Genomic DNA, 57,671 nt, shown 5'->3' on the forward strand with positions numbered 1-57,671 from the left:
CGATATCCGTGCGGGCATCGCCCTGCTGATAGCTGCCATGAGTGCGGACGGCATCAGCCGCATCCACAACATAGAGCAGATAGACCGTGGGTATCAGAACATCGAAGGGCGACTGAATGCGCTCGGAGCAAGAATAACAAGAATAGAATAAGATGATAAAGAGAGAAGAAGTATATAAGATAGGTATATTCAACAAGCCCCACGGCATTCACGGAGAACTATCGTTCACTTTTACGGATGACATCTTCGACCGGGTGGAAGCCGAATACCTAATCTGCCTGCTGGATGGTATACTGGTGCCTTTCTTCTTGGAAGAATACCGTTTCCGCTCCGACACCACCGCCCTTGTCAAACTGGAAGGCGTGGACACGGCAGAACGCGCCCGCATGTTCACTAATATTGAGGTCTACTTCCCCGTAAAGCATGCAGAAGAGGCAGGACCAGGTGAACTGAGTTGGGACTTCTTCGTCGGTTTTCGTATGGAGGAAGTACATCACGGCACGCTGGGAGAAGTGACGGACGTGGACACATCGACCATCAACACACTGTTTGTGGTAGATTATCAGGGAGAAGAACTGCTGGTGCCGGCACAAGAAGAGTTTATCATAGACATTGACCAGAAGCACAAGGTCATCACCGTAGACCTGCCGGAAGGTTTGATAGCTTTGGACGAAACAGAAGAGGTATGAAAAAGAAACGAAGAAAAGCATTTTGGAGTAACATCAAGTTCAAGTACAGACTGACGATTACGAACGAGAATACCCTTGAGGATATCATCACGTTGCGCGTATCCAAGCTGAACGGACTGTCCGTATTGCTCTCCGTGCTGTTCGTATTGTTTCTCATCGCCTCCCTGATCGTAGCCTTCACCCCGCTGCGCAACTACCTGCCGGGATATATGAACAGTGAAATCCGTGCCCAGGTAGTGGAGAATGCCTTGCGCGTAGATTCCCTCCAGCAACTGGTGAACAGACAGAACCTCTATATCATGAATATCCAGGACATCTTCCAGGGCAAGATAAAGGCAGATACCATACATTCCATCGACTCGTTGACCCACCTGCGCGAAGATTCGCTCATGGAACGTACACAACGGGAAGCCGAATTCCGCAAACAGTACGAGGAGACAGAAAAGTACAACCTGACGAGCATCACTGCCCGCCCCGAAATAGACGGACTGATTTTCTACCGCCCCACACGCGGCATGATTTCATCTCCCTTCAATGCCGAAACAAAACACTTCGGCACGGACATTGCCGCCAATCCGGGCGAAAGCGTATTGGCCACCTTAGACGGTACCGTCATACTGAGTACCTACACTGCCGAGACGGGTTATCTGATAGAAATACAGCACAACCAGGACTTCGTGTCAGTCTACAAGCATTGCGGCTCTCTGCTGAAACGGGAAGGCGATGCGGTGAAAGGGGGTGAAGCCATCGCACTGGTAGGAAACACCGGCGAGCTGTCCACCGGTCCCCACCTTCACTTCGAGCTGTGGCATAAGGGCAGGGCCGTAAATCCCGAGCTTTACATCGTATTTTAGTCTCCAAATAGTAAACTGTAAATAGCATAATAGTAAATGAAACAGATTGCCATACTCGGTTCTACCGGTTCCATCGGTACACAAGCGTTGCAGGTCATCGAAGAACATCCCGACCAGTACGAAGCATACGTATTGACCGCCAATAACCGCGTAGAGGAACTCATAGCCCAGGCACGCAGATTCAAGCCTGAGGCAGTGGTAATAGCCAACGAATCGAAATACACGCAACTGAAAGAAGCGCTTGCCGACCTACCTATCAAGGTATATGCCGGCGCAGATGCCCTCTGCCAGATTGTGACCGAAAATCCCATTGATATGGTATTGACCGCCATGGTGGGATATGCAGGGCTGAAGCCCACCATGAATGCCATCCGAGCCCGTAAGCCGATAGCCCTTGCCAACAAAGAGACGCTGGTGGTGGCGGGAGAGCTCATCAATGACCTGGCACGTTTCAGCGGTGTCCCCATCCTACCCGTCGACTCCGAGCACTCCGCCGTTTTCCAGTGCCTGGCCGGTGAGATAGGCAACCAAATAGAAAAAGTGATATTGACTGCCTCCGGAGGTCCGTTCCGCACCTGCACTATGGAGCAACTAACAACCGTCACCAAAGCGCAAGCACTGAAACACCCCAACTGGGACATGGGCGCCAAAATCACGATAGACTCTGCTTCCATGATGAACAAAGGGTTCGAGGTAATCGAAGCCAAATGGCTGTTCAGTGTACGTCCCGACCAGATAGAAGTCGTGGTACACCCGCAATCCGTCATCCACTCCATGGTACAGTTTGAGGACGGTGCCGTGAAAGCACAACTGGGAATGCCGGACATGCGCCTGCCCATCCAATATGCCTTCTCCTATCCCGACCGGTTGAAAGCCTCTTTCCCGCGCCTGGACTTCAAGCTGTGCACGGAACTGACGTTCGAGCAACCGGACACCACCCGTTTCCGTAACCTCGCCCTGGCCTACGAAGCGCTACATCGTGCAGGCAATATGCCTTGCATTGTCAATGCCGCCAATGAAGTGGTGGTAGCCGCCTTCCTGCAGGACAAAATTTCGTTCCTTGGCATGAGTGAAGTAATAGAAAAGACCATGTCGCGCGTATCCTACTTACAGAAGCCCACCTATGAAGACTATGTGGCTACGGATGCCGAAGCCCGACGGATAGCAGAAGAGCTGATTTGATAGATACACCGGAATGAAAAGAATTATAAAAAACATCTACTCATTTGATACGTTAAATAAGAAAACGTACCTTTGCGAAAATTATAAAAATCGTAAAACAGCAAATAATTAGATGGAAACATTCTTGATTCGTGCCCTGCAACTCATTATGAGCCTCTCGTTGCTCGTTATTGTTCATGAGGGGGGGCACTTCCTTTTTGCGCGTCTGTTCAAGACGCGGGTAGAAAAGTTCTGCTTATTCTTTGACCCTTGGTTCACATTATTCAAGTTCAAGCCCAAACACAGTGACACGGAATATGGTATCGGGTGGCTACCCTTAGGTGGTTATGTAAAAATAGCAGGTATGATAGACGAATCTATGGATACCGAACAGATGAAGCAACCCATGCAGCCATGGGAGTTCCGTGCCAAGCCGGCATGGCAGCGCCTGCTAATTATGGTAGGCGGTGTATTGTTCAACTTCCTGCTCGCATTGTTCATCTATTCCATGATACTTTTTACTTGGGGCGACGAATATATACCAGTACAAAAAGCCCCATTGGGTATGGATTTTAACGAAACAGCCAAAGCCATAGGCTTCCGCGACGGCGATATCCTAATATCTGCCGACGGGGTACCATTCGAACGCTATGACGGCGACCTGCTGACCAGTATTGTCGATGCCCGCCAGGTAAGCGTATTGCGTGACGGGGAAGCTGCTTCAGTCTACATCCCCGAAGACATGATGAACCGCTTGCTGGCAGACAGCGTGCGTTTCGCCAGTTTCCGTTTCCCTTATGTAGTCGACAGCCTGATTGTAGGATACCCTGCCGCTTCCGCCGGTCTGCAAGTAGGTGACAGCATCACCCACTTGGATGGAAAGTCAATAGCCTACTACGACTTCAAAGAAGAGATGCTGAAGCGCAAGAAAGCCAATGCATCCCATGAGGTAACCTTGACATACGTCCGTAACGGTGTGACAGACACCTTGAGCATGATGACCAATGCCGACTATGAAATAGGCGTAGCAGCACGTACGGCAACCGACAAACTGCTGCCCGTTGTCCGCAAGGAATACAGTTTCCTTTCCTCTTTCCCTGCCGGCGTATCTTTGGGGGTAAAGACTCTGAAAGGCTACGTAGGCCAGATGAAATATCTCTTCTCCAAGGAAGGAGCCAAGCAACTCGGAGGTTTCGGAACCATCGGCAGTATTTTCCCCGCCACGTGGGACTGGCACCAGTTCTGGTACATGACGGCATTCCTCTCCATCATCCTTGCCTTTATGAATATTCTGCCCATCCCTGCACTGGACGGCGGACACGTGTTATTCCTCATTTACGAAATCATTGCACGCCGCAAGCCCAGCGACAAGTTTATGGAACGTGCGCAGATGGTGGGCATGTTCCTCTTGTTCGGTTTGCTGATTTGGGCAAACTTCAATGATATACTGAGGTATTTCTTTTAAAGAACAAGACATATAAAAAACGCATCATCCATTCGCGGTAGAACGGATGATGCGTTTGCATCAAACAGATGATGTATTCGGGGCAAGCAGACGATGCGTTTGAACCAAACACATCATCTGTTTTTTCTGTGTCTTATACCAAATGGCCAATCCACTCTTCGCGGTCGCCTGGAAGCAAGTCTATTACCGGAACTTCAACCATTGTATAGCAACCCGGCTGCTGACGCATAGCGGCACGCGCCACACATACCAGCACTTGTGCCGTGAGGGCAGGATTGTTGATACGCATGTTGAACTCAAATAGCTGGTTCTGCGTCTTGCCGGACACACCTTTACGGGTCAGGTTTACCCCATGACCCATATCGAGCAGTGCATCCACACTCGGAACCAATTTTACATGTGTTTCGTCATTCACAAAGTACGGGTCGGCTTTGATGGCTGCAGTCACCTTGTCAAATTCGTAGCCATCCTTCAACTCGATGTACACCATACGACGGTGAATGCCGGTTCCTGTAGGAATAGTCATGGAAAGGGCGGCTTTCACACCTTCGATGGCCTTTACAGCCACGGTATGTCCCATGCTCATGCCCGGACCAAAATTAGTATAGGTAATGCCTTTCGGAGCAATGGCTTCCAGCATGGTGCGGACAATGGAGTCACTACCCGGGTCCCAGCCGGCAGAAATGATGGATACCGTATTATGCTTTTTAGCCTCTGCATCCAGTGTGCGGCGCAAGGCAGTGATACCCGTATGGATATCGAAACTGTCCACAGTATGAATGCCTAAAGCAAGGATCTCCTTTGCATACTCTTCCACTTTGCGGGTAGGCGTACAAAGGATAGCAACATCCACGCCTTTCAGTTCCTTGATATTCTTCACAACGGGATATGCACTCAGTTCCGCAGGACAGTTTTCAGCTCCGGCACGGCGTACTACACCGGCAATTTCGAAATCGGGAGCTGCTTGCAGGGCTTCGAGCACATAATGCCCGATATTACCATAGCCAACGATGGCTGCTCTTACTTTTTTCATTCTTTTTATGAATTTATTTATCAGTTTTCTACTTTATCGGCGCAAAAGTAAGCATTTTAATTTATTATATCGGCAGAACTCCCTGCTGTTTCACACAGTTTTTCTTTTTTTAGTGAGTGAAAGTCCAATAATAATTCATACATTCGCAGATGATATGTACGCAAGGCACATTTGGGGCCAACAAGCAAAAGAATTATGATAGAATACATCAGAGGCGGAATTGCCGAACTAAGTCCGGCAACCGCAATAATAGACTGCAACGGACTGGGATACGGCGTCAATATTTCATTGAATACGTATGCCGCCATCCAGGGCAAGAAAGAATGCAAACTATATATATACGAAGCTATCCGTGAAGACGCCTATGTCCTCTACGGGTTCGCTGACAAGCAGGAACGCGAACTATTCCTGTTGCTCATCTCCGTTTCAGGCATCGGCGGAAATACAGCTCGCATGATTCTCTCGGCACTCTCGCCATCCGAACTGATAAATGTCATCAGCACGGAAAACGCCACTCTACTGAAAACAGTCAAGGGTATCGGGCTGAAAACAGCCCAACGGATAATTGTGGATTTAAAAGACAAAATCAAGACCGGCAGCGTTGTAGCCGGCAACGCAGGGACCATAGGTACACTGGTATCGGCAGCCAACGCACAAGTACAAGAAGAAGCCGTAGCCGCCCTTACCATGCTGGGCTTTGCACAAGCCCCCTCACAAAAAGTAGTGCTTGCCATTTTGAAGGAAGAACCAAGCGCACCGGTGGAACAAGTCATCAAATTGGCATTAAAAAGACTATAATATTTATCTAAAACAAACAAATCATGACAACAATCAACATGCAATATTGGTTGGGGGCCAATGAACGCACCCACGTACTGCCAACGGACAAATGGTACCTCGACTTTGCCACAAGCATCCTGCCCCTCGTCAAGACCTCTCCCTTGTTCAACAAGGAAGACCTGCGTACCCAAATTGACGCAGCCATCTCCCTCGGCATGTACTTTCAAGATGCCATTGCCCAAAGCGGAGGCTGGAAACTTTTCTCCGAAGCCTTTCAAGGAGTATACGGAACTTACCTGCCGTTCTATCCACTGGGTGACGATTATACGCCCGATGAAATAAATCAGGAAGACATTGCATTCGTACTGTGGACATTGAAATCACAATTCAGTATTTTTGACAAGGAATACACCTTGTTCAGTCCTTATGACAAAGACCTGCTTGCATTAAGCCAAAGCGCCTATGAACTGATGGATGCACGTTTCGAAGAAGCTCCCATCAGCGAGGGAGAATCTTCCTTTCTTTGGGTAATGGGACTTGATTTACTGGATATGCCCATTACTCCGCTGCCGGAAGTCACTCCGGAAACCAAACTGAGTAAAGATGCCGCCCGCTGTCTGGAATACAGCCAGGGGAAACCGCTGCTATACTTCACCGATTACAAGGAGCTTTGCACTTTCTTTGTCGATGTCTTGGGATGGGAAAACAAACGGTCCGCACTATTGCCCGACCTGGAATACCAAAAAGAGTTCGTGATTTATGCCAACGCCAAAGGTATGCTCGTAGCCCACAACGTGGCCGCCTATTTCTGTGAAGAACATAACCCGATGTACGATGCCAAACGCGCTGCTGCAGAGGGTTACAAGATGTTCTGCCAACCCGGAGAGTGTCCGTTCGACCTGCTGAAATACGGAATGACCAAAGGAATTCTACCCGATGTGGAACTTCCCTTCCTGAAAGGAAAAGAAACACTGCATCAATATTGGGACTTTATAGCCCGCTACTACTTATGTGAATATTATGAAGGCGAGTAACCATTCCGGCATAAAGCCCAAACGGAGCAACAAGGCCAAGCCAACCGGAAAACGGATTGGTAAATCCAAACCTTCGAAAGCGAATAATCAGCTTAACAGAAGGGTGAAATAATGGAAAATGGATAATGGAAAAATAAACAGTGCAGCGTATTTATTGAAACCGCATGGCAATTTTCCATTATCCATTATCAATTTTCAAAGTTCCACAATCTCTTCCTTACACAACGTCAGTTTCTCCACTCCTTCCGCTGTTACAACCCAAGAGTTTTCGATACCGACGGGACCAATGCCCGGCAAAACAATCTTCGGTTCCAAAGCAAAGACCATGCCCGGTTCCAGCTCCTGCTTCATGCGTGGAGCCAGCACCGGCATTTCATTGATTTCCAGTCCGATGCCATGACCGATAAACTTGGCTTTTTGAGTGGCTCCCATAAAGTTGTCGGCAAAGCCCGCTTTGGTGACAATATCGATAGCGAGATTGTAAAGGTCCTCACAAACAGCACCTGGTTTCGCTTTTTCTACAACAGCCTCTTGTATGTCCAGGCAAACCTGATGGGCAACATATGCCTTTTCCGGCAGCTTTCCGATAGAGAATACACGGCTCATGTCTCCCATATAGCCATAGAAGTTACCCCCCATATCGACCATAAAGCTCTGGCCGGGCTGCAACAGTGCACCGTTCACACTGATAGGCAGTGACGGATCAAGTCCCTCGCCTCCCAGAGCAAAATCATAGGGGGCAGGCGCAGTAGCATTATCTCCTGCCAGCAGACTTCCCATAAAAATCTCCATACTTTGTCCGAAGGTACGGAAAATACCCAGACAACCTTCCAAACGCATCAGGCGCTCTATTTCGATGGATAACTGGCGGTCTGTCATTCCTGGTCTATAAACCGAGGGTATTTGTTCGTAAGCTTTAGCATGTGCAATGCCGGAACGGCGGAACATCTCAATCTCTATTTCAGTCTTGACACTTCGGGCCTTCCGGATAAGTGCCGTACCACAAGGAAGCACCTCCGTTTCAGGGAAACACGCAGCCAAACGGTTATATTCCGTAAAAGACAACTCATCCCCCTCCAGCATCAACCTCGCAGGTATGGGCAAACCACATTCCTTTAGTAAGTCAGGCAGTTGTTCCGGTTTACGGATAGGATGAATATGTTCCCCTTCAATATTGTTGGGACGTTTGATGAATAAACGAGCGGGAGCATTCAACGGCAGATACAAGTAACCGCTGACGACACGTCCGTACGTATAGATTAAATTTACATTGCAAGCGATAAGAGCGGCATCAATCTCTTGTTGAGCCATGAGAGAGCGTATTTTATCACGTCTCAGTTTCAATTCAGGTAGTAACATCTCTTTGTCATTTATGGTTTCTCGGATACAAAGATACAACTTTTTTAATTGAGAATAAAAAAGTACTGCCCCATACCTTCACAGGCGTAGGGCAGCACAAACCACAAATACAAATACAACTAAACAAAGTTTCTCTCTTAGATAATTCCCTGACCCATCATGGCATGAGCCACCTTCATGAAGCCGGCGATATTCGCTCCCTTCACGTAGTTGATGTAGCCATCAGGTTCTGTCCCATATTTTACGCATTGAGCATGAATTCCGTGCATGATGGCGTGGAGTTTTTCATCCACTTCGGCTGCACTCCAGCTGAGGTGCATGGCGTTCTGCGACATTTCCAGTCCGCTGGTAGCCACACCACCTGCATTGACAGCCTTACCCGGTGCATACATAATCTTATTTTCAATAAAAAGGTCGATAGCTTCGGGCGTACATCCCATATTGGAGATTTCGCCTACACATGTCACCTTGTTGTCAATGAGGTGTTGTGCATCTTCGCCGTTCAGCTCGTTCTGGGTAGCGCAAGGCAGAGCGATGTCCGCTTTCACTTCCCACGGGCGTTTGCCTGCTACGAAAGTAGAGCCGGGGAATTCGTCGGCATACGGTGCTACGATATCGTTGCCCGATGACCGGAGTTCCAGCATATAATCTATCTTTTCGCCACTGATACCGTTCGGGTCGTAGATGTAACCGTCGGGACCGGAGATGGTAACCACCTTGGCACCCAATTCGGTAGCCTTGGTAGCAGCACCCCAAGCCACATTTCCAAAACCGGAGATAGCCACGGTCTTGCCCTTGATGTCAATGCCTTTTGTTTGTAACATTTGGTTTACGAAATACAAGCCGCCGAATCCTGTTGCTTCGGGACGAATCAGCGAACCGCCAAATTCCAATCCTTTACCGGTAAATGTGCCCGTAAATTCGCGAGTCAACTTCTTATACATACCGAACATATAGCCCACTTCGCGACCGCCTACACCGATATCACCGGCAGGAACATCCATATCCGGACCGAGGTGACGCCACAATTCCAGCATGAAGGCCTGACAGAAACGCATGATTTCAGCATCGCTCTTTCCGCGCGGAGAGAAGTCGGAACCACCCTTACCACCGCCCATAGGCAATGTAGTCAAAGCATTCTTGAAAGTCTGCTCAAATCCCAGGAATTTGAGGATAGAAAGATTTACGGAAGCATGGAAACGAATACCGCCTTTGTACGGGCCAATGGCATTGTTGAACTGCACACGATAGCCGAGGTTCGTCTGAACTTCACCCTTATCATCCACCCACGTTACACGGAAAGTAAAGATACGGTCAGGTTCAACCAGACGTTCTATAATTTTCGCTTTCTCGAACTCAGGATGTTGGTTATAGATATCTTCGATGGAAAGAAGAACTTCCTTTACGGCTTGAAGATACTCAGACTCGCCGGGGTGCTTTGCCTCTAAAGAGGCCATGATACGTTCGATATTCATAATATTACGTTTTAAAGGTTATTACCTTGTTGACTTCACGCTATTCAAACAAAATGTCAATGAATAACACCGCAAATATAAGAAAACTTTTCAAAACAGCTAAATTTTACGGTTATATTTTGATTAAAGAATGATAAAATGTCAAATCCCCGGCATTCTCTATTCATACCTAAATGGTCTATTCTTTTCCTATTCTGTCAACAATTCGCCATAACGGCATAAATATAGAAAAAATTATAATAAAGAAAATAAGAAATGACGAATAATTTACGAAAAAAGACACAATCCTCACGGACTATGCCTTTCCAATTGCTAACTTTAATTCTTAAATGCTTGTATTAAATCCGCAACATAATAATTACTATGTACGGACAAGCTTCATAATTTCTTCAATCCTTTTACCTCTTCTTTTGTTGCTTCTCGAACACTGATAGCCACCCCTCCACTACTTGCCAGAGGTTGACGCAGCACACTCTTTGACGTTACTATGCCACGACGGATGTCATAGCTCTGCGGATTATCTTTCCAGTCTGCATCCCGACCATCTGCATAAACGGTAACAATATATTTCCTTCCTTCGGGTAAGAAAGAGAAAGGAATAGTTGCCGTACGAGGATGTTCGTCGGTAATAGCACCTACATACCACTCTTGTTTTCCTTTGGCTTGACGAGCCACTGTGATATAATCACCCGGTTCGGCTTCCAGATACCAAGAATTGCTCCAATCCACCGCTACATCCTTAATAAATTGAAACGCATCGGGAAAACGGCGATAATTATCCGGCAGGTCTGCTGCCATCTGTAACGGAGAGGGCATCGTTACATATAGAGCCAATTGTTTTACCAATGTAGTACCCGCCTGACCTTTAGGTTTCGAACCATTATAATACGAAAGTTTTGTCTGGAAAATACCAGGAGTGTAATCCATCGGACCACCCTTCAACCGAGTAAACGGCAAGATACAAGTATGATCCGGATCATTGCCCCCCATAGATTCAAACTCACCACCACGGGCAGATTCTTGCGCTACCCAGTTGGGCCAGGTACGGCACAAGCCGGTGGGACGAACAGCCTCGTGACTATCTACCATAATCTTATAATCAGCAGCACGCTTCACCACATGTATATAATGATTGTTCATCCATTGTGAGGAATGATATTCACTACGGGGAATGATTGAGCCCACATATCCGGTCTTTACAGAATTATAGCCATTATCTACCATAAATTGAAAGGCTACATCCAGCTGCCGCTCATAGTCGGCAGCATTAGCAGCCGTCTCATGATGCATGATAATCTTTACTCCCTTTGATTTGGCATAGGCATGTAGTACCGCAACATCAAAGTCCGGATAAGGTTTGTCAAAAAGGAACTGACGATCCTTACGATAGGATGCCCAATCTTCCCAACCTTCATTCCAGCCCTCAACCAATACCGCATCAATACCATTCTCCGCCGCAAAGTCTATGTACTCTTTCACATGTTCAGTATTGGCCGGATGATGTCCATTAGGAGTTAACTTTGAATAGTCGGTTATGCCGGGTTTAGCCTTATAATAGTCGCTATATGCCCATGTACCTCCTCCACCAGTAAACATCTCCCACCAGACACCGATAAATTTCTGTGGCTTAATCCAAGAAGTATCTTCCAGCTTACAAGGTTCATTCAGATTAAGAATCAACTGAGAAGCAAGGATGCTACGTGCATCGTCACTAACCATAATTGTACGCCACGGGGTATGCAACGGTAATTGCAGATATCCTTTCTTTCCTAATTTATCGGGAGTAAGATGAGCAGAGAAGTTAAACTCTTTATCATCCACATTCAGCAACATGGCAGAATAATCTACCAAGGCAGCTTCATGAATATTGATATAAAGTCCTTCGGTAGTCTTTATCATAAGGGGTGTTTGTACTGTGAATGAAGTCGCTTTAGCTTCATATCCTTTTTTACGTAGATTACGTTCCATAGCTTCGCGCACTTCGGAAATGGCCGCAGTAGTATAGGCAAACTCATTCGTATCATAATCACCGGGAATGCAATAGAGTGTATGATTACCGGTCAGATTGAATTCCGTCAGTTCGTCTTTTACCGTCAGATAATTCATGGTTTTCTGCTCCGGCAACTCATAACGGAATCCGAGTCCATCGTCAAACAATCGAAAACGTACAATCATCATACGGTCGTGCTTTGCCGGTTGTGAGAGAGTGACAGTAAGTTCATTGTAATGGTTACGGACTTTTTCATACTCTCCCCATACAGGCATCCAAGTTTCATCAAAAGTAGAATTTGTTGCATCAAGAATCCGGAAGCCATTTGACAAATCCGCTTCTTCCATAAGTATTCCCAAGGCAGAAGGTTCTACAACCGGCTCTCCTTTGTAATATAAGCTATAGACCGGCCCCCCCTCGGAATCAAGCACAACATTGAGTTTCAGATTCCCATTGGGAGATGACAATTCGTGTGCCATCGCCACACAAGCAATTCCCAGAAATACAACTGTTAATAATACATGTTTCATATACATCCGTTATTGTTGATATATAAAATATTGATAAGGTTCCATCGTCATTACTGTAGGCAACTCCACATCCACACCGGCAATCACATCGGTCATGGTCTTGCCAGCATGCTCCATAGGTACTTTCACTTGTACAGACTCATTGGCAGTATTCACCATGACCAACATGCCATGACTGCCTGCTGCCCGATAAAATGAAGCGACATCTCCGGTAGTATAAACTTCCAGTTCACCACCACGTACACTGCTCGTAGCTTTATAGGCTCTGATGATTTCTGCCATCTCTTGCGCAAAGACTTCATTGGACTTCAAGTCTATAACTCCGTAATTGAAAAAGTTAAGTGACCGCGGATAGGCTACTTCCTGCGAACTATAAATAAGAGGTATCCCCTCGAGCATAGTCGTCAATACAAAAGCAGACATGGCACCACGCTCACCGCCATAACATTCTATCGGTGAAGCCTCACTTGCCTGGTCATGATTAGTAGAATAGCGTAACCGTAACGTACCCTTCGGCATTCCCTCCAATTCGGAAGTATTCATAGCATAAAGGTCAGTAAGTGAGCATTTACCGGCATAATAGTCTTTCAGTTTACTATGGAAGTTCCAGCCGTAGAGCAGATTGAAACCATTGTTCATTAAAGACGTTTTTCCGCCTTCGGCAAGCATCAGCAAATTATTGTCAAGTGTACGGAGCTCGGCGATTGCTTTCTTCCAGAAAGCATCTGGTACCCCCTCGGCATAATCACAACGGTATCCATCAATACCAATTTCTGTTACCCAATACTTCATGGCATCAATCATGGCTTGCTGCATGGTTTCGTTGTCAAAATTCAAGTCAGCAACATCCGCCCAAGGCTGTTCTTGAGGTTGTACCACATTGCCATTTGCATCCTGTGTATACCAATCCGGATGCTCAGTCACCCAAGCATTGTCCCACGAAGTATGGTTGGCAACCCAGTCAAGAATCACTTTCATTCCTTTGGCATGGGCAGCATCTACCAGTTCTTTCAAGTCTTTTTTTGTTCCGTAACGTGTATTCAGCTTTTTATAATCCTTTATACAATAAGGTGAATTCACACTTTTCAGTACTCCCGGCTCATTTACAGGCATCAGCCAAAGCACGGTAGTTCCCAGGCTTTGAATACGGTCAAGCTCTGCTTTGATGGCAGAGAACGCATTTTCTTCGGCAAAAATGCGGGGATTTGCCTCATAAATCACCATATCCGAAGCCATGTATTCTTCCTGTGGGACGGGAATCGGTTCCATGTCACTCTGACTATCACTACACCCCATACAAGAATGTAGCATCGTAAAGAGCAGTGTCGCAATTATTACTTTTTTCATATTTCTACTTTTTATCTATACTTATACTCATTGGCGGAACTGATATCTGCAAAAGGAGCATCCAAACTCTCCAGTGATGGGCATTGGCAGAAAAGATACTAAGACTTAATACTAAAAATCCCGGAAGCCAATACTAAAAAACAAAAGAGCTAAGAGATAACTTCTTCCCAAGGCTTGGTTTTTCTATCCCAAGACTTGGGATAGAAAACCCAAGCCTTGGGACATATATCCGCAAGATTGAAAAGAGATATCCTATCCCCAATCTCATTCCACCAATAGGTCATTTAACATCTTCATTACTATACAAAACTCATTTCAAGAAATTATTCTGATTAGAAACAAAAGCCGCTTCAGATTCCGGTTCAGAGTCTCCGTCCGGATTGTTAGGGTCAATCTCCTCACCAGCTATGTCCGTAATACGGAAATAATAATCTCGATCAAGCGTCACTGCTGCGAGGTCAAATTGTGAGCCTCCATTGTTATTATTCATTATCAGATTGTAAGTCAATCCCTTATTTGCTTCACCTGTATCGTAATAATTATACGTGACACCTTTTATCTCAACACTACCGGTTGGTAATATTCCTGGCCAACTGCCAAAGAGTTCCGGTATATCATTTCCCCACGCATATATGGTTGTTTCTGCCCATCCGGACTGGTCTTCAATAAAAATGGTATAACCATCATGGATGACCACTGCATCCGGATCTATTTCCGTCCAACCGCTTTCTGTGATTTCCAAATATATGTCACGGTCAAGAGTAAAGTTCTGTGGTCCATCAAATTGTGAACCTACTCCATTATCGTTAAATATCAAATTGTAAACCAATCCCTTATTTGCTTCACCTGTATCGAAGTATTTATAGGTAATTCCTTTTATCTCAACGCTACCAGTAGGTGAAATACCGGGCCAACCTCCAAAAAGTTCCGGCAAATCATTTCCCCACGCATAAAGTGTCAGTGCATCCCAACCTGTATTGTCCATCACGAACACAGCATAACCGTCATGAATCACTTCACTTGGGTCTTCCGGCTCCTCAAAATAAGCATTCCAGCGGGTTACCGTTATATCAGTGCGAGTACCTACCTTAGCCGAAATTTGATGTAAAGCATCCCCATTCTGCAAAGTACGCTCTATACCTTGTGTCTTAGAAACGAAATAAAAGCCATCGGCAAGTGTCTTTCCATTAACAAAATCTTCCGGATAGAGGTATATGCCCCATTTAACATCATTGTTTGCAGCTTTCTCCATCTGCCACTTAAGGTCTCCGGAAGCAGCATCCTGACCTCCATTGAAATCGCCTGCAATATAAATTATTTCATCGGCACCAGTTCCTTGGGGCATAATCACCTCCAGCAAGATAGCATCGCTACGAAGTTCAAATTGCGGCAACTCATGGTCAAACACAATTTCCTCCTTGTCACAACTACTGATGAAAGCTACAAAAAGCAACAAAAGCCATAGCGGATTACATATATATTTTTTCATTGTTACTATTATTATAGGATGATTAATAATTAGGATTCTGTACCAGTCCCGGATTTACCATAAGGGCAGACTGGGGCAAGGGATACCACTCGTATTTGCGGTCACGTTTAGCCGGATAGCTTAAACCGTCGTCCGTGGCACGGCCAAAGAACCACCATTGCCCTTGCGTAAACTTATCGAAACGACGCAAGTCTGTACGACGACGACGCCCCTCTCCCAAGAATTCAAGTCCCCATTCACTCAACATCCAATCCATATCAAAGGATGTAAAACCAGGACCGGGCTGTTCGAGAGCCGATTTATCTGTAAAATAGCGTGTTTTAACTCTATATACCAGCTCTTTAGCACCTTCTGTATCACCTGCACGCATTTTACATTCAGCAAGAGTATAGACCACTTCACTCAAACGGAATTCCACCTCATCGATGTTTTGGAAATCAATGCCTGCACTCTCCGGATAAACCGGATATCTTACCAAACGGACACCTGAATTCGTTTCACCCCAGCGAGGTGACATGACAGTCTCCAGATTACGTCCTAAATTAAGGAATGTACCCACCTGATCCACATAAACCAAATCCTGACCGTCACGGTCGGCATCTGCTTTCAAAGCCGCACCCTTACCATAGTTGGCTTTAATAGCCCCTTTCAAAAAAATGCCTTGATAGTTTCCTGTTGTTTCATTATACACATAGTTCTGCTTACGGATATCTTTATCGTGGAAACGTTCATAAACTGCTCCTAACTTATCACCGTAGTCAGTAAGAAAGCTCTTAGGATTGTCAGTACCACCATACGGCTGTACATTTCCAGAATTATCCCATGAAGGTGCCAAGCATACACAATTCCATCCGCTCTGGCTGTATGTACCTCCAAAGTAATCCCAACAATTGTAAGGCATGAAAGGCATGTTACGCATCCAACCGGTATTGACCTGACCGACTTCCATCGCCAATGCCATTACAACTTCCGGACATTCTACATTGTTTATCGAATAAATATCGCGATAGTCATCGGTAATGCTGTAAGTACCATAATCGCCATTCAGAATTTTTTGGCAAAGAGTGGCACACTCATTATAACTGTTTTGTTTGATAAACACCTCAGAATTCAGCAACAAGCGCATCTTAATCATACGATTGGCAGCTTGGTTCATGCGGTTGCGAGTCTTTCCAGAACCATCTTCTTTCATAAGATCTGTAACTGACTCATCTAATTCCTGACTGATAAAATCGTAGATAATCTTGCACCCCTTATCAAAATCAGTATCTGCAGAACCAGGGATTTCCGCACCCGAAGAAATGTTCAAGGGAAGTGCTCCACCCCAAATCTCAAAGATATTGTAGTATGCCCAAGCACGCAGGGTACGTACTTCGGCAATATAACTATTCAAAGCATCCTCAGTCATGCGTATAGATGCGGGGCTGATTGCCTGCAAATCTGTAATAAGCGTATTGCAAAGCCCAATAGTGGTCCACGCATTCTCCCAAGTTTGGCGAATAATGGTTGATTCTGACGTCCAGGTATGTGAAGACAAAGCAAACTTCAATGCCTCATCCCATCCCCAAAGTCCACCGTTCCAACTGCGCCATGCCACCTGGTCGGCAGAAAACTCCTGCAAATACCAGAAGTATTCCAAATAACTATATGCAGCTTTCGAATAGATGGCTGCCACTGCCCCCTGAACACTCGTCTCATCTTGATAATAAATTCCGGCATCCACACGATCGAACACTTCCTCGTCCAAATTAGTACAAGAGAAAAGTGAACATGACATAATCATCGCCAATAACCAACGACATTTTATATATTTCATATCTTTCATATTTTTAATAATTTGTTTCTCATTTATTTGAAGCGAAGAGTCACACCTAAACTCAATTGAGTTGCTGTAGGATAAGCACTATTACTATCTACTCCCGGCTGGATACCATTCACGTCTATAATTGAAGGGTCATTACCAGAATATCCGGTCAAGGTAAACAGATTCTTGGCAGACAGATATATGCGCATATTATCCAGTAACTTACGGTTCTTAGGAGTAAAATTATATCCCAAGGTTACATTTTCCAGTTTTATGAAGCTACCATCCTCCAGGAAATAGGAAGATATTACTCCACCACCGGTACGGATATTCTTATCTTCCAGATACGCAGAGCGAAGAACATTATCTGTACCACATCCCTGAAGCCCCATACCATATTTACGCATATTGAATACATCAAAACCGAATGTACCGCGGAAGAATACACTCAAATCAAAATTTCTCCAAGTCAGGTTGTTACTCCAAGACAAGAAGTGCTTGGGAGCACCATTGCCAATATAACGTTTATACTTGGCATCAGCCTGAGAAATCGGTATTTGCTCATCTTTATCATTCAAAATAAGCATATTGCCATTTTCGTCAACACCTGCATATTCATAACCGTAGAACTGCCCTATCTCTCCCCCTTCCTGCACACGGAAGAAATATTCGCTGGAACCAGTACCCGGTTTTAAGTAAAGGTCGAGATAAGATGCCTTGTAAATATCGTTAGAAAGTTTGGTCAACTTAGTCTTCCCATAAGAATAATTGATTCCGCTCGTCCACTTCACTGCTGTTTTAGTAAGGATATCACCATCCAAAGATACTTCTATACCGGTATTTTTCGTTGTTCCAACGTTAACCAAAATAGTGGAATAGACAAAAGGCGGTTGAGGTGCCGTGTACGTATAAAGCAAGTCTTTAGAACTACGGTCAAAATACTCCACTGAACCACGTAAACGATTCCATAGAACAAAATCAACACCCAGATTAATCGCAACGCTCTTTTCCCAAGCCAAATCCGGATTAGCATTACTAGAGGGAGCATAGCCCGTTACCCAACGCCCGTCAAAGAGATAACTACCATTGGTATTGTAAGTAGAAAGTGATTTATAAGCATCAAAATCCGAACGACCGGTAATTCCGAAAGAAACACGCGGTTTCAAACTGGTCAACACTTTCCGGGTATTCTTCATAAAGCCCATCTCCATCATTTCCCAAGCCAAAGAAGCTGCTGGGAAGTACCCCCACTTTTGGTTAGCACCAAATTTGGAAGAGCCTTCATAGCGCAACGAAGCCGATGCAAAAAGCATATCCTTCCAATTATAGTTCAACCGACCAAAGAAGCCAATAAGTGTCGATTCAGAGCGACCGCTATATAAACTTGCCAAACCATCCTTCAGATAAGAGCCACTACCCAAATCCCAATATTTCGTATTATCAAAAGAGAAGTCGTTGTTACTACCACCAATCTGTTCCCAGATAGACTTCTCATAAGTATAGCCCACTACAGCCTTAATATTGTGGTCGCCCAAGTTCAGTGCATAATTTCCCAACCACTCCAATCGATTGGTGTACCATTTCTGATACTTCATTTCCGCACGTCCTTTATAACCATTCCAATAGGACTCCGAACCGGCAGACGAAGCATAATATTGTTGCTTCATGTCATTGTAATGCAATGAGTAACTTAATGTTGTATTCAACAAATGCTTTTCTGTCTGCAAAATATTCAGTTTAGCCTCAGCCGTACCCAACAAATACATACGCTGGCCGTTGTTATCTCTCAAAGCAAGCTCCGCAACCGGATTGGTTGCACCCGTAGGAGAAGTAGGCTGATAATACGAACCGTCTGCATTATATACCGGCATTGTAGGATTCATTGTGAGTGCCCTATCGAAGAAACCATCATTTCCCCAGGTTTCATTTACACGACGTGCACTCAACGAACCGTTGAATTGTAAGCGATTCTCCAGTACACGCTGTTCCATAGAAAAACGACCTCCAAATTCTTCACGACCACTCACGATGTCAAGTCCATTGGCACTTTTGTAATTGAAGGAAGCACCATAGAAACCATTCTTTGTGCTACCATCAATAGATATATATTGGTTTGTGTCGTATGCTACATCACGAGTAATCAGTCCATACCAGTCAGTGTCGGCTCCATAGTCTGTACCTCGTCTCGAACGACGGAATTCATCAGCCGACAGAATATCCGGAGAGGGCTTGGCTACATTAAAAGCGATGTAACTGTCATATGTGACTACCGTTTTTCCAGCTTCACCCGAGCCACGTTTCGTTGTAACTAAAATCACACCATTAGCACCTCGCGTTCCGTAAATAGCAGCTGAACCCGCATCTTTCAATACCGTAATAGATTCAATATCCTGTGCAGCGATGTTACGGATATCGCCACCTGCCACACCATCTATGACAATCAAAGGACTATTACTTGCAGAAACAGATGTTGCACCACGTACTTGTAATGAAGAACTGGAGTTAGGATTGGCAGCTGCCTGCGTATTGACATTCAAGCCCGCGACTTTTCCCGATACCATTTCCATCGGGTTATTCATAGCCCCCAAATTAAAATTTTTCTTATCCACTTGTACAATGGAACTGGAAACTTCTTTTTTACTCAATGAACCGTAACCCACTACTACAACTTCTTCCAACACCTGCTGGTCATCATGCAAGACAACATCAATCTTGTTTCTACCGGATACGTTCAGTTCCTGCGTTTGGTAACCTACATAAGAAAAAATAAGTATTGCATCAGGATTGACATTCAATAACACATAGTTACCGTCAATGTCAGTTATCACCCCCGAAGTTGTACCCTTTACCAATACACTTGCACCGATAAGACCTTCACCCGTTGCATCGGTCACCTTTCCTTGTACCTGAAGTTGTTGCGCAACAGCAACACCAGTCATCATAAGAAAACCCAGTAAAAGGATCATGCGCTTTTTAAGGCATCTCTTTAGACTTTTCTTTTTCATCTTATTAGAAATTAGTTAAACAATAAATAGATTGATGCAAATGTATTATCAAAACAAACGCACGATTTGGGCTGAGATAAAAATCTAAAGTCCTGCAACAGGCAATCAACTATAATACAACGTATTACAAAAATGCTATTGCTACTAATTTCTAAATCATTTCTAAACTTTTTAAGGCAGAAGAAAGCCTCAAAAGGAGGATAAAATCAAAAAGAAGTTATTTTCATCACTCGTTCTTCAAAGTCCTCTTTACAAAGAGACTTGTTTTTTAGCTTGGAACGATAAGTATAGATGGTAGTTATGGAATAACGCAAAAATTCTGCAATACGCGCACTGTCTGTAATACCTAAACGAATCAGTGCAAATATGCGCAGTTCGGTAACAAGCAATTCTTCATTTTTAGGATGCAATTGTTCTTCAACTGGCAACAAACGATTAAATTCTTCTACAAAGTTAGGGAATATCTTAAGAAAAGATACATCGAAATTGTGATAGAACTCTTTCAACTCTTGATTTATGAAACGGTCGGACTTCAATGTACGATATAACTCCTCAAGTTTACCGGCAGCAGCCTGCTTGTTCAATATGCGGCGATATTCTTCCATCTTACTTATATAAGAGGAACTTAAACTGAGGAAACGTCCCAAATACTCTTCCTTAATATGATTGGCTTCCGTAAGAGTCTGATTAGTATGCAATAATCGTTCATTAGCCTCATGTTGAGACTTGTTCAGCTTCTTCAATTCACTATTCAATATACTCAATTGGGAATTGGCAGCAACAACTTTTTTACGGGCATAAGACAATTTTTTCATTTGCCATAGCACACACAGTACTGTCAATAGAAGGAAAACAGAAAGGATACATATGCCTGTAATAAACATTCTCTGCCGCTGTTGCTGTATTTCCTTTTCTTGCTGATAAGCACGATCTATGAGCGGAAGCATCTTGGAATTCTGCGAACTACGCAACCGAGTAGTATAATAATTAGCATCTTCCATACTAATCTTGATATAGTGATTAGCACGTTCCAAATCGCCCATTCCATAAAGTAATTCCGCCAATGCGCACAAAGAATAATTTTCTTTCACCACTGCCCTAATATCGGCAATGGCGCTACGAATACGTGCTTCCATTTCTTTTTGCTTGTTCCCTACGACATGATAAGCAAAAGCCAGAATTGAAGTAGCTACTGCATACTCACGCGTATTAGATTTCAACCGGGGAAGGAAATCGTTTAATAAACGTATAGCTTCTTGACTTTTCCCTTGATCGATGAGTTGGGGTGCATGCACCACCGCATATCTATAAGTATCTTTTGGAACAAGGCTGATTATAGAATCCCTATACAAATTTGCCATCCGAAGATTATTGTTCACATAGTTCTGCTCTGTGGTGTACTCTGCCTGATAGAGGTATAAATTTTCAAAACAGACATAATAGTCCACTATATTTTCACCCTCCAACGTGTTACGAGGAAGCGATTTCAGCAATTCCATTGCTTCAACAAAAAGGCCCGAAGTATTTAGGATATGTACTTTATTTAATATAGAACTATTTATCCATTGCCTATTATTTAGTCGTGTGGCAATAAGAATATTTTCATTTATATAATGCAACGCAGAATCACTAATATAAGAATTATATTCGGCAAAAAGACGATTTTGTATCAGATAACGTTCCATGTCAGTAAGCTTCCCTTGATTCAACTCATCCTTTATCAAAGAGATATACCGTTCTTTTTCTTCCTCGTATTGTCTACGCATCACGATAGTCTTATCCAGAACAGACAAAAGGCTATCTATTGCAGATGCATACATACCAAGCGAACATGGCAACAGCATTATTATTAAAATCAAGATACGCATCATAGGTTAACATTGTGACATAACTTCGCAAAGTTACAATTTTCTTCTGTTATGAAAATACGATTTTAGTATTTTCTTTGGCATTATAAGTCGTACATCATAGGGATTATACATCTACCGAAATTCATATTTCCTCTACTTCGGATAGTTTTTAAAGCTTTTATGGCAGTTTTCAAACCTCCTTCTGCCTAATAATGGCTAACATTGCAACCGAAACCAAAGGTTGACATCAACATGAGAAAGACATTATTATTTTTATACCTTTTATCTCTCGGCAGTATTGCCGCATACGGGCAAACCCGCCTGACCCAAGACCCCGAACTGGAACGGCAGCTCCACGAAAGCGGACTGATACATCAACCCCTACCCCTGGATATTGAAAACTCTTTCGAAGCCAACGGCTGGAAAAAGGAAGTACTACAAAGCACTCCCCTCACCCGCTCGGCAGGAACAGAGGGATGGAGTCATTCCGGTGCAGGAAGCATGTCCTTCAGTACGGAAAAGACCGTTTCCGGCAAAGGCAGCATCAAACTGCAATTCCCCACATTCACCGGGAAAAGGGCGACCGGCTCTCCTTCCGACCCAGACTATGCCACCTACGGAAACAACAGTGTTACCTATCATCTGGACGGCGCCAATCTGGAGAAGTACAACCGCATTATATTCTCCATCTACCCCGATTGCGACGGGGCGCGTATTGTCAACATGAACCTCACGTTTCGCAATGCAGATACTCCTGCCAAGAAAGGATATAATCAGCCTTCGGGTTCACACCTCATTAACCTTATTAATAAGGAGTGGAACCAATGCTTCCTCGAAATAGACGAGTATCAGCGCGACAAGGTGATGTCCATCACCTTCAGCACAGCCCTCAAAGGCAAAGACCGGACAACAGGAGATTCAGCTATCTACTACCTGGACAATCTACAACTGCAAACGGTGAAAGCCCCTGAGAAAGTCAGCGGATGGATACCTGCCGATGGAAAAATCTCCTACTCGACAACCGGCTATGCCGCCAACCACCCTAAAACCGCCCTTATCAACACAAACCTCACCATAGATGCCGGTAAACGCTTCCAACTGCTTACCACGGACGGAAAAGTGGCTTACGAAGGAGACATCCGAAAAGAGAAAACCACTCTTGGAGAATTTGGCCTTATTGATTTCACCTCCTTCAATAATCCCGGAGAGTATCAGCTGAAGGTCGGAACATCGCTAACTCCCACCTTTCGGATTGGAGAACGGCTTTGGGAAGATTCACAATGGAAAGTGCTGAATTTCATCTTTTGCCAACGCTGCGGGCATCCAGTTCCCGGCAAGCATGCCTCCTGCCACGCAGACCTGATGTCCCGGCATGACGGACGCAGTATCTCCTACTCCGGTGGATGGCACGATGCGGGCGACTTGTCCCAGCAGACCCTGCAGACGGGAGATGTGGCTTTCGCCCTGCTCGAAGCCTATAATAAACAAAGAAACACCAACCCCACCCTCGCCGCCCGCCTGCGCGAAGAAGCGGAATGGGGAGTGGAGTTTATGCTAAAGAACCGCTATGGAGACGGCTACCGCGCCAGCAGCATGGGATTGCTAATCTGGCAGGATGGTGTATTCAACACACTGGACGACATATCTTCTGTACGCGTGCAGAACATGGCATTCGACAATTTCCTCTATGCCGGATATGAGGCGTATGCCTCCATGACGCTGGACAACGACCCGATGCAGCAGGAATATCTTCTGCGCGTGGCCGAAGAAGATTTCGCTTTCGCCATGGAGAAATTCAAGAAAGACGGTTTCGACCAGTTCGTCCAGCCTTACGAACACAGCTACAATACTTCGAAAAGCCAGTACATGGCTACCATCTCCTGGTCGGCAAGCCAATTATACAAGCTGACCGGAAAGCCTTCTTATGCGGACATCGCCGCCGAATACATCCGCTATACCCTCGACTGCCAGCGTACGGAACCGCTGAAAGACAAAGACGGGACACGCGGATTCTTCTACCGGGACAAATCCCGCAAATCCATCGTACATTACATACACCAGTCGCGCGAGCAGGTCTATATGCAGGCCATGGTGATGCTTTGCGAAACCCAGAAGGAGCACCCCGATTATCCTAAATGGGTGAATTCCATACAACTATATGGAGAGTATCTGAAAGGAATGATGAAGTATACCCATCCCTACGGCATGATTCCAAGCGGTGTTTACCATGCAGAGGAATATAAGGATACCACCAACTTCTACGCCCTCCATCTGTTTCCACCTGCCAATGCCAAGGAACTGTACACGGAACAGATTAAACGAGGAGTACAACTGGACAAAGAGCACTACATGAAACGCTTCCCCGTGTGGTTCAACATTTTCAACGGCAATACCGCCATCCATCTTTCCAACGGAAAGTCCGCCGCCATCTGCGGAAACTTCCTGAAGGACAAGGAACTGCTCAACATCGGTCTGGAACAGTTGTACTGGACCGTAGGCAAGAATCCTTTCGGACAATCCTTGATTTATGGAGAAGGACACAACTATCCGCAACTGAATACCTTCTCTTCGGGAGAAATGACAGGAGAGATGCCCGTCGGTATCCGTACCCTGGGTAACGACGATGTCCCCTATTGGCCGCAAACCAACAATGCCTGTTATAAAGAGGTATGGGTTACCTCGGCAGGCAAATGGCTGTCTCTGACTGCGGAATATTAGATAATGGAGAATTAATAACTTATAAATTACAAATTATGAAACATCTGCTTATTTTATTGTTTACGGCTTGCACCTTGCTGACGTACGCACAAGTCCCCGAAGGTTATCCGGCAAACTATGCCAAAGCTCCTCGCTTCAAGGCCTTGATTTATTACACGCAACATGCGGAAGAAGCACACGTACAATTTGCAGAACAAGCAACCACTTTCTTCAAGAAGCTCAATTACGGTGACGGCTTTGTTCTGGATATTACTACCGATTTTTCAAAATACCCATACGAGAAACTGAAAGAATACAATGTCATTATCATGCTTAACACATCCCCCAACACCAAGGCAGAACGCGATGCTTTTGAGCAATACATGGAAAACGGAGGCGGTTGGGTAGGTTTCCACGCAGCAGCCTACAACGACAAAAACACGCATTGGCCCTGGTTCGTTAAGTTTCTTGGTGGTGGGGTGTTCTATTGCAACAACTGGCCTCCCCAGCCGGTATTGGTCGAAGTCGACAACGAAGAACATCCTGTTACCAAGAATCTGCCTGCATCATTCGTGGCTCCCGCCAGCGAATGGTACCAATGGACTCCCAGCCCCCGCCAGAACAAGGACGTAGAGGTACTCTTGTCCCTATCTCCCAAGAACTATCCACTGGGTATCAAGGATGTAGTGAATTTTGGTGACTTCCCCATCGTATGGTCCAACAAGAATTACAGAATGATTTACCTGAATATGGGGCATGGTGACGAAGAGTTTATCGACGGTACACAGAACCTGCTATTAGTTAATGCTTTCCGCTGGGTAGTGAGCAAAGACAAAAGCGGTGACCCGTTCCTCAAATGAAACAACTCCCATAACAGTAATCAAAAGAATAAAATAGGATAGTATTCTTCAAATCTTCTCCAAAATACAACACTTTTATGCCGAAACAGATACCTTTTCCTTCGAAAGGTATCTGTTTCGGTTGTTTTATATAGATACCCTTGTTGGTCCCGACAAGTTGGAATGATAGTTTCCCATAGTCGAAACCAAGAGTTTTAACCTTTGAAACCAATAGTCTTACTTGTTGAAACTTTCCGTATTTAGTCTTGAAACTAAAAGTTTCATGCTGAGAACTAAGATTATAACTATTTCAACGCCCCACGAAACAAGTATGCATACCATCTTTTACAAAAATTGGAAAGCGTGATGGATAGTTGTAATGTTTTTTATCTATCACGGATATCCATCACACTTTAATTAACTTATAATCAAAAGAATAATCTCTTCGCGTGACAGCATGACAGATGTTTTGCCGAAATAAACTTTGTGAGAGATACCACCACTGCCTACATATAAAAATCCCCAGTATTCCAAAAGGAAATACCGGGGACTCTTCAGAAAGAAAACCAATCTAAACTTATAACCAGCCAGGGTTCTGTGTCAAGCCACCTTTAGCTCTATCCATTTCCGACTGGTCAATCGGGAAGTACCTGAACTTCTCCGTCCAACCTTTATTACCTAAAATCTCTGTTCCTTTATCGAAACGCAGAATGTCAAACCAACGCTGCATTTCATCCATAAACTCATACCCACGCTCTTCAAAAAGAATATCCAACAACTCCTGCTTGCTCTTTCCCGCCAAGTTGATACGATGCTCTTTGTCTTTGAAAGCGCGGTCTCTGACCTGGTCGAACCAACCTTGCGCATCAGCACTGGCAGTTCCGTTGATACGTACATCAAGCTCCACAGCCAGCAGCAAAACATCGGCATAACGGTAAATACGCCAAGAGTTATAATAGTTATCCGTAGGATTCACCGTAGACGTCGTCTCCTTTCTCGGATGAATCTTATAGTGCCCCAGACCCTCGTAATTTTCCTGCTGGTCACTGACTTGGAAAGCACTTCCTGCCGGTAGTTCACCTTTGGCCACCATTTCTGCCACTTTTTTAGCCTCGTCCGCATAGACAATGACTGTTCCCTCACGGCGCGTATCACCTTCCTTAAACATGTTGTAAACAGTACTCGGCATGGTGTTCTGCCCATAACCTTCGCCTAATCCACCCTGCTCGGCACTTCTCGGGTCAACAATGTTACGACCGCCCAAAGAACGTGCAAGCCCAAACCCTTCACCGGAGTTATTGCCGGCATAACATACCTCAAAGATAGATTCCGCACACCATTCTCCGTCTTTCACCCATAAGCTTTGATAATCAGGGTTCAACTGGTATCTTCCACTGGTGATTATTTCTTTCATGTCATTCAATGCCACCTGATATTTAGTCTCATCACGATGGAACAAAATAATTTTAGCACGAAGCAGCTTGGCAGCATCCCGGCAAACGCGTCCCTGCTGTGTAGCACTGCGCTGGGGCAGATACTTAGTCACTTCGTCATCCAAGTCGCCCATCATAAACTCATAAATTTCTTCACGGGTTCCTTTGGCAACGCTATACATTTCACTGGCTGCCAGATAATGTTTGATAAGCGGGAATTGCTCATACCCCATAAACAGATGGTAATAGAAAATGGCACGGTAAAAGCGCGCTTCGGCAGAAATGGAATTGACAAAGTCTGCACTGAGGTTGCATCCGGCCAATTTGTCAATCAACAGATTGGCAGCAATGACTCCATTGAACAAGCCAAAATCCCACTCATTCCACCAAGAACCATATCCCCATGCACCGAAACAAGAAGTCGCGTCATAGGTAAAAGTATCCCATTTCGTCTTGTAAGACCCCTCACCGATACCACCGCCGGTTTCGGACTCATCACCCAGCAAAGAAGAGTAAGACCAAACCTCCGGCATACGGGTCTGCATTTCATTCATCACGGCATACAAGCCCTTCATCATATCGTCTTCCGTCTTATAGAATTCGGTTTCTGACACCTGAGTTCTCGGATTCACTTCCAGAAAATCTGAACAAGCTGTGGTCGACAAAGCCATCGCACCCAAAGCCAATACCTTTAATATCTTATTCATTGTATCTAATTTTTAGGTTAATCAAAATGTAATATTCGCACCGATAGTATAAGTACGTGCTTGCGGATATGTTCCCCCGTCAAATCCATCACGTGTTCCCACTTCAGGATCATAACCGCTGTAGTTGGTAATTGTAAACAGATTTTCGCCCTGTACAAAGAAACGCAGCCCCTTGACGCCGACACGCTGCAACATCTGTCCGGGCAGACTATAGCCAATCTGCAACACTTTCAAACGCATATACGAACCATCTTCCACAAAAAAGTTTGAAACCTGATAGTTATTGTTGTCACCATCTATCACACGTGGCACCCAATTGGAAGTGCCTTCACCATGCCAACGGTTCAGCCAAGATTTGTCGTAGTTACCAAAAGTCACATTGGAACGTCTGTACAGTTTATAAATGTCGTTTCCGATACTTCCCTGGAAGAATGCACTGAAATCAACTCCTTTCCAATCGGCAGAAAGAGTGAATCCATAAGTCCAGTCAGGGTTCGGCTTGCCTATCATGGTACGGTCATCACCATTCAACCCATTTTCACCATCCAAATCTTTAAAACGAATATCTCCAGGCTTGGCATTCGGCTGTATCAGCTGAGTCTTTCCGTTAGAATCTACGTAGGTATAGCTATCTATCTCCTGCTGATTCTGGAAAATACCATCATGCAAGTAACCGTAGAAGAAGCCGTACGGACGCCCGTTCTCTCTCCAACTGACCTGGCCGCCCATACCACCGCCGATATTATTGAGACCGACACGGTCGGGGCCCTGGTCTGTTACGGTATTCTTCACATAAGAAGCATTTCCATTGATACCCAGATTCACTTCACCCACCTTAAAGCGATAGGACGCTTCGAACTCGATACCTTCGTTCTTCACTGTACCCGAATTGACCGTCATACTGCCATAACTGGTATAAAGAGGAATCGGCATGGAAAGCAGCATGTCCTTCGTCTTCTTCACGAAATAGTCGGCAGAGAATGTCAATGCACTGTTGAAGAAACGCAAGTCAATACCCAAGTCGGTCTGTTCGGAGGTCTCCCATTTCAAATCGGCATTGGCATAGCCACTGGGCAGCATGCCCGTATATACCTTTCCATTTATGACTGCATTCTTACCCTGACTCATCATACTTGTATAGGCAAAGGAGCCAATACGTTCGTTACCATTCTGTCCCCAGCTTAGACGTATCTTGGCAAAATCCAACCAGGAAGGTCTGTTCTCCATGAACTTCTCACGAGTCAACACCCAACCCAAAGAAACCGAAGGGAATGTAGCATATTGGTGCTCGCGACTGAAGTTTGACGAACCGTCCCGTCTCACTACCGCTTCGAACAAATACTTTTCATCATAATTATAATTGATACGTCCGAATATGGATGCAATGCGGTGATCTTCCGCCCCACCCCATACTTTGGACTGTTCTTCGGGCGCTGTGGCCGTGTCTATATATCCCTTGTCTATATCCACCACCAGCAGATTATAATCTTCCGCTTCCAAATTGGAGTAATGGTAGGAAGACATACTTGTACCGAACAGTGCACCTATATTATGACGGCCGAAAGACTTTGTATACGACAGTACATTTTCCCACTGCCAATAGGAAGACTCCCTTTTCTTATCCTCTACCTTGGAAGTGGCATTCTTACTGGTAGCATTCAGCTCGTAGACTGGAGTTACATTCTTAATGGAATTGAACACCCATTCCGCACCATAGGTAGTCTTGAACTTCAAACCCGGTAACAAGTCCACATCAAGGTTAAAGTTCGCACCGAAATTCTGAGGCATAGTCCTCTGGTTATGACTGACCTGCATGGCTGCCAGCGGATTGGTTATTTCACGCATCTCGATGATATTGTATGCCAGGCCGTTGGGAGCAATGACATGATTTGGATAAGTTACGGCATATTGCTCCAGTATAGCAGGGTCGGTCTGATAAACCGGCTCGGTAGGAGGCAACATATTCATGGAAGTAATCAAGCCTGCTGCTTCACTATTGCCAATAGTATTACCAGTCTGGATTGACTTGGAATAGCTTGCAATTGCACCAAAACTAATCTTATTCAACCAATTTCGTGATTTCGTGTCCAGTAATACATTATTGTAATTCAAGCGTACATTGTAGCGTTCATAATCAGCATGTCCTTTAGCATAAATACCTTCTTGCTTTACATAACCGAAAGAAGCATAATAGGTAGAGTTGTCCGTACCGCCACTCAACGAAACCTTGTGGTTCATAATAGGAGCATTCTTGTTCTGCAGTTCCTTTTGCCAGTCGGTATTGACGCTGGAAACAGTCGGGAAATAAGGGTCCTTACCTGCATTGGCAGCCATTTCATTCATCAACATCTGATAATCCGCACTACCCAGCAAATCCACCTTCTTGGAAGGATTCTGAATACCATACGTAAATTCATAGTTCAAAGTAGCCTTTCCTTTAGTACCCTTCTTCGTAGTAATCAGTACAACACCATTAGCACCACGGGCTCCGTAAATAGCGGCGGAAGCTGCGTCTTTCAACACTTCAATAGACTCAATATCAGAAGGATTCAAATGACTGATACCACTTTCAGACGGCATGCCGTCTACTATATAAAGCGGATCGGAGTTGTTGACCGTACCGGTACCCCGAATACGAATCTTTGATTCCGCACCGGGCTGACCTGAATTAGAGATAATCTGTACACCGGAAACTTTACCTTTCAAGGCATTCTGAATATTTGTAGGATTACCTTTATCCAACTCTTCACTGGTAACACGGCTCACAGCAGACGAAAGTACACTCTTCTTTTGTACACCATAGCCTACTACAACTACCTCGTCCAGCAACTCAGAAGAATCAGTAAAACGGACTTTCAGATTTGTATCTGCAGCAGTCAGTTTATACTCAATAGGCTCATAACCAATAAAAGTGAAGACCAACACATCACCCACAGAAGCTTTCAGACTGAAATTCCCATCAATGTCCGTCACAGTACCCACAGCCGGATTACTTTTCATACTGACATTAGCACCCGGAACCGTTTCTCCGGAAGGGTCATAAACGACACCCTGCACATTAATTTGTTGTGCGAAGAGCTGCAAAGTGCAACTGAGAATGCAAAGCAGCAAAAGGACTCTTTTTCTTTTCATGATAATAGTATTAGTTTATAAAATAGGAAGTTATTCATATTGTATTGATACAAATTCCAATACTTCGATAAGCGAAATTACGTACTAAACAAGAAATGGAAGTTGAATATTTCTCATAAGGAGTTCATTTACTAACACATCCATAAAAAACGTTTTATTTTAAACTTAAAGTGATAAAGTTTAAACCCATAAAAAAACGGATACGTTTCTGTACGTACCCGTTTTCTTCCAAATCCATTGATTATAAAAAGTATTACCTTTCTAAAGTCCAGTTAATGGCATTTCTGAACATGGTCGTAAACCCTTCCGTTTCGTACAACTTACTACTATGCCCTATCTGGAAATAAACATTGCGTGCCTTTTTGCTTTCATTGACCCAAACCACCGGATGATCGCCCATCTTGATGTCCGATGCAGGCGTGTAGCTCGATTCGTCTACATTGGCTAATACATGTACATTAGGGCGCGGACTCTTGTCATAAGTATACCACTCGTCATCGGGCACCACGAAAGAGGCCGGAACATCCTTCATTACCGGATGCTGTTTATCTTCCACAATCAGCGTACCGTCGGCCAGCGGAGCTATGTAGTTCTTGAAACGTACACCACCCATGAAATCAGAGAACCATTGCCACATGGGATAACCGTCAAACTCGCCCAGCAAAGTAGCATGATGGAAACCTATCCAGCCGCCACGGCCTTCTTCTATATACTTGACGAACGCATCTTCCGCTTCCTTCGGCCAAGTATAAGGCGGGAAATCCAATTGAATAACCAGGCTGAACTGCGACAAGTAAGCCTCCGTTATGTTCCTGGCATTGTTTATCTCGGTAATACTGAAATTCCCCTTTACACCTTCGGCCGCCAACCACCTCAAACCGGCATCCGTAAATCCTCCGTGCTGTCCGCCACGTTCCGTCAACACCAGTACCTTCGCCTTGTGCGGCTTGCCCAATAGGTTTTCTGCTACCGTACGGCGCAAATCACCCTGCTCATTGTCTCCGCTATAATCCCAATACATGCCTCCCAGCAAATCTTTATCCAGAATATACTGACACTTGATGGCAAGTGAACGGGGATTCTCAAAACCAAATACCAACGTATCATTCTTATCGGCCAGATAAGGCACTTGAGCCACCTCATCCCACTTTTCAGTATATTGGGTATCCGTATTCCCTACCTTATTATAGTCTTGGAAGCTGGGATAACCGTCACCTCCACGACCATAGAAGGGCATACCCATCACCAGCTTGGAAGGCGGTACGCCCGCTTTCAAGTGTGCAGTAACGGCACCGTCCGAAGTAATGTCACCGCTATGTCCTGACGGATAAAGCGCCGAATGGTGCTTGGGAGCAGAAGCCATGTCATAAGCCATGATATTCACAAAATCGACGGAAGGCAAGATAGCCTTGAAGTCAATGTAACGGGCAGAAGCTACGGTGGCAAGTGTCAGTTCCTTTTCATTGCCGATGGCAGCTCTGATATCCTGCATCAGAAGTGTAAAATTCTCCGTATCGTCCGGTGACGAGGATATATTTGCCATAGAGCTGGTGGGATATTCCCAATCGATGTCAATGCCATCCAAAGCGAACTCCTTCACCACACGGTCACAGTCCGCGGCAAAAGCACGGCGATATTCATCATTGGCAGCCATCTCACTGAAACGTCCGCTTCCCCAGCCGCCGATGGAAAGCAGCACTTTCAGCTCCGGCTTCTGTTTCCTCAAATCAACAATCTGTCTCAAACGTTCCTCATTATCAATCTTGACACCGTTAAAGCTCTCGTTTACATGACCGAACGCATAGTTGATATGCGTCATGTACTGCGGGTCGGGCATCACCTCACTCCACGAAGTGACATAAGCAACCACAACCTTTGAATCGCGAGAAGCCGCAACGACCTCTTCTCCCGACTTAACGCTACCGCATGAAACCAATACGCCCAAAGCGGCAGCCATCATCATTCTAATTTTTTTCATAAGTACTATCTTTAATTACAAATTATCGCAGGTCTGACGGACCCGTGAACCTATCAATGCATAATACAGCATAAACGCTTCTCCAAAAAGAACGATGAACCATGACCATCTCCAGCCTCCAAGAACATCGGCAAGCACTCCTTGCAACAAGGGCAATATGGCACCGCCTACCACTCCAATCATGAACACACCGGAAGCCACCGAAGTGTATTTTCCCAAATGGGCAACGGACAAGGTAAAGATAGCTCCCCACATGATGGAATGGAACAGACCTACTGCCGTGAGCAGCCACGGATTATTCAGAAGAATGGCCAGTAGGGCGAGTAGTCCTGCCGATACCGTAGTAACCGTCAACTGCACGCGGGGAGAAATTCTGCTCAGGCTGCTCCCCACCAAGCGGCCCACAAGCATACCACCCCAATAGAGCGTAGCCATCAGTGCCGGAGAAGCATAATCCATCTCGATGGCGTACAGATTGATATTGGCCCCGATACAGACTTCCACTCCTACATAAAAGAAGATAGCTACCACGCCCAATGTCAGATGACGGAAGGACCATACACTTTTTTCCAGCTTTTCTCCCTTCTCTACCCTGGTTCCTTGGATATCGGGCAAAGACAATTTCATCAACAACAATACAATCAAAGAAATAACAGCCATCAATGCCAGGAACGGAACCATCAGCTGGTCAATCTGAATGTCCTCCATAGACAGACCGCCGAACACGACACCGGTCACGAAATAAGGAGCAAGCGTAGTTCCCACAGAATTGGCGGAACCACCTATAGCCAAACGCTGAACGGACTGGGTACCCTTGACATGGCAAGCCGTCAGATAAGGATTTATAACCACTTGCAGAATGGTGGCCGAAGCCCCTACCACGAAAGAACCCAGTAAGAAAATCAAGAACCCTCCAGGGATAACATTATTTCCTGCATGCCAATTCGCTTCAGGAAAGTGTACTGTGAAATAGGAAGAGGCAAAGAACAAACCAAGCCCCACAATCATCACCAGCAATCCACGCATCAATGTTCCTTTATATCCGTATTTGCTAATCCACGACGAGCCTACCCCTCCACAAACCGGATAAGCAAGGAACCAGGAGAAAGTAATCAAAGTAGCAAAAGTATTTTTCAACCCGCCCACTTCCGAAAGAAAAGTTTCTTTCAGAGGACCCTGAAACTGAGTATTGGCAGTCGTAAGGAAACCTACAATAAAGAACAAGAACACCATCGTGATGAATGGCCCCATATAATTTATTTGTTTTTCTTGTTGTGTCATAGTATTTTGATTATTAATTCAAATAATTAGTTATCAGCCGCCTGCAAGGCGACTTAGCAGTTAAGCATGCTTGCCGCCGCCTCATCCAGCAGAAATTCACAGTTGGGATGAAGCTGAAGGATGGAAGCAGGAACATCTGTTGTCACAGGCCCTTCAAGCATCCGCTTGACAATATCCGCTTTATTAGTCCCTTTGGCAACCAGTACAATCCGGCGTGCCTGCATAATGTTCTTTATTCCCAAAGTAGCCCCTCCCAACTCTTTATCGGGAGGAGTACCCGTTTCTCTACGGATGCGTTCTTCCAGTTCCACATTCATCCGGGTCACCCATGCTTCACCGCCAAAGGGAGATTCCGGCTGGTTGAATCCCAGGTGTCCGTTCTCACCCAACCCTAAAATCAGCAAATCAATACCGCCACGGTTCGCAATTTCCTGCTGGAAATCCCTGCATGACTGTTCAAAATCACCAGAAATGGTAGGCAGCATCAAAAAATTCTCTTCCTTGATGCCCAATGTATCCATCAACTCCGTTTTCAGCATCGTGTAGCATGCTCCGGCATATTCGCGCGGCACATTCGTTACCTCATCCAATCCGAAGAAAGTAACGGTATCCACCTTAAACGGATATTTAGTATAGATTTCTCCCACCAACCGATGAAGATTGCCGGTAGTACGTCCCGTCGAAAGTCCTATCACACTCTCCGGTTCATTCAACATCTGCCCGATGATGCGCCATGCAGCCGTGCAGTCAAACTCCTTTTCATTCTTTGTTATTGTTATTTTCATATTCTTAATCATTAATTCCTAATCACATATTCATCGCCACCGCACCGGCCCCCAGAAGCCCGATAAATCCGGGATTCAGTTTCGTAATGACAACCCCGTTGCTGACAAAACGCATGGTCGTAGGATGAAGTTTCTCCAGAATCTTCTCGTGCATATATCCGTCGGCCACAATGCCTCCACCCAACACCACCGTGTCCGGGTCAATCACACGTACCAGATTCATGATAAGATTGGCAAGCGCCTCAGCTGCATTCTCCACCAGCACCGTACAGAGAGGGTCACCTTTCTGACTAAGTGCAAACACCTCACTCACAATCACCCGTTCCCCTTTTTCAGCCGGAATATGCAGGCCGGTCTCATACTGGTTGCGGAGCAGACGGGCACAATTGTCAAAACCTATGCCGGCAGCAATCGCCTCCACACAGTCCATCCGTCCACAACCGCATTTAATGCCTATGTTCACACCTACACGCACGTGTCCCACTTCGCCGGCATTGAAATGGCTGCCACGGATTTGTCTCCCATTTATCACCGTACCCACGGCAATGCCTGTACCTACATTTACGTATATAAAGTTTTTGGAAATTTGTCCGAATCCCCAGACACGTTCGGCTCTTGTAGCGCTCTTCACATCATTGTCTATATGGCAAGGCATGCCATATATATCCGACAGTTCCTTTGCCAACTCAATCCGCTGTGTCCTGCTCGGGTCAATCTGCAGCCAGACACCTTCGTTGGGATCTACACGCCCTATCAGCCCAACACCCATCGCTACCGGTTTCTGGTCATACCAGCCCACGGTACGGATATAATCATCGAGCGACGACTTGATGATTTCCAGCGCAGCCTGCTGATTAAAGTAACCGGAGTCATATTTCTTATACCTCAAAATGTTGCCACGGCTATCCATTTCGCCAATCAGCAACTTCGTGCCTCCTAAATCAAGACCTAAATACGTTTCCATTTTTTATATGCGTTTTTTAATATTGTTTACTGTCCACAATATTACGCACTATCAGGGAGACAAGGGTTTATTCTCTGACAAAAAAGGTTTAATACTTGTCAGCAGTGGTTCAAAAGCAGTCTTCATGGCTCTAAATTTTGCTGGGACTGGTACCAAACTGCTTTTTGAAGCATGTACTGAAATATTTCGGGTCAGAAAATCCGACCATATTCGCCACTTCCCCTATCGAATATTTCCGGGAAACCAGCAGCTCTTTTGCCTTGTTCAAACGGATAATGCGGATGAAGTCATTCGGTCCCTGCCCGGTCAGCGTCTTTATCTTATTGTAGACAGAAGTGCGGCTCATGCCCAGCATCCGGCAGAAGTCATTGATGGAGAATTCCGAATCGGACAACTCCTCCTCAATCACTTTCATAACCTTGTCCAGGAACTCCTTGTCCAACTGGCTGGTATAGTCTGTCTCTTCGGGCTGCGCATCCATCGCCAACACGGTTTCGCGCAAATGCTGCCTATTCTGAAGAATATTCCTGATACGCACTTTCAGCACAGACAAGTCGAAAGGCTTGATGATGTAGTCATTGGCACCGGCCTCCAGTCCGAAGATGATATTTTCCCTCTCACTCAGTGCGGTCAGTAATATAATAGGTATATGGCTTGTATCTACCGATGACTTCAGAATCCGGCACAATTCATCACCTTCCAGTACCGGCATCACAATGTCCGAGATAATGATATCAGGATTGATTTCCCTTGCCGTCTCCAATGCCTTTCCGCCGTCGGGCACGGCAACTACCTTATATTCGGAAGACAAGCTGTCCACCAGATACTCCCTCATATCCGCATCGTCCTCCGCCAGAAGAAGGACATTCTTCCCGGCACGTTCCGTTTCTTCATGCACAGCCCCGGTAGCGGCCTGAGCTTCTTCCCGGCCGTCAGCCTTCGCTTCCACCGCCACGCTCGCCTTTATCCTCTGCGGGAAAGTTACCGTAAACGTAGTTCCCTGCCCTTCCACGCTACTGAAAGAGATGGTGCCGTGATGCTGTTTCACAATGCGGCGCGTAATCATCAGACCGATACCCGAACCGGTTTCCTCAAAGTTCATGGCATTCTGGGCTCTATAATATTCGTGAAAAATATTGCCCTGCTCCTCTTTCGGAATGCCGATACCCGTATCCTTCACTTCAATAGTCCACTTCTTTCTTGCAGTCTTCACCAGTATATGGATGACTCCCTTCTCTGTATACTTCAAGGCATTGGAGAGCAGATTGTCTATGATATGATCCATCTTCTCCCGGTCAATCCAAACCTTGGGCATATCCGGCTCCACCTCCAACTCTATCCCGACGCTCTTCTGCATGGCGGCTAAATGAAACTCCGCCATCTTTTCCTCCAGATAAGCCTTAATGTCGTATGGAGAAACCTTCAGACACTCCTCGGCATGCAGTTCCGTTTTCTGCAACTCAAGCAGTTGAGTAATCATTCCCATCAGTTTTTCCACATTCTTCATTGCCACCGCAACGGTTTTCTTACCCTGCTCCGGAAGTCCCTCCTGCGCTTCGAGCTCGCTCAGCGGAGCCTTTATTAAAGTAACCGGTGTACGGATATCATGGGCTATACTGATAAAGGAACGTATCTTGTCCCTTATACGCCCCTCGTTCACCTTATGCCTCCTATACTGCACAAACATGTAGACAAAGACAGACAACAAGATGAAATAGAGGAGCAGCGCCCACCACGAAACCCAGTAAGGGTTATGAATGACAATGTCCAGACTTCTTTCTCCCACCTGCTGCCCGGTGTACTTATCAAATGCCCGCAAGCGGAATACATACTTACCGGACGAGAGATTCATATAGCTCACGTTCCGCACTGAATTGGAGCGTTCCCACTCCTCATTGTGATTTTCGAGCCTATACTCATACCTGATACGATGCGGGACTGCAAAGTTGATGGCAGAGAAGGAAATAGAGAAGGAGTTTTGATTATACTTCAAATCTATTTTCCGGGTATCATTGATATTCGTTTGCAAAAGAGAGCCTTTCATTCCCGCTTTGACCGATTCATAAAGCAGTTTAAAGTCTGTCAGAATCAGCTCAACGGGTGCATGAGTCCCCAAGTCCAAAGACGGGAGAAAGGAAAGAACCCCTTCTGCGGTGCCGAAAGCAAGACATCCATTCTTCAACTTAAGGGCAGCATTCGGATTGTAATATCCCCACCTGACATCCAAAAAATCATTGGCACTGATGATAATATCCCGGGAGCAGTCCAAGCAATACAATTCCTTCTCCGTACTGAACCAGATACGCCCTTCGTTATCCTCCAGCAGGCTGTTGATGGAATTGGAAACCAGATTGTCATCTACGGTATAGGCATGCGCCTCTTTCCCATCCGGCCCAACACGTATAAGGCCTTCCCCGTCTGTAGCCAGCCAGGTATCGCCGGATGAGGACTGCATCAGGCAACGGACAGGATAATGCAGAGAGATGTCTCCAAACGTCTGATGCCACTGCGTGTCTCCCGACTTCTTATCAAAGACGGCCAACCCGCTGCAACCGGCAATCAGTAATGAGCCCCCCTTACCCGGCTTTATGTCACCTATGCAATCAATCGGGTAATATGTATAAGTATCCGTCCGTATATCGTAACGGGTAAACTCTCCTTCAATACCACCGAACCAGACATAATCCCCTTCCGCATAAATGGCATAAACATAGTCGGTGGCCATTCCCTTCTCCGGATGTGCATTTCTTTTCTCTTTCTTCTGTACCCGTCCGGTCTGTTTATCAATACAATAGACACCGATACCATAGCCACCTACCCAGATGTTTCCCCCGGAGTCTTCGGCAAGCGCCAATACCACTTTGCCACTATATTCCGTACCGTCCAGATAGTGGGTCCATTTGCGTGACCGAGGTTGATAGAGGCTGACGCCGTTGTTTGTACCATACCAATAATCTCCCTCCGAGTCCTGAAACATCACATTTACATGGTCCGACTTCAGGGAATTATCATTATTGCGTTCGTGCCTGATTCTATAGACATCCGGCATCTCCGGATCCAGATAGCTGATGCCATTCGTAGAAGTGCCAATCCATACAACTCCGGATTCATCCACACAAATATCGGATACCGTATTACCACTCAAGCTTTTGTCATCATCCCCGTTATTCATATAATGGTTCAAAAGTTCTCCGGTAGCGACATCCATGCAAAAAACACCTGCACCGTCGGCTCCCACCAGCAGCAAATTATCCTTTGTCCTTGCAAACGAACGGATAGGTACATGAGGAATCCGGTCATTCAAGGAATGTATTTGCCCTTCGGGACCGTCAAGCACAAATACGCCGTTTGAAAAGGTACCGATGAACAGCTTCGCTCCGAAGACATAGAGCGATTCCACATGCATCTCTGTATGCAGGTCAACCGGCCTCGTCTCAAAAGACGAAGAACCTGCCGCTCCTGCCTTCGTCAGCCGGAAGACACCCTTGTCGGTGCCTGCAAAAAACACTTCATCTTCCATTTGGACCATGCAACGGACAGATTGCCCCTTCAATCCGGCAAAAGACAGTCCTGCACTTTCTTCCCAAGAATAAAGCCCCTTCGACATACACAACCACAAACGGTTTTCGTCATCAAACAGCATATTATACAATACCGGAGAAGGCAGGTAATCGGCCAAGTCCACACGCAATTGGAAAGAGTCCGTCAGTTTGTTGTATGCATAGATTTTTCCATTCTTCAATGCAACCCAGACAATACCCTCCTTATCACACATCATGGTAGTGGAAGACTGGATATTGTCCCTGGAATCAACCATTCCGTCCAGCTTGTAATGCTTGATTTCATTCCCGTCATAACGATCTATCCCGACATGAGTATACACCCAGACAAATCCGGCTGAATCCTTGTTTATCTGGAATACTTGCCGACTGCCCAATCCCTCCTTGATACCCAAGGTGCGGAATGAACCGGCAAACAAGTCAGCGGACAAAAAAACGAACACCCATAACAGCAGAAATGTACATGCAACGGATTTATATGGAAACGGATATGGAGCAGACATAGGTCATATATTGTTTTTCGGATGCAATATTACGCATAAATATAAAAAAAACGGTCGAAAAACTATCCGAATAGGTTCGATTTCTATTACTTTTGCCTTCCGAAACCAACAAATCATGAGAAGCCATGCTCAGTAAGTTCAAATTAAACCAGCTCTATTTCAAGGACACACAGTTTGCCAACCTCATGACACGGCGCATTTTCAACGTCCTTCTGATAGCCAATCCTTACGATGCTTTCATGCTGGAAGATGACGGCCGCATCGACGAAAAGATATTCAATGAATACACTTCGCTCTCCTTGCGCTACCCTCCCCGTTTCACGCAGGTTTCCACTTGCGAGGAGGCGCTGACACAGCTGTCCTCCATCTCTTTCGACCTCATCATCTGCATGCCGGGCACGGGAGACAACGACAGCTTCGACGTGGCACGATACATCAAAAACCTGTATGAACAGATTCCGATGGTGATACTTACCCCTTTCAGCCACGGCATCACCAAGCGTATTGCCAATGAAGACCTCAGTCCCTTTGAGTATGTGTTCTGCTGGCTGGGAAACACCGACTTGCTGGTTTCCATCATCAAGCTGATAGAGGACAAGATGAACCTGGAGCACGACGTCAACGAAGTGGGTGTGCAGCTCATCCTGCTGGTGGAAGACGGCATCCGCTTTTACTCCTCCATCCTGCCCAATCTGTATAAATTCGTATTGAAGCAGAGCCAGGAATTCTCTACCGAAGCACTGAATGCCCACCAGCGCACACTGCGCATGAGGGGACGTCCCAAAATTGTACTGGCACGTACCTATGAAGAAGCCTTTGGCATCTACCAAAAATATAAGAATAATATATTAGGTGTCATCACCGACGTACGCTTCCCCCGCGTAGAACGGGGCGAGAAGGACGGACTGGCCGGTATCAAGCTCTGTGCCGCCATCCGCAAGGAAGACCCGTTTGTACCCCTTATCATACAGTCCAGCGAATCGGACAACGTAGCGTATGCAGCCAAATACGATGCCGCCTTCATCGACAAGAATTCCAAAAAGATGGATGTGGACCTGCGCCGTATTGTATCAGACAATTTCGGCTTCGGCGACTTTATCTTCCGCAACCCGGACACGCTGGAAGAGATTGCCCGCGTAAAGAATCTCAAAGAGCTGCAGAACATTCTTTTTGCTGTTCCGGCAGAATCATTCCTTTACCACATCAGCCGCAACCACGTCAGCCGCTGGCTCTACTCGCGTGCCATGTTTCCCGTGGCAGAGTTCCTGCGGCCCATCACCTGGAATAGCTTGCAAGACGTGGATGCCCACCGTAAAATTATCTTCGAGGCTATCGTGAAATACCGCAAGATGAAAAACCAGGGAGTAGTGGCAGTCTTCAGGCGCGACCGCTTTGACCGATACTCCAACTTTGCCCGTATTGGCGACGGTTCGCTGGGAGGCAAGGGGCGCGGATTGGCTTTCATCGACAACCTGGTGAAGCATCACCCCGAGTTCGAAGAGTTTGAGAATGCCCGTGTCGCCATCCCCAAGACCATCGTGCTCTGTACCGATGTGTTCGACGAGTTTATGGATACCAACAATCTGTATCAGATAGCCTTGTCCGATGCCGACGATGACGTCATCCTGCGCTACTTCCTCAAAGCAAAGCTGCCCGACCGCCTGGTGGAGGACTTCTTCACCTTCTTCGACGTGGTGAAGTCGCCGCTTGCCATCCGTTCGTCCTCGTTGTTGGAAGACTCGCACTACCAACCCTTCGCCGGCATCTACAACACCTACATGATTCCCTATCTGGACGACAAGTACGAGATGCTGCGCATGCTGAGCGATGCCATCAAGGGAGTATATGCTTCGGTCTACTTCCGCGACTCGAAGGCATACATGCAGGCAACGAGCAACGTTATCGACCAGGAAAAGATGGCTGTCATCCTGCAAGAGGTAGTGGGCAACCAGTATGGTGACCGCTACTACCCCAGCATGTCCGGTGTGGCACGTTCGCTCAACTACTACCCCATCGGCGACGAGAAGGCAGAAGAAGGTATCGTCAATCTGGCGCTCGGTTTAGGTAAATACATCGTGGACGGTGGCATGACGCTCCGCTTCTCGCCCTATCACCCCAACCAGGTGCTGCAAACCAGCGAAATGGAGATTGCCCTCAAAGAGACTCAGACCCGCTTCTATGCCCTCGACCTGCGCAATGCCGGTCACGACTTCTCCATCGACGACGGCTTCAACCTGCTGAAACTGCACGTCAAAGAAGCGGAAAAGGACGGAGCACTGAACTACATAGCCTCCACCTACGACCCTTACGACCAGATTATCCGCGACGGGCTTTATCCCGGCGGACGCAAAGTCATCACCTTTGCCAACATCCTGCAACACGACGTATTCCCCCTGCCACGCATCCTGCAACTGGCTTTGAAATACGGAGAGCAGGAGATGCGCCGTCCCGTAGAGATAGAGTTTGCCGCCACCATGAGCCGCGAGAAGGACAAAACCGGCACCTTCTACCTGCTGCAAATCCGCCCGATAGTCGACACCAAGGAGATGCTGGATGAAGACCTTACCGCTATTCCAGACAACCAGGTACTGCTCCGTTCCAACAACTCATTGGGACATGGCATCATGAACGAGATACATGACATTATCTATGTGAAGACAGACGACTATAGTGCCTCCCACAACCAGGAGATTGCCTGGGAGATAGAGAAGCTGAACCAGCAGTTCCTAGACGAAGGCCGCAACTATGTCCTTGTAGGTCCCGGACGCTGGGGTAGCAGTGACACCTGGCTCGGCATCCCCGTGAAGTGGCCGCACATCAGCGCTGCCCGCGTGATAGTGGAAGCCGGACTAACCAACTACCGGGTAGACCCCAGCCAGGGAACCCACTTCTTCCAGAACCTGACCTCCTTTGGAGTGGGATACTTTACCATCAACGCCTTTATGAATGACGGCGTATACAACCAGGAATTCCTGAATGCACAGCCTGCCGTACACGAGACGAAGTACCTGCGGCATGTACATTTCCACCAGCCGATGGTGGTAAAGATGGATGGCAAGAAGAAACTGGGAGTGGTGCTGATGCCCGAAGAATAAATCAGTCCGTCAGCCGGTGCAGCACAATCATCACCACCTCTGCGGGGGCAAACATGCGGATGGCCTTCTGCGAAGTGCCGATGCCGTTGGTGACAATCATCGGGATGTTCTTTGAGTTGTACTTCAGCCCGGAGAGGAACCGCTGCCCGTAGTGCGAGGGGACTATCGGTGCATAAAGCCCGAACAGCGTCACCTGCCCGCCATGCGTGTGTCCGGCCAGAATGAGGTCGGAGTTTGTCACCGGGACGTCCTCGGCATAGTCCGGCGTATGCGTCAGCAGGATTACGAAATCGTCGGGCGAAAGGCCGAGTGTGGGCGATGTGCCGTTCTTGGCCAAGTCGAAAGGATTGCGCACGCCCGCCACAAGAATCCGCTCGCCGCCACGCCGCAGGGTGTCCACCTTATGCTCCAGCAGATGCATGCCATAATGCCTCATTTCGCGCACGATGTCGTCATAGCAAGCCTCGTAGTCATTGTTGCCAAGCACGGCATAGGTGCCCAACGGCGTCTTCACTTGCGCCAGGGCAGCCATGACGGGCGGCACGTACTGGCAGCCTTCGTGAAAGTCACCGCCAATCAGCAGCACGTCGGCCTTCTGGTCTATGAGCAGGCGGACCAGGTCCTTCAATCCCTCCTCCTTCAGCAGGCTTTTGTAGTGCAGGTCGGAGACAAAGGCGATGCGGAAGCCCTCGAAGGCGGCAGGCACGTCGCGATGCGTGAAGTCGTACGTCTTAATGCGGCTGACGCCCTTATAGGCCGAGCCTACGTGGGTGGTTTTCGATGTGATTCTTGTACCTCGCTGCACAATTACCTTTTGTACCGGTGCCGTTTTCTTTATCTGCTGTTTCTTTACCTCGCCCTTCGCCGGCTGGCGGCGGACATTACGCAAATCAGACTGGTCAAAGGTGAACATCGGCGAAAGGCGGGCAGGCAACCCGATAGTATCGCCAAGCTGCGTGCTGTCTGCCTGCATGACTGACTGCGGCAACGACACGGTAATCATCCGCTTGGAACGGCAGGAAGACAAGAGCAGCAGAGAAAGAATGGATATGTAGACTAACTTCTTCATCATAAGTGGGTACAAATATAGGGATTTTCAGTATTTTTGCTGGCAGATGCCGAACTAAATTGGAACTACGATGAACGAGATTAAACAGAATTCACCCTACGCATGGTTTCTCGCCGCCCGCCCCAAGACGTTGACGGGAGCCATCATCCCGGTATTGCTGGGCAGTGCCCTTGCCTTCAGCGACGGACAGTTCAAGACCGCACCCGCCCTGCTGTGCGCCCTCTTTGCCTGCGGCATGCAGATTGCCGCCAACTTTATCAACGACCTCTTCGACTTCCAGAAAGGGACCGACCGTCGGGAAGACCGGCTGGGGCCGCAGCGCGCCTGCGCCGAAGGTTGGATTACGCCGGCAGCCATGAAAACCGGCATCGGCATCGCACTGACACTGTCGTGCCTGGCAGGGCTGGCAGTGCTGTTCACCGTCTGGGGGCAGCTGCCCCACGGAGGCTGGGAACTGGTGGTGCTGGGCGTGGTATGCATACTGTTTGCTTTCCTCTATACCACGCTGCTCTCCTATCGGGGCTGGGGCGACGTACTGGTGCTGGTGTTCTTCGGCTTCGTGCCCGTATGCGGCACCTACTACGTGCAGGCCTATACGCTGAATATGGATGTGGTGGTGCTGTCGCTCGTCAGTGGCCTCGCCATAGACACCTTGCTGATGGTGAACAACTATCGCGACCGCGAGCAGGATGCCGTGAGCGGCAAGTGTACGCTGGTGGTACGCTACGGCAAGAAGTTCGGTGAGAATATGTATCTGGCACTGGGCACCGCCGCCGTGCTGCTCTGCTTCTGGTTTGTCTACACGGGCAAGCTGACTCCACTGGAATTTATCTGGGCTCCCTGCGTCTATCTCTATATGCACGCACTGACGTGGCGCAAAATGATACAGATAGGTAGCGGTAAAAAGCTGAACAGCATACTGGGCGAGACGTCGCGCAATATGCTGTTCTTAGGATTACTGTTAGCGGTGGCGCTGAATTGAGAGGTTAGAGGTTAAGGATTAGCGGTTAGACCCTAATCCCTAAACCTTAACCTCTACCTCCATACATCTGTTCGTAATACTTCTGATAATCACCGCTGGTCACTTCTTCCACCCACGGCTGGTTGTTCAGGTACCATTCAATGGTCTTGACGATGCCGACCTCGAACTTCGTCTCCGGATACCAGCCCAGGGCATTGGTAATCTTTGTGGGGTCGATGGCATAACGCTGGTCGTGACCTAGGCGGTCTTTGACGAAGGTGATAAGGTCTTCGTTTATCCAGCTGATGTCAATCGTGCCGTCGGCGGCTTTTACTTGTTTCTTCAGCACTGCACGGTAACGGGGTTCTTCCTCCATCAAGCGGCGGACGGTGGCAATAGTCAGCTTCACGATTTCAAGATTGGTCTTTTCGTTGTGACCGCCTACGTTGTAGACTTCGCCTTCCACACCCTCGCGGACAACCAGGTCGATAGCTTTGCAGTGGTCTTCCACGTAGAGCCAGTCACGCACGTTACTGCCGTCGCCATAGACGGGGAGGTTCTTGCCTTCGAGAATATTCTTGATGATAAGCGGAATCAGCTTTTCGGGGAAGTGATAAGGACCGTAGTTGTTGGAACAGCGGGTGATAGTGACGGGCATCTTATAGGTATCGTGATAGGCCATCACTACCATATCGGCACTCGTCTTGCTGGCGCTGTAAGGGCTGTGCGGGCAGAGCGGGGTTTGCTCTGTGAAGTAGCCTTCGGCACCAAGTGAGCCGTAAACTTCGTCGGTAGACACTTGATGGTAACGAACGCCTTTGCGCCAAGTGGGATAACCGGACTCGTCCTTACCCGTGACCCAGGCACGGCGGGCGGCATCGAGCAAGTTTTGTGTACCCAGGATGTTGGTCATCAGGAAAAGCTGGGGATTCTCTATGCTACGGTCTACGTGGCTCTCGGCAGCAAAATTCACTACGTAATCGAATTTATACTTGGCAAACAGTTCGTCGGCAAGCACGCGGTCGCAGATGTCACCTTTTACAAAAAAGCAACGTTCATCGTCAATGTCATTGGCAATGGTGCCCAGATTGCCTGCGTAGGTCAAGGCATCCAGTATCACCACTTTAATATCATTATGTTTTGCCAGGATATATTTAATATAGTTGGCGCCGATAAAACCGGCGGCACCGGTTACGAGATAAGTCTTCATGAGAATTAAAAATTATAAATTAAAAATTAAAGTCAGCGGGCCTTTATAGGAGAACTATTCTCCTTCTCTTTTTGGGGAACAAAGAGTTCATCGCTTCGATTCAGCCAGTTCCATCAGGTATTTGCCATATTCGGTCTTGCCAAGCTGTTCACCCAAGCGATACAGCTGGTCTACATCTATCCAGCCCTTGCGCCAGGCAATCTCTTCGATACAGCTCACGCGGAAGCCTTGACGGTTCTGGATGGTGGCGACAAAATTGCTGGCTTCCAGCAGGCTGTCGCAATTGCCGGTGTCGAGCCAGGCAAAGCCACGGCCGAAGAGCTCCACTTTCAGCGTGCCCTCGTCCAGATAGAGACGGTTGAGGTCGGTAATTTCGTATTCGCCGCGAGCAGAGGGCTTCAAGGAGGCGGCTTTCTCTGTCACGGTGGAGTCGTAGAAGTACAGTCCGGGGACGGCATAGTTGCTTTTAGGATTGGCAGGCTTTTCTTCCAGCGAGACGGCTTTGCCGTTGGCATCAAACTCCACTACACCGTAGGCACGGGGGTCCTTGACGTAATAACCAAAGATGCAGGCACCCTTGTCTATGGAAGCGGCACGCTTCAGCATGGCGGAGAAGCCTTGACCGTAGAACATGTTGTCGCCCAGAATAAGGCAGCCCGGTCCGCCGTCCAAGAACTCTGCACCCAGCACAAAGGCTTGTGCCAGTCCGTTGGGATTCTCTTGTATCTTATAGGAAAAGGACATACCGAGTTCTTCGCCGGTTCCCAGCAGCTCGCGGAACATGGGTAAGTCACGTGGAGTAGAGATAATAAGCACTTCGCGAATTCCCGCCAACATCAGTGTAGAGAGCGGGTAGTATATCATCGGCTTGTCGTAGACGGGCATTATCTGCTTGGAGATAGCCTTGGACAACGGATAGAGACGAGTGGCACTGCCACCTGCAAGAATAATTCCTTTCATATTTCAGTTCTTTTTCGGTGATACTTCAAAATGGAGAATAAAATAAGAAGGAGGACGATGCCCCACGGCTCTACTTGCTATTCGGGTACAAAGATAATGGAAAAATTCGATTAAGTGAAGGCTTGGTTTCATCTTTTTACTTCATTGCTTTGCTTACTCCGGTACATTGTTTTGCTTACTTCAGTGCGTAACGGCCGTCACCCCTTGATGAAACGGTCTTCACCTCAGCGTGTAACGACCTTTACCAAATAGTGTAACGGCCTTTACCCAATAGCGTAACGACCTTTACATTAGCATGTAACGGCTTTTACACTACAGCGTAAACAATCGGTAAATACAATCCATTGAAAATAAACAAACTACATCATCGGTCAGCAAGTTCTATCACCTCCAAATCTTTAAACGTTCCCCCATCAACCGCAAAGCGTACCATCGTACGCACCTTATGGAAACCTTGAATGCCCGCAGCGCCCGGATTGATGTGGAGTACATCCAACGTCTTGTCATACTTCACCTTCAGTATATGCGAGTGCCCGCTGATGAACAGCTTTGGGGGACGCACCAGAATGCTGCCCTTGATGGAAGGGTCGTAGTTGCCGGGATAACCGCCGATATGCTTCATCAGCACCTCCGCCCCATCCACCGTGAAACGGAGAATCTGCGGATAGAGCTGCCGTATCTCCTGCCCGTCAATATTGCCATACACGGCACGGAAGGGACGGAAAGCCGCCAGCTTCTGTGCCACTTCCAGCGAACCGATGTCACCGGCATGCCATATTTCGTCACAGCCCTCAAAATATTGCAGGTACTTTTCATCCCAGTAGCCATGCGTATCCGATAATAAACCAACTTTTGTCATCTTTCCTTTGTTTATTAAGACAAAGGTAATTATATTTGGGAAGAATACAATGTGGTAATGTGCTAATATGCCACATTAACACCTTAACACCATGGACAACAGATATTTCAAACGTGACATCAGCTGGCTTTCCTTCAACTACCGCGTACTGCTGGAAGCGGAAGACGAGACATTGCCGCTATACGAACGCATCAACTTTATTTCTATATACTCTTCCAATCTGGAAGAATTCTACAAGATACGCGTAGCCGACCATAAGGCCATAGCCACCGGAGCCTCGCAAAGCGATGAAGAGACTATGCAGTCTGCCGCCGAACTGGTAGATGAAATCAACCAAGAAGTCAATCGCCAACTGGAGGAACGTATCCGCATCTACGAACAGAAGATACTGCCCGCCCTGCGGAAACATCACATCATATTCTATCAAAGCCGCAACGTAGAACCGTTTCACCGCGACTTTGTGCGCAGCTTCTTCCGCGAAGAGATATTCCCCTATCTGGCCCCGGTGCCCGTAAGCAAGGACAAGGTGATTTCATTCCTGCGCGACAACCGTCTCTATCTAGCCGTACGGCTTCATCTGAAAGGAGCTCCCGCCAGTTCTCCAAACCGCATCCAGTATTTCGTGATGAAACTGCCGTACAGCAAAGTGCCGCGCTTCATCCAGCTGCCCAAGGTGGGGAAAGACTATTATCTGATGTTCATTGAAGACATCATCAAGGCCAATCTGGATACCATCTTCCCCGGTTATGAAGTGGACAGCAGTTATTGCATCAAGATTTCACGCGATGCGGATATTCTGATAGACGATGCCGCCAATACCTCCGAAATCATCGAGCAGGTGAAGAAGAAGGTAAAGAAACGCAAGATAGGCGCCGTGTGCCGTTTTGTATACGACCGCGCCATGCCCCAGGACTTCCTCGACTTTCTGGTAGATGCCTACCGCATAGACCGCCGGGAGCTGGTGCCGGGAGACAAGCACCTCAACATGGAGGATTTGCGGCATCTGCCCAATCCCAACCAAAGCGTACGTCCCATCAAGAAACCCCAGCCCATGAAGCTGACCTGCCTGGACGAACGCGAATCCGTCTTCCGCTATGTGGAGAAGAAGGACCTGCTGCTGCATTATCCCTACCACTCCTTCGACCACTTCATCCATTTTCTATATGAAGCCGTCCACGAACCCACCGTGCGTGAAATCATGGTGACCCAGTATCGCGTGGCAGAGAACTCCACCGTCATCAACACCCTGATAGCCGCCGCACAGAACGGAAAGAAAGTCACCGTCTTTGTGGAACTGAAAGCCCGCTTCGACGAAGAAAACAACCTCGCCACCGCCGAGATGATGAAAGCCGCCGGCATCAACATCATTTTCAGCATACCAGGACTAAAGGTACATGCCAAAGTAGCCCTCGTGCTACGCCGCGATAAGGAAGGGCGCAAACTGACAAGCTACGCCTACATCAGCACCGGCAACTTCAACGAAAAGACCGCCACCCTCTATGCGGACAGCGGACTATTCACCTGCAACCCGGTGATTGTAAACGACCTGCACAACTTGTTCCGTACTCTGCAGGGAAAGGAAAATCCAGTGTTCCACCGCCTGCTTGTGGCCCGCTTCAACCTGATTCCTGAACTGAACCGCCTCATCAATCACGAAATAGAACTGACCCGGCAAGGCAAGCAAGGACGGATTATCCTAAAAATGAATGCCCTGCAAGACCCCGCCATGATAGACCGCCTCTACGAAGCCTCGCAAGCCGGTGTAGAGATAGACCTCATTGTCCGCGGCATCTGCTGCCTCATCCCCGGGCAGGAGTACAGCCACAACATCCGCGTGACACGCATCGTGGATACCTTTCTGGAACATGCCCGTGTGTGGTACTTCGGCAACGGCGGCGCACCCAAGCTCTTCCTCGGCTCGCCGGACTGGATGCGGCGTAACTTGTACCGCCGTATCGAAGCCGTCACCCCCATTCTGGACCCGGACTTGAAGCAAGAGCTCATCGATATGCTATCCATACAACTGTCGGACAAACGGAAAGCCTGCTTTGTGGACGACCGGTTGCGAAACCGCTGGAAGTCGTCGCGACCGCAAAAGGAGAAGGTACGGTCGCAATATAGCTTTTACGAATACTTGAGAGAGAAAATATAAACAACTCTGCCCCAATATACCTCCGGCTCAACTGTCTTTTATAGGACACAGACGTACGGCAGTTCCTCCACTACGTGCTTGCCGAATGGTGAGGGTATCACTATAAGTCACTTCGCGCTCTTCTATAAGTATAGCAGCAGGACATGTCTCATAATCGGCCTCAGGAGCATCACGATAAATAGTAGCCAGATATCTTTTATCTGTATCGAGAAAAGACAGACTGATATTAGCCGTTCGTTCCTCATCTCCCGTGATACTGCCTATATACCAGCATCCCTCTCCTTTATCACAACGGGCAATAGTAACATAACTGCCAATGCATGCTTCCGGCACCACTGTTCTGCTCCAATCTGTAGGACAAGATACTATAAAATTAAAAGGTTCCGGATTAGCCTCGTAATTCTCTATTTCATCCGAAGCCATTTGTAACGGTGAATAGAGCACCACAAACAGCGCCAATTGTTTGGCCAGTGTGGTATGTACACGTGTCTGTGGCATTACATCGTTAACAAACCGAAACGTCACCGGTGTAAAGTCCATCGGGCCTGCCAACCCACGAGTGAAAGGCAATATTACGGTATGAGAGGGAGGATTTCCACCATCTACATCCCAAGCGTCCCATTCTTGTCCACGTACTCCCTCTTGTGTCATCAGATTAGGAAAAGTACGCTGCAAACCTGTAGGAATCACCGGTTCATGATTATCAATACAGATACGGTGACGGGCAGCAGCCTCTATTACCTTGCGATAATGAAGTACACCAAACTGACTGCTATGATATTCTTTCCCATCAAGCAAATCGCCCACATAACCCGTTTTTACTTGATGCACACCATATTTCTCATAGAACTTGAAACCATCTTCCATCTGATTTTCATAATTGGAAACATTACCGCCAGTTTCATGATGTCCTATCAAAGCTACTCCTTTGCTACGCCCATAGTCAGTAATACGTTGTATATCAAAATCGGTATAAGGTTTTGTGAAACTAAACTTCCAAGTAGCCCAGTCTTCATTCCACCCTTCCACCAGTACACCTCCCAGGTTATTGGCAGCAGCAAAATCGATGTGACGCATTGTATTCTCTGTTGTGGCCCCATGATGGGGACCGGCATGCCAGGTGTTATGCTTCATGTGATAAGTCCACCAAATTCCAATATAGCGCATAGGTTGTATCCAGGAAGTATCGGTTATACGACAAGGTTCATTAAGATTTAACATGAGACGGGAAAGAAGCAAATCACCGGCAGATTCAGCCACTATCATTGTACGCCAAGGAGATACACGGGTATCGGTAACACGTACTTTCTCACCTGTACTCCAAGGTGTAAGAGCCGCACGTAATGTAACCGTTTTATTATCTTCAACTTGTTCAACCGGCTTCAAGTTCATGGCAGCATAATCTGTAAGATTTGCTTCATGAATAGCCAAATAAAGGCTATCTGTTGTCTCAATCGTCACCGGAGTGCTTACCCATCCCATCTTACTAAGAGTTTTTTTCTCAAATAAGGCCTCGTAAAAACGAACTCCTTTCACTGGAATACTCCAAGCATCATAATCTGCAGGAAAAACGAATTCAGTCACTTCGTCATCAATAAGAAACTCTTGTAGCTGTTGCTGGCGCGGGAACTCATACCGGAATCCCATCCCATCATCAAAAAGACGAAAAATAATATTCAGTTCCCGCTCCAACGATGTTTCTTCCTTGAGGCATACCCTCAATTCATTATAATGATTTACAATTTCAGCCTCTTCCCCCCATACTGGTTGCCACACATCATTATGCGAATCATGCTTAACCTCTTTTAGAACGAAACCAGTCAAAAGATCTGGCGCATCCTTCAAAACCAATCCCAGACGTGAAGGAAGTAAAATATTCTTCCCCGCATGTCTTAAACAATATCGGGGAGCACCTTCTTCATCAAGTGTAAACTCTAAAGAAAGTTTTCCATTTGGAGAGGTCAACTTGATATGTTCCTGCTGGCATGAAATCATCCATAGGCCTAAACATAAAGCAAGTATAATCTGTAGCGTTTTTTTTAGTTTCATAGTCATTACCGAATTTAATTTTATATATCCAATTCTTATTTTATAAGTCTACTGACAAACAGTCCCTTTCCTTCCTCAGCCGGAATAACACAGAAGTTTACGAAACCACAGACAGACTCCGGTTCAAGCAACGTGGCAACCAAATTTCCTAAAGGTTGTGCCAAAGGTACCAACCAACTACCTATTGGAAGTTCTACATTATCTTCATAGACATCCGTTTCTACATTTACCGGATGAATCCCCTCCCATTCCTTCTCTGCACGATACAGACGGGTTACTTTGTAACGCTCAACTTTTGCTTTTTGTACACGGGTAACTTGCTCAATGTGTACACCCAACGCTCGAAGCTTACATACTGCTTCTGTACAGAGAGCATCGAGCAGATAAGCCTTAGGGCGAGTACGCACCAATTGAGGTGTTACTTGCATGGCATCAAGGGTTGGCAGTTCAGTCTTAAACAGTTCATTGGCCTTATAATCGATAAAAGAGACTACATGACGTACAGTATCCGAAGTGAAAGTAACATATATCGGTTCAGTAGCTTTCAAGGTGCGCTTCCTGGCTTGTTCTATCTTACGTTTAATTGAAGCACGATGTTGCGCAGCAGTAACCAACGTTTGCCGTGCCACCAAGAAACCGCACTCACTACGACGTGCAAAACACTCCGGTCCCAATCCAATACCTCTTATTTCGACAAAAAGCGATACAGCCCCCGTCAATGCTTGAAAAGTAGAACTGGACTGCGGACTTTTGGCACCTTTTACAAGAACAAGGGAACCATCTGCCACACGGGGAGTGAAGTAGAAACCGGAAGTATAACCGGCACTATTTAAAACGACCTCTGCCTCACGACGAAAAAGTTCTTCAGACAGCACACGTAAAGCTAAAGGCGCATTAAGATGTCCGGTAGGTAAAAAAAGTACATCAGCAGCATTTGCTGTCGGCACTCCACGTAATAAGTTAAACTCACGACGTAAAGGTGTATATTCATGAATATCAAGAGCTACGTCCGGATTCCATTGCTGATAGGACTGCTTCAACAGCAAAGTGACAGCATCCTCTAATTTGCTCTGATCGCGATTCAAATCGTAGCCATCGGCTGAACGACGTTGCTGAATGGCATAACCATCAACATTGGCTATAGGAACCAAAGCCACAGCTATATGATTCAGCAATTCACGTCCTTCTTTTTCACAAAGTAAGTAACGAACAAGCATGCATACAGCCTCAGCACCTGCCGGCTCGTTACCATGCAGTGCCGCTTGAATCCATACCCTTACCTTCTTCTTGTCGGGAGTACCCAAATAAAGTACCGGAATGGTACGTCCTTGTTTGGTTACACCAATATTCTCCATATATGCCAAACCCGGAGAACGTACAACCAATTGTTGTAAATAGTCCTTTATCTCATCAACCGATGCCAATCCGCTACCGTAAGGTTTACTTAGAGTAGGTGTCTCACGGTCAAATTTGGGGTTAGGATAGAAACTTGCAGTTACTCCGGCAGGTTGCTTCGACTGATTTCTATTCCATAACACAAGATTAGCTAATACCACTTCTTGTGCTATCCTCTGTAAATAAAGAGCTGTTTCAGACGGTAGACCTGCATAATAATCGCTGCTAAAAGGCTCACCAAAAAAAATTGCATAAAAGACACAAGCCGCCAGATAACTGCCTGCAGGACTAGGATGGCTGCCATCAGAATTATACAACTGCAAACTTGGACACTCTCTACGTACACGTCTCCATGCCTCACCCACAGGAGCACAATAAGCATCAAGGACATCAGCCATCTCCAAATAGCTTTCCGTAAGTTGCTGCTGCATTCCTTCATAAGTATCATTATTACGCCCCCATGTCATATAACAGACACTTTTTCCTTTTGGGGCATAAAGACGGCGTAAACTATCTAACTGCGCCGCAGGATGGAATACATTCTTCTTTACCCATTCCTTTTCACGAGTAGGTGCCTTGCTCTGTTCTTGCATCACCATATAATCCCATCCTCCTTCACGAATCGCCTCTAATGTTTGCGTATTGGCTGCATGCTGTCTCAAGTACCAACCAGGGTTAGCAACCTGGCGCACTGATATTTTTTTTCCACATGAGGATGCTAACGATTGGACTTGCCATGGCAAACGATTAAAAAAAGTATAGCTATTACCTATAAAAAGTACCCGTAAAGAATCTGTCGTCAATAATGGCACAGCTTGTTTCCCCATAGGGACAGCCTCATGCCCGATGCCGCACTCTTCTATCTTGCGCCAATGACATTCCCAACCACGGGATGCAGCCAACTGGTGAATATAAAGCCAGAAACTACGCCCACGCTCCATACGGTTTCGTCCTTGTCGTTCAGCTTCAAGAGTCTTGCGTAGAAAAGACTCACGTATCGTATCTCCCAAAGCCAGCTGTAGTATGATAGGTTTTGACAAGTATTTTTTTATCTGTTCAGATGAAATATAGGGGATACCAGCCGTACCATAAGGATATGTCTGGGCCAAATCTGGAAAAGTATACCAACCGGGAGAACTTATAATAGCTTTTTCCACATAAGGACTATCGTGAAAAAGCATGAAACGCTGTACGAATTGCCCACCAGCAGAATGACCATAAATCATATATCCTTTGCGCATGCTTCCCGTAAATTGACGCACATATTCAAATAGTTTATCAACCAACACTGGTGTAATTTTTTCGGGAGCATTAGCTACTGTATGGGCAGCATTCATCACCCCCACCTCCTGATAGTCTGCCAAAGGATAAGATTTCAAATCAAAGTGAGGTATAAAAAGCATAAAACCCTTTCTCTCCGCTTCTTCTTTCCAACCGTCCAAAAGATAACGATAACCGCGGTCTCCTCCTTCAAAGACAAATACAATAGGCATTTGTTTAATATCCCCCTGGGAAGGTATATAATAATGTACATCTACCGGGCGATCGGCAAAAGGAGGGTATTGACTATAAGTGAAGAAATGTTCACCTCTTGGCCTTTCCAAAGTCTGTTTCGCTATTGCAGATAAACAAATACAGAGGAATCCAATATAAAATATAATCAGCTTCTTCATAATTCGTACCTTCCCTTCTTTACTATTGTACCATCTTGCATTACAAATTTACCACGGGCAATGACATCTGTAAGCTGCAAATCTTCCGCCAAAAAACACAAGTCTGCATCTGCTCCTTGTGCCACAATACCTTTAGCTCGTAATTTCAGATTACGAGCCGGATTGGATGTTATCAATGTAATCGCCTGTTCCAATGGTACCCCCTCCTCATTGACTAATGCAACTACCTCCTTGAAATTTAAATTCAAAGGAGCAGGACGATAAGTTATTTCTCCAGTTTCAGGATTCACTCTGCGTACGCCACCATGGCCATCACTAGAAAAAGTAATGCGATCAAGGGGGACACCAGCTCGCAATGCACGTATCACACAACGATGGGGAGTATCAAACTTTGAGCCACCAGTCGAAAAATCAATCATTCCACCTAATTTACCAAATTCTACAGCCTGCATAAAAAGAGCTTCAGTACGTATCAGATGAGTAGGAGACAGATAAGATATCAGTGTAGGATAGTGACGAGCAATATTGAGTAAGGGCTCAATACCTTCCGGAAGTGCTCCCAAATGAATGTGGAGAATTCCTCCTTTACCAGATGTAAATCCCCCTAAACGTACCTGATGTATAATACGTAATATCTCTTGCTCTGTCGGAAACGGACTACGGTCATCACTCATCGCCAGCTTACAGCCAATAACTTTATCTATGAAGATAAGATCGTCAGCCACACTATTCATCAATGTTTTGGTAGGCAATCCGTAATAACTTGTCAGCATATAAGCCGACAATCCGTCATCGTCAATAGCTTTGGCCTTGGCATAAAGCGTAGTAAGTTCTTTGGCAAATCCATCAGTACCAAGCATACCCAATACAGTAGTAGTACCACATGCCACCAGTTCGCTCATAGTCACCTCGGGGACTAATGAGGCATAACCTTGTTGCCCTCCTCCACCAGTAATATGTACATGCTGATCTATAAATCCCGGAGTAACAATTTTACCTTGCACGTCAATAGTATGGCAAAATGATTCATTCAGTTCAATTGTCTTTGAAATATGCGCAATCTTTTCTCCGCATAGCAAAATGTCTGTTTTACCAAGATAGGCAGGAGCATATAAATTTGCATTCTTTATCAATGTAAACATAGCTGTCGATTAATTTTAGAAAGTGATAAGATGATAAAGTATCAAGAAAACAATTCCTCCTATTAAAGGAAATGTATTACGCCTTGCCAACTCCACTGATGACACACCGGCTACCCCGGCAATGGCAACAATGACTCCGGCAATAGGAGATGCGGCACGTCCCATGCTTGCCGCCAACTGCAAAGGAAGTATCAATGAAAAAACCGGCAAACCAAGCTGAGTGGCTATATCCGGCAATAAAGGACCAAATGAAAAAAAGGCTGCATTGCCACTTCCCATCAGCATGGCAGCTCCAAAAATAATGAGAGTAAAGACTGCGGCAATAGCTAATCCCGAAAGTCCGATATGAGAGGAATAACCCACCAATGAATCAATAAATCCCAAACCAATCAGTCCTTTAGAGAAAACTTCTGAAGCTACAATCAATGTTACAACTGAAGTAAACACATTTCCCATGCCTTTCCAAAAACTTGCAAAAACGTTAAAAGTAGTACGCACACTACGAGTATGAAACAACACAAATACCAATGATAAGAACAGAGAAAAAAGCATAGCAGTAGTGGTACCCAATGTTACAGTAGGCTGAAACAGTCCCACAAAAGGTGAAAAGAAAATGAGAAGAGCCAAAGGTAATACCGGGAGTAGCGCAAAAGCCAATGGAACATCCGGTTTTTCTACTAATGAGGTTGCAGTCACATTTGACACCTGCAATATGCCATCCTGCTGTTTCTTTGCATCTTTTTTATCAAAATAACGGTTATTGAAATAGAAGAGTACCATTACAACCAAGGAAGTAGGAATTACTAAAGGAAGTTGATGAGTGATGAAATATTCCACATTGGATTGTCCTATCAATTCGGCAGCCATAGCAGTATTTGCCGACCCCGGTCCCTGATCAAATAGAGTAGCAGCGGCAATGACTGACAATGCTGTAAGTTGGCTTACTCCCAAACTAATTAAAACAGGATAAACCGAAGCCACAAGCAACAATCCTAATCCGGCAGCTGAAGGAGTAGTAATAAAAAGTAATTGTCCAATAGGAATAACTATAGTAGCCGCCAAATAAGGATAACGTCGAAAAAGACCTAATGGCTTCATGGAAATATAGACCAATGCATTAGTAGCCTTTATGTTATTCATGAAAGCTACATAACCGCCAATTGTCATTATCATAAACCCTGCACGCGCCAAATTAGAAAGAAAAACTTCCTCTATCATCCTTACCAAATCAAACACCACCATTCCCGTAGCTTTACTAGGTACTACCGAATGCACTTGCATGAAAAAAGCAGCTGTAAGCATTAATAAACCGGAAAGCATCAAAAGACCTTGAGGATTGAGCTTACGATAAAGACCTACCGC

At 46.3% G+C, this 57,671-nt stretch carries 36 protein-coding genes (2 of these 36 cut by a window edge); 12 read left to right on the top strand and 24 right to left on the bottom strand.

Features of this window, described 5'->3' with window-relative positions; genetic code table 11:
- The 5 genes from murA to rseP form a co-directional block, all read left to right on the top strand.
- A protein-coding gene (murA, locus tag DW800_RS06695) for a UDP-N-acetylglucosamine 1-carboxyvinyltransferase (protein WP_117703658.1) crosses the window boundary here: on the top strand, positions 1 to 151 show its 3' portion. It extends 1,157 nt beyond the left edge of the window; the window shows 151 of its 1,308 coding nt (coding positions 1,158-1,308); its start codon lies beyond the left edge, outside the window; its stop codon occupies positions 149 to 151.
- A gap of 1 nt (position 152) precedes the next feature.
- Positions 153 to 689, top strand: coding sequence for a ribosome maturation factor RimM (gene rimM, locus DW800_RS06700; protein WP_005826980.1), 537 nt, complete (start codon positions 153 to 155; stop codon positions 687 to 689).
- Complete coding sequence (locus tag DW800_RS06705) at positions 686 to 1,543, top strand: M23 family metallopeptidase (RefSeq protein ID WP_005826982.1); 858 nt, start codon at positions 686 to 688, stop codon at positions 1,541 to 1,543. Before rimM ends, DW800_RS06705 begins: the two co-directional genes overlap by 4 nt.
- A gap of 36 nt (positions 1,544 to 1,579) precedes the next feature.
- On the top strand, positions 1,580 to 2,725 hold the full coding sequence (locus tag DW800_RS06710; protein WP_117703657.1) for a 1-deoxy-D-xylulose-5-phosphate reductoisomerase: 1,146 nt from the start codon (positions 1,580 to 1,582) through the stop codon (positions 2,723 to 2,725).
- Between the two features lie 112 nt (positions 2,726 to 2,837).
- Positions 2,838 to 4,169: an RIP metalloprotease RseP gene (rseP, locus tag DW800_RS06715; RefSeq protein WP_005826988.1), complete on the top strand. Its 1,332-nt coding sequence runs from the start codon at positions 2,838 to 2,840 to the stop codon at positions 4,167 to 4,169.
- Between the two features lie 133 nt (positions 4,170 to 4,302).
- Here the strand turns inward: rseP and DW800_RS06720 are convergent, their stop codons facing one another.
- Complete coding sequence (locus DW800_RS06720; protein ID WP_005826990.1) at positions 4,303 to 5,202, bottom strand: diaminopimelate dehydrogenase; 900 nt, start codon at positions 5,200 to 5,202, stop codon at positions 4,303 to 4,305.
- A gap of 195 nt (positions 5,203 to 5,397) precedes the next feature.
- On the opposite strand from DW800_RS06720, the gene ruvA reads away from it, so the two are divergent.
- Positions 5,398 to 6,000 carry a Holliday junction branch migration protein RuvA gene (gene ruvA / locus DW800_RS06730; protein WP_005833022.1) on the top strand — a complete coding sequence of 201 codons (603 nt, stop codon included), beginning with the start codon at positions 5,398 to 5,400 and terminating at the stop codon, positions 5,998 to 6,000.
- A 23-nt stretch (positions 6,001 to 6,023) separates the two neighbouring features.
- Positions 6,024 to 7,016: a DUF3843 family protein gene (locus DW800_RS06735; protein WP_005826997.1), complete on the top strand. Its 993-nt coding sequence runs from the start codon at positions 6,024 to 6,026 to the stop codon at positions 7,014 to 7,016.
- Between the two features lie 195 nt (positions 7,017 to 7,211).
- Here the strand turns inward: DW800_RS06735 and DW800_RS06740 are convergent, their stop codons facing one another.
- The 8 genes from DW800_RS06740 to DW800_RS06775 form a co-directional block, all read right to left on the bottom strand.
- Complete coding sequence (locus tag DW800_RS06740; protein ID WP_005827001.1) at positions 7,212 to 8,375, bottom strand: M24 family metallopeptidase; 1,164 nt, start codon at positions 8,373 to 8,375, stop codon at positions 7,212 to 7,214.
- Positions 8,376 to 8,512: 137 nt separating this feature from the next.
- On the bottom strand, positions 8,513 to 9,850 hold the full coding sequence (gene gdhA / locus DW800_RS06745; RefSeq protein WP_008665157.1) for an NADP-specific glutamate dehydrogenase: 1,338 nt from the start codon (positions 9,848 to 9,850) through the stop codon (positions 8,513 to 8,515).
- Between the two features lie 378 nt (positions 9,851 to 10,228).
- Positions 10,229 to 12,376 carry a glycoside hydrolase family 97 protein gene (locus DW800_RS06750; RefSeq protein ID WP_008665155.1) on the bottom strand — a complete coding sequence of 716 codons (2,148 nt, stop codon included), beginning with the start codon at positions 12,374 to 12,376 and terminating at the stop codon, positions 10,229 to 10,231.
- Between the two features lie 3 nt (positions 12,377 to 12,379).
- Positions 12,380 to 13,717 (bottom strand): alpha-amylase family glycosyl hydrolase, encoded by a 1,338-nt coding sequence (locus DW800_RS06755; protein WP_008665154.1) that lies wholly within the window; start codon positions 13,715 to 13,717, stop codon positions 12,380 to 12,382.
- Between the two features lie 310 nt (positions 13,718 to 14,027).
- Complete coding sequence (locus DW800_RS06760) at positions 14,028 to 15,206, bottom strand: hypothetical protein (protein WP_119957924.1); 1,179 nt, start codon at positions 15,204 to 15,206, stop codon at positions 14,028 to 14,030.
- A 22-nt stretch (positions 15,207 to 15,228) separates the two neighbouring features.
- Positions 15,229 to 17,022: a RagB/SusD family nutrient uptake outer membrane protein gene (locus DW800_RS06765; RefSeq protein ID WP_005833034.1), complete on the bottom strand. Its 1,794-nt coding sequence runs from the start codon at positions 17,020 to 17,022 to the stop codon at positions 15,229 to 15,231.
- 32 nt (positions 17,023 to 17,054) lie between these two features.
- Positions 17,055 to 20,015 carry a SusC/RagA family TonB-linked outer membrane protein gene (locus tag DW800_RS06770; RefSeq protein WP_005827017.1) on the bottom strand — a complete coding sequence of 987 codons (2,961 nt, stop codon included), beginning with the start codon at positions 20,013 to 20,015 and terminating at the stop codon, positions 17,055 to 17,057.
- Positions 20,016 to 20,221: 206 nt separating this feature from the next.
- A complete protein-coding gene (locus tag DW800_RS06775) occupies positions 20,222 to 21,886 on the bottom strand; it encodes a DUF6377 domain-containing protein (RefSeq protein WP_117703654.1) in 1,665 nt (554 codons plus the stop codon).
- Between the two features lie 231 nt (positions 21,887 to 22,117).
- Here DW800_RS06775 and DW800_RS06780 point away from each other — a divergent pair, with 231 nt between their 5' ends.
- On the top strand, positions 22,118 to 24,583 hold the full coding sequence (locus DW800_RS06780) for a glycoside hydrolase family 9 protein (RefSeq protein WP_117703653.1): 2,466 nt from the start codon (positions 22,118 to 22,120) through the stop codon (positions 24,581 to 24,583).
- Positions 24,584 to 24,618: 35 nt separating this feature from the next.
- Complete coding sequence (locus tag DW800_RS06785) at positions 24,619 to 25,422, top strand: ThuA domain-containing protein (RefSeq protein WP_117703652.1); 804 nt, start codon at positions 24,619 to 24,621, stop codon at positions 25,420 to 25,422.
- A 556-nt stretch (positions 25,423 to 25,978) separates the two neighbouring features.
- On the opposite strand, the gene DW800_RS06795 is transcribed toward DW800_RS06785, so the two are convergent.
- The 7 genes from DW800_RS06795 to DW800_RS06825 all read right to left on the bottom strand — a co-directional run bounded on the left by DW800_RS06795 (position 25,979) and on the right by DW800_RS06825 (position 39,744).
- Entirely contained in the window at positions 25,979 to 27,541 is a 1,563-nt protein-coding gene (locus DW800_RS06795; protein WP_098031944.1) for a RagB/SusD family nutrient uptake outer membrane protein, read from the bottom strand.
- 21 nt (positions 27,542 to 27,562) lie between these two features.
- Entirely contained in the window at positions 27,563 to 30,673 is a 3,111-nt protein-coding gene (locus DW800_RS06800; RefSeq protein WP_117703651.1) for a SusC/RagA family TonB-linked outer membrane protein, read from the bottom strand.
- Between the two features lie 253 nt (positions 30,674 to 30,926).
- The gene (locus DW800_RS06805; RefSeq protein ID WP_034532961.1) at positions 30,927 to 32,651 is read right to left on the bottom strand and encodes a glycosyl hydrolase family 18 protein; all 1,725 of its coding nucleotides are present in this window, start codon (positions 32,649 to 32,651) and stop codon (positions 30,927 to 30,929) included.
- Between the two features lie 15 nt (positions 32,652 to 32,666).
- Positions 32,667 to 33,932, bottom strand: a complete 1,266-nt coding sequence (locus tag DW800_RS06810) for an MFS transporter (protein ID WP_117703650.1) — start codon at positions 33,930 to 33,932, stop codon at positions 32,667 to 32,669.
- 53 nt (positions 33,933 to 33,985) lie between these two features.
- The gene (locus DW800_RS06815) at positions 33,986 to 34,717 is read right to left on the bottom strand and encodes a 6-phosphogluconolactonase (protein ID WP_005833056.1); all 732 of its coding nucleotides are present in this window, start codon (positions 34,715 to 34,717) and stop codon (positions 33,986 to 33,988) included.
- Between the two features lie 22 nt (positions 34,718 to 34,739).
- Positions 34,740 to 35,681: an ROK family protein gene (locus tag DW800_RS06820; RefSeq protein ID WP_005833057.1), complete on the bottom strand. Its 942-nt coding sequence runs from the start codon at positions 35,679 to 35,681 to the stop codon at positions 34,740 to 34,742.
- Between the two features lie 130 nt (positions 35,682 to 35,811).
- Entirely contained in the window at positions 35,812 to 39,744 is a 3,933-nt protein-coding gene (locus DW800_RS06825) for a hybrid sensor histidine kinase/response regulator transcription factor (protein ID WP_119957926.1), read from the bottom strand.
- 125 nt (positions 39,745 to 39,869) lie between these two features.
- On the opposite strand from DW800_RS06825, the gene DW800_RS06830 reads away from it, so the two are divergent.
- Complete coding sequence (locus tag DW800_RS06830) at positions 39,870 to 42,839, top strand: PEP/pyruvate-binding domain-containing protein (protein ID WP_119957927.1); 2,970 nt, start codon at positions 39,870 to 39,872, stop codon at positions 42,837 to 42,839.
- 1 nt (position 42,840) lies between these two features.
- Here the strand turns inward: DW800_RS06830 and DW800_RS06835 are convergent, their stop codons facing one another.
- Positions 42,841 to 43,908 carry a metallophosphoesterase gene (locus DW800_RS06835; RefSeq protein WP_165859891.1) on the bottom strand — a complete coding sequence of 356 codons (1,068 nt, stop codon included), beginning with the start codon at positions 43,906 to 43,908 and terminating at the stop codon, positions 42,841 to 42,843.
- Positions 43,909 to 43,978: 70 nt separating this feature from the next.
- Between DW800_RS06835 and menA the strand changes: the two genes are divergently transcribed.
- On the top strand, positions 43,979 to 44,890 hold the full coding sequence (gene menA, locus DW800_RS06840; protein WP_119957928.1) for a 1,4-dihydroxy-2-naphthoate octaprenyltransferase: 912 nt from the start codon (positions 43,979 to 43,981) through the stop codon (positions 44,888 to 44,890).
- Between the two features lie 46 nt (positions 44,891 to 44,936).
- Here menA and rfbB read toward each other — a convergent pair whose 3' ends face one another.
- The 3 genes from rfbB to DW800_RS06855 form a co-directional block, all read right to left on the bottom strand.
- Positions 44,937 to 46,079: a dTDP-glucose 4,6-dehydratase gene (gene rfbB, locus DW800_RS06845; RefSeq protein WP_005827045.1), complete on the bottom strand. Its 1,143-nt coding sequence runs from the start codon at positions 46,077 to 46,079 to the stop codon at positions 44,937 to 44,939.
- An 87-nt stretch (positions 46,080 to 46,166) separates the two neighbouring features.
- Positions 46,167 to 47,039 carry a glucose-1-phosphate thymidylyltransferase RfbA gene (rfbA, locus tag DW800_RS06850; RefSeq protein WP_005827046.1) on the bottom strand — a complete coding sequence of 291 codons (873 nt, stop codon included), beginning with the start codon at positions 47,037 to 47,039 and terminating at the stop codon, positions 46,167 to 46,169.
- Between the two features lie 364 nt (positions 47,040 to 47,403).
- Positions 47,404 to 47,898 carry a metallophosphoesterase family protein gene (locus tag DW800_RS06855; RefSeq protein ID WP_005827049.1) on the bottom strand — a complete coding sequence of 165 codons (495 nt, stop codon included), beginning with the start codon at positions 47,896 to 47,898 and terminating at the stop codon, positions 47,404 to 47,406.
- Between the two features lie 91 nt (positions 47,899 to 47,989).
- Between DW800_RS06855 and DW800_RS06860 the strand changes: the two genes are divergently transcribed.
- Entirely contained in the window at positions 47,990 to 50,050 is a 2,061-nt protein-coding gene (locus tag DW800_RS06860) for an RNA degradosome polyphosphate kinase (protein WP_119957929.1), read from the top strand.
- 27 nt (positions 50,051 to 50,077) lie between these two features.
- On the opposite strand, the gene DW800_RS06865 is transcribed toward DW800_RS06860, so the two are convergent.
- The 4 genes in view from DW800_RS06865 to dcuC are tightly spaced (at most 29 nt apart) and all read right to left on the bottom strand, a layout consistent with a single transcriptional unit that may run on beyond the window.
- Entirely contained in the window at positions 50,078 to 52,105 is a 2,028-nt protein-coding gene (locus DW800_RS06865) for a glycoside hydrolase family 97 protein (protein ID WP_081027257.1), read from the bottom strand.
- Between the two features lie 29 nt (positions 52,106 to 52,134).
- Positions 52,135 to 55,167, bottom strand: a complete 3,033-nt coding sequence (locus tag DW800_RS06870; protein ID WP_117703646.1) for a M14 family metallopeptidase — start codon at positions 55,165 to 55,167, stop codon at positions 52,135 to 52,137.
- Positions 55,164 to 56,309: a beta-aspartyl-peptidase gene (iadA, locus tag DW800_RS06875; RefSeq protein ID WP_009037984.1), complete on the bottom strand. Its 1,146-nt coding sequence runs from the start codon at positions 56,307 to 56,309 to the stop codon at positions 55,164 to 55,166. Before iadA ends, DW800_RS06870 begins: the two co-directional genes overlap by 4 nt.
- 15 nt (positions 56,310 to 56,324) lie before the next feature.
- Positions 56,325 to 57,671: the 3' portion of a C4-dicarboxylate transporter DcuC gene (dcuC, locus tag DW800_RS06880; protein WP_057087225.1), read on the bottom strand. It continues 48 nt past the right edge of the window; 1,347 of the gene's 1,395 nt are visible here — the last part of the coding sequence; its start codon lies off the right edge, out of view — the gene reads right to left on this strand; the stop codon is at positions 56,325 to 56,327.

It is taken from the genome of Bacteroides sp. AM32-11AC (genome assembly GCF_003603515.1).
GTDB classification, from domain to species: Bacteria; Bacteroidota; Bacteroidia; order Bacteroidales; family Bacteroidaceae; genus Bacteroides; species Bacteroides uniformis.

Coding starts and splice junctions, on each gene's coding strand:
- DW800_RS06805 (WP_034532961.1), bottom strand. CDS start 32,651: ATGAAAAAAATTAGAATGATGATGGCTGCCGCTTTGGGCGTATTGGTT.
- DW800_RS06830 (WP_119957927.1), top strand. CDS start 39,870: ATGCTCAGTAAGTTCAAATTAAACCAGCTCTATTTCAAGGACACACAG.
- DW800_RS06720 (WP_005826990.1), bottom strand. CDS start 5,202: ATGAAAAAAGTAAGAGCAGCCATCGTTGGCTATGGTAATATCGGGCAT.
- DW800_RS06765 (WP_005833034.1), bottom strand. CDS start 17,022: ATGAAATATATAAAATGTCGTTGGTTATTGGCGATGATTATGTCATGT.
- DW800_RS06750 (WP_008665155.1), bottom strand. CDS start 12,376: ATGTATATGAAACATGTATTATTAACAGTTGTATTTCTGGGAATTGCT.
- DW800_RS06795 (WP_098031944.1), bottom strand. CDS start 27,541: ATGAATAAGATATTAAAGGTATTGGCTTTGGGTGCGATGGCTTTGTCG.
- gdhA (WP_008665157.1), bottom strand. CDS start 9,850: ATGAATATCGAACGTATCATGGCCTCTTTAGAGGCAAAGCACCCCGGC.
- rimM (WP_005826980.1), top strand. CDS start 153: ATGATAAAGAGAGAAGAAGTATATAAGATAGGTATATTCAACAAGCCC.
- rfbB (WP_005827045.1), bottom strand. CDS start 46,079: ATGAAGACTTATCTCGTAACCGGTGCCGCCGGTTTTATCGGCGCCAAC.
- ruvA (WP_005833022.1), top strand. CDS start 5,398: ATGATAGAATACATCAGAGGCGGAATTGCCGAACTAAGTCCGGCAACC.
- DW800_RS06780 (WP_117703653.1), top strand. CDS start 22,118: ATGAGAAAGACATTATTATTTTTATACCTTTTATCTCTCGGCAGTATT.
- rfbA (WP_005827046.1), bottom strand. CDS start 47,039: ATGAAAGGAATTATTCTTGCAGGTGGCAGTGCCACTCGTCTCTATCCG.
- DW800_RS06810 (WP_117703650.1), bottom strand. CDS start 33,932: ATGACACAACAAGAAAAACAAATAAATTATATGGGGCCATTCATCACG.
- DW800_RS06815 (WP_005833056.1), bottom strand. CDS start 34,717: ATGAAAATAACAATAACAAAGAATGAAAAGGAGTTTGACTGCACGGCT.
- DW800_RS06775 (WP_117703654.1), bottom strand. CDS start 21,886: ATGATGCGTATCTTGATTTTAATAATAATGCTGTTGCCATGTTCGCTT.
- DW800_RS06770 (WP_005827017.1), bottom strand. CDS start 20,015: ATGAAAAAGAAAAGTCTAAAGAGATGCCTTAAAAAGCGCATGATCCTT.
- iadA (WP_009037984.1), bottom strand. CDS start 56,309: ATGTTTACATTGATAAAGAATGCAAATTTATATGCTCCTGCCTATCTT.
- DW800_RS06865 (WP_081027257.1), bottom strand. CDS start 52,105: ATGACTATGAAACTAAAAAAAACGCTACAGATTATACTTGCTTTATGT.
- menA (WP_119957928.1), top strand. CDS start 43,979: ATGAACGAGATTAAACAGAATTCACCCTACGCATGGTTTCTCGCCGCC.
- DW800_RS06735 (WP_005826997.1), top strand. CDS start 6,024: ATGACAACAATCAACATGCAATATTGGTTGGGGGCCAATGAACGCACC.
- DW800_RS06860 (WP_119957929.1), top strand. CDS start 47,990: ATGGACAACAGATATTTCAAACGTGACATCAGCTGGCTTTCCTTCAAC.
- DW800_RS06755 (WP_008665154.1), bottom strand. CDS start 13,717: ATGAAAAAAGTAATAATTGCGACACTGCTCTTTACGATGCTACATTCT.
- DW800_RS06705 (WP_005826982.1), top strand. CDS start 686: ATGAAAAAGAAACGAAGAAAAGCATTTTGGAGTAACATCAAGTTCAAG.
- DW800_RS06740 (WP_005827001.1), bottom strand. CDS start 8,375: ATGTTACTACCTGAATTGAAACTGAGACGTGATAAAATACGCTCTCTC.
- DW800_RS06760 (WP_119957924.1), bottom strand. CDS start 15,206: ATGAAAAAATATATATGTAATCCGCTATGGCTTTTGTTGCTTTTTGTA.
- DW800_RS06710 (WP_117703657.1), top strand. CDS start 1,580: ATGAAACAGATTGCCATACTCGGTTCTACCGGTTCCATCGGTACACAA.
- DW800_RS06820 (WP_005833057.1), bottom strand. CDS start 35,681: ATGGAAACGTATTTAGGTCTTGATTTAGGAGGCACGAAGTTGCTGATT.
- DW800_RS06785 (WP_117703652.1), top strand. CDS start 24,619: ATGAAACATCTGCTTATTTTATTGTTTACGGCTTGCACCTTGCTGACG.
- DW800_RS06825 (WP_119957926.1), bottom strand. CDS start 39,744: ATGTCTGCTCCATATCCGTTTCCATATAAATCCGTTGCATGTACATTT.
- rseP (WP_005826988.1), top strand. CDS start 2,838: ATGGAAACATTCTTGATTCGTGCCCTGCAACTCATTATGAGCCTCTCG.
- DW800_RS06800 (WP_117703651.1), bottom strand. CDS start 30,673: ATGAAAAGAAAAAGAGTCCTTTTGCTGCTTTGCATTCTCAGTTGCACT.
- DW800_RS06855 (WP_005827049.1), bottom strand. CDS start 47,898: ATGACAAAAGTTGGTTTATTATCGGATACGCATGGCTACTGGGATGAA.
- DW800_RS06870 (WP_117703646.1), bottom strand. CDS start 55,167: ATGAAGAAGCTGATTATATTTTATATTGGATTCCTCTGTATTTGTTTA.
- DW800_RS06835 (WP_165859891.1), bottom strand. CDS start 43,908: ATGAAGAAGTTAGTCTACATATCCATTCTTTCTCTGCTGCTCTTGTCT.